52 protein-coding genes (2 of these 52 cut by a window edge) are annotated in these 57671 nt (G+C 54.9%); 26 read left to right on the forward strand and 26 right to left on the reverse strand.

What is annotated here, in order from left to right; translation table 11 throughout:
* The 8 genes from prfA to P8T57_RS03515 form a co-directional block, all read right to left on the reverse strand.
* Window positions 1-197, reverse strand: the start of a protein-coding gene (gene prfA / locus P8T57_RS03480; protein ID WP_341364597.1) for a peptide chain release factor 1. Its footprint begins 886 nt before the window's first position; the window shows 197 of its 1083 coding nt (coding positions 1-197); it begins with the start codon at window positions 195-197; its stop codon lies off the left edge, out of view.
* A complete protein-coding gene (gene hemA, locus P8T57_RS03485) occupies window positions 194-1543 on the reverse strand; it encodes a glutamyl-tRNA reductase (protein ID WP_341364598.1) in 1350 nt (449 codons plus the stop codon). Before hemA ends, prfA begins: the two co-directional genes overlap by 4 nt.
* Window positions 1544-1550: 7 nt before the next feature.
* The gene (gene hisS, locus P8T57_RS03490; RefSeq protein ID WP_341364599.1) at window positions 1551-2792 is read right to left on the reverse strand and encodes a histidine--tRNA ligase; all 1242 of its coding nucleotides are present in this window, start codon (window positions 2790-2792) and stop codon (window positions 1551-1553) included.
* 127 nt (window positions 2793-2919) lie between these two features.
* Window positions 2920-4044: a flavodoxin-dependent (E)-4-hydroxy-3-methylbut-2-enyl-diphosphate synthase gene (gene ispG / locus P8T57_RS03495; protein WP_007091119.1), complete on the reverse strand. Its 1125-nt coding sequence runs from the start codon at window positions 4042-4044 to the stop codon at window positions 2920-2922.
* Between the two features lie 181 nt (window positions 4045-4225).
* The gene (locus tag P8T57_RS03500; protein WP_341364600.1) at window positions 4226-5353 is read right to left on the reverse strand and encodes a RodZ domain-containing protein; all 1128 of its coding nucleotides are present in this window, start codon (window positions 5351-5353) and stop codon (window positions 4226-4228) included.
* 167 nt (window positions 5354-5520) lie between these two features.
* Window positions 5521-7803 carry a phosphoenolpyruvate--protein phosphotransferase gene (ptsP, locus tag P8T57_RS03505; RefSeq protein WP_007091121.1) on the reverse strand — a complete coding sequence of 761 codons (2283 nt, stop codon included), beginning with the start codon at window positions 7801-7803 and terminating at the stop codon, window positions 5521-5523.
* A 5-nt stretch (window positions 7804-7808) separates the two neighbouring features.
* Window positions 7809-8837, reverse strand: a complete 1029-nt coding sequence (locus P8T57_RS03510) for a nitronate monooxygenase (protein ID WP_040061073.1) — start codon at window positions 8835-8837, stop codon at window positions 7809-7811.
* 154 nt (window positions 8838-8991) lie between these two features.
* Complete coding sequence (locus P8T57_RS03515; RefSeq protein WP_063092370.1) at window positions 8992-10212, reverse strand: aspartate kinase; 1221 nt, start codon at window positions 10210-10212, stop codon at window positions 8992-8994.
* A 430-nt stretch (window positions 10213-10642) separates the two neighbouring features.
* On the opposite strand from P8T57_RS03515, the gene ubiG reads away from it, so the two are divergent.
* Window positions 10643-11407, forward strand: coding sequence for a bifunctional 2-polyprenyl-6-hydroxyphenol methylase/3-demethylubiquinol 3-O-methyltransferase UbiG (gene ubiG / locus P8T57_RS03520; RefSeq protein ID WP_341364601.1), 765 nt, complete (start codon window positions 10643-10645; stop codon window positions 11405-11407).
* Window positions 11408-11475: 68 nt separating this feature from the next.
* Here ubiG and P8T57_RS03525 read toward each other — a convergent pair whose 3' ends face one another.
* Window positions 11476-11910: a DUF1178 family protein gene (locus tag P8T57_RS03525; protein ID WP_037991038.1), complete on the reverse strand. Its 435-nt coding sequence runs from the start codon at window positions 11908-11910 to the stop codon at window positions 11476-11478.
* A gap of 121 nt (window positions 11911-12031) precedes the next feature.
* On the opposite strand from P8T57_RS03525, the gene P8T57_RS03530 reads away from it, so the two are divergent.
* From P8T57_RS03530 to P8T57_RS03555, 6 genes are all read left to right on the forward strand, one after another.
* Window positions 12032-12553: a class I SAM-dependent methyltransferase gene (locus tag P8T57_RS03530; protein ID WP_341364602.1), complete on the forward strand. Its 522-nt coding sequence runs from the start codon at window positions 12032-12034 to the stop codon at window positions 12551-12553.
* 133 nt (window positions 12554-12686) lie between these two features.
* A complete protein-coding gene (locus tag P8T57_RS03535; RefSeq protein ID WP_341364603.1) occupies window positions 12687-14600 on the forward strand; it encodes a PhoX family phosphatase in 1914 nt (637 codons plus the stop codon).
* A 325-nt stretch (window positions 14601-14925) separates the two neighbouring features.
* Window positions 14926-16416: an alkaline phosphatase gene (locus tag P8T57_RS03540; protein ID WP_114094829.1), complete on the forward strand. Its 1491-nt coding sequence runs from the start codon at window positions 14926-14928 to the stop codon at window positions 16414-16416.
* A 65-nt stretch (window positions 16417-16481) separates the two neighbouring features.
* A complete protein-coding gene (locus tag P8T57_RS03545) occupies window positions 16482-16922 on the forward strand; it encodes a hypothetical protein (RefSeq protein WP_063094872.1) in 441 nt (146 codons plus the stop codon).
* Window positions 16900-17637 (forward strand): ATP-binding cassette domain-containing protein, encoded by a 738-nt coding sequence (locus P8T57_RS03550; RefSeq protein WP_341364604.1) that lies wholly within the window; start codon window positions 16900-16902, stop codon window positions 17635-17637. The genes P8T57_RS03545 and P8T57_RS03550 overlap by 23 nt, the downstream gene beginning before the upstream one ends.
* Window positions 17634-18965, forward strand: a complete 1332-nt coding sequence (locus P8T57_RS03555) for an ABC transporter permease (RefSeq protein ID WP_341364605.1) — start codon at window positions 17634-17636, stop codon at window positions 18963-18965. Before P8T57_RS03550 ends, P8T57_RS03555 begins: the two co-directional genes overlap by 4 nt.
* Window positions 18966-19018: 53 nt before the next feature.
* Here P8T57_RS03555 and P8T57_RS03560 read toward each other — a convergent pair whose 3' ends face one another.
* Window positions 19019-19558: a YHS domain-containing (seleno)protein gene (locus tag P8T57_RS03560; RefSeq protein ID WP_341364606.1), complete on the reverse strand. Its 540-nt coding sequence runs from the start codon at window positions 19556-19558 to the stop codon at window positions 19019-19021.
* A gap of 206 nt (window positions 19559-19764) precedes the next feature.
* On the opposite strand from P8T57_RS03560, the gene P8T57_RS03565 reads away from it, so the two are divergent.
* Window positions 19765-20148, forward strand: coding sequence for a VOC family protein (locus tag P8T57_RS03565; protein WP_341364607.1), 384 nt, complete (start codon window positions 19765-19767; stop codon window positions 20146-20148).
* 23 nt (window positions 20149-20171) lie between these two features.
* Here P8T57_RS03565 and P8T57_RS03570 read toward each other — a convergent pair whose 3' ends face one another.
* Window positions 20172-20996: a carbon-nitrogen hydrolase family protein gene (locus tag P8T57_RS03570; RefSeq protein ID WP_341364608.1), complete on the reverse strand. Its 825-nt coding sequence runs from the start codon at window positions 20994-20996 to the stop codon at window positions 20172-20174.
* A 199-nt stretch (window positions 20997-21195) separates the two neighbouring features.
* Between P8T57_RS03570 and P8T57_RS03575 the strand changes: the two genes are divergently transcribed.
* From P8T57_RS03575 to P8T57_RS03585, 3 genes are all read left to right on the forward strand, one after another.
* On the forward strand, window positions 21196-21867 hold the full coding sequence (locus P8T57_RS03575) for a GntR family transcriptional regulator (RefSeq protein ID WP_341364609.1): 672 nt from the start codon (window positions 21196-21198) through the stop codon (window positions 21865-21867).
* Between the two features lie 80 nt (window positions 21868-21947).
* The gene (locus tag P8T57_RS03580) at window positions 21948-22757 is read left to right on the forward strand and encodes a phytanoyl-CoA dioxygenase family protein (RefSeq protein ID WP_037991033.1); all 810 of its coding nucleotides are present in this window, start codon (window positions 21948-21950) and stop codon (window positions 22755-22757) included.
* Window positions 22758-22781: 24 nt separating this feature from the next.
* Window positions 22782-24119: an SAF domain-containing protein gene (locus P8T57_RS03585; protein WP_341364610.1), complete on the forward strand. Its 1338-nt coding sequence runs from the start codon at window positions 22782-22784 to the stop codon at window positions 24117-24119.
* A gap of 81 nt (window positions 24120-24200) precedes the next feature.
* Here P8T57_RS03585 and grxC read toward each other — a convergent pair whose 3' ends face one another.
* The 3 genes from grxC to P8T57_RS03600 form a co-directional block, all read right to left on the reverse strand.
* Window positions 24201-24458 carry a glutaredoxin 3 gene (grxC, locus tag P8T57_RS03590; RefSeq protein WP_037991032.1) on the reverse strand — a complete coding sequence of 86 codons (258 nt, stop codon included), beginning with the start codon at window positions 24456-24458 and terminating at the stop codon, window positions 24201-24203.
* Between the two features lie 126 nt (window positions 24459-24584).
* Window positions 24585-25355, reverse strand: a complete 771-nt coding sequence (locus tag P8T57_RS03595) for a ComF family protein (protein ID WP_341364611.1) — start codon at window positions 25353-25355, stop codon at window positions 24585-24587.
* Window positions 25356-25432: 77 nt separating this feature from the next.
* Window positions 25433-26329, reverse strand: coding sequence for a LysR family transcriptional regulator (locus P8T57_RS03600; RefSeq protein WP_341364612.1), 897 nt, complete (start codon window positions 26327-26329; stop codon window positions 25433-25435).
* Between the two features lie 141 nt (window positions 26330-26470).
* Between P8T57_RS03600 and P8T57_RS03605 the strand changes: the two genes are divergently transcribed.
* From P8T57_RS03605 to P8T57_RS03635, 7 genes are all read left to right on the forward strand, one after another.
* A complete protein-coding gene (locus P8T57_RS03605; RefSeq protein WP_341364613.1) occupies window positions 26471-27088 on the forward strand; it encodes a glutathione S-transferase in 618 nt (205 codons plus the stop codon).
* Window positions 27089-27198: 110 nt separating this feature from the next.
* Entirely contained in the window at window positions 27199-29325 is a 2127-nt protein-coding gene (locus tag P8T57_RS03610) for a pyridoxamine 5'-phosphate oxidase family protein (protein ID WP_341364614.1), read from the forward strand.
* Window positions 29326-29409: 84 nt separating this feature from the next.
* Window positions 29410-30327 (forward strand): methyltransferase domain-containing protein, encoded by a 918-nt coding sequence (locus P8T57_RS03615; RefSeq protein ID WP_341364615.1) that lies wholly within the window; start codon window positions 29410-29412, stop codon window positions 30325-30327.
* Between the two features lie 50 nt (window positions 30328-30377).
* The gene (gene sfsA, locus P8T57_RS03620; RefSeq protein ID WP_114094816.1) at window positions 30378-31106 is read left to right on the forward strand and encodes a DNA/RNA nuclease SfsA; all 729 of its coding nucleotides are present in this window, start codon (window positions 30378-30380) and stop codon (window positions 31104-31106) included.
* A gap of 97 nt (window positions 31107-31203) precedes the next feature.
* A complete protein-coding gene (gene map / locus P8T57_RS03625; RefSeq protein ID WP_007091145.1) occupies window positions 31204-32010 on the forward strand; it encodes a type I methionyl aminopeptidase in 807 nt (268 codons plus the stop codon).
* Window positions 32011-32038: 28 nt separating this feature from the next.
* The gene (gene radC / locus P8T57_RS03630; protein ID WP_341364616.1) at window positions 32039-32872 is read left to right on the forward strand and encodes a DNA repair protein RadC; all 834 of its coding nucleotides are present in this window, start codon (window positions 32039-32041) and stop codon (window positions 32870-32872) included.
* Between the two features lie 23 nt (window positions 32873-32895).
* Window positions 32896-33288 carry a VOC family protein gene (locus tag P8T57_RS03635; RefSeq protein WP_341364617.1) on the forward strand — a complete coding sequence of 131 codons (393 nt, stop codon included), beginning with the start codon at window positions 32896-32898 and terminating at the stop codon, window positions 33286-33288.
* 261 nt (window positions 33289-33549) lie between these two features.
* Here P8T57_RS03635 and P8T57_RS03640 read toward each other — a convergent pair whose 3' ends face one another.
* The 4 genes from P8T57_RS03640 to P8T57_RS03655 all read right to left on the reverse strand — a co-directional run bounded on the left by P8T57_RS03640 (window position 33550) and on the right by P8T57_RS03655 (window position 37209).
* Window positions 33550-34404: a MipA/OmpV family protein gene (locus tag P8T57_RS03640; RefSeq protein ID WP_341364618.1), complete on the reverse strand. Its 855-nt coding sequence runs from the start codon at window positions 34402-34404 to the stop codon at window positions 33550-33552.
* A gap of 129 nt (window positions 34405-34533) precedes the next feature.
* Window positions 34534-35727, reverse strand: a complete 1194-nt coding sequence (locus tag P8T57_RS03645) for a helix-turn-helix domain-containing protein (protein ID WP_341364619.1) — start codon at window positions 35725-35727, stop codon at window positions 34534-34536.
* 41 nt (window positions 35728-35768) lie between these two features.
* Window positions 35769-36992: a helix-turn-helix domain-containing protein gene (locus P8T57_RS03650; protein WP_341364620.1), complete on the reverse strand. Its 1224-nt coding sequence runs from the start codon at window positions 36990-36992 to the stop codon at window positions 35769-35771.
* Window positions 36993-37020: 28 nt separating this feature from the next.
* A complete protein-coding gene (locus P8T57_RS03655) occupies window positions 37021-37209 on the reverse strand; it encodes a helix-turn-helix domain-containing protein (RefSeq protein ID WP_338061528.1) in 189 nt (62 codons plus the stop codon).
* Between the two features lie 631 nt (window positions 37210-37840).
* Between P8T57_RS03655 and P8T57_RS03660 the strand changes: the two genes are divergently transcribed.
* The 5 genes from P8T57_RS03660 to P8T57_RS03680 all read left to right on the forward strand — a co-directional run bounded on the left by P8T57_RS03660 (window position 37841) and on the right by P8T57_RS03680 (window position 43362).
* Window positions 37841-39475 (forward strand): peptide ABC transporter substrate-binding protein, encoded by a 1635-nt coding sequence (locus P8T57_RS03660; RefSeq protein ID WP_341364621.1) that lies wholly within the window; start codon window positions 37841-37843, stop codon window positions 39473-39475.
* A 78-nt stretch (window positions 39476-39553) separates the two neighbouring features.
* Window positions 39554-40480 (forward strand): oligopeptide ABC transporter permease OppB, encoded by a 927-nt coding sequence (gene oppB, locus P8T57_RS03665; protein ID WP_341364622.1) that lies wholly within the window; start codon window positions 39554-39556, stop codon window positions 40478-40480.
* On the forward strand, window positions 40477-41385 hold the full coding sequence (locus tag P8T57_RS03670) for an ABC transporter permease subunit (protein WP_341364623.1): 909 nt from the start codon (window positions 40477-40479) through the stop codon (window positions 41383-41385). Before oppB ends, P8T57_RS03670 begins: the two co-directional genes overlap by 4 nt.
* A gap of 4 nt (window positions 41386-41389) precedes the next feature.
* Entirely contained in the window at window positions 41390-42361 is a 972-nt protein-coding gene (locus P8T57_RS03675; RefSeq protein ID WP_341364624.1) for an oligopeptide/dipeptide ABC transporter ATP-binding protein, read from the forward strand.
* Window positions 42358-43362 (forward strand): dipeptide ABC transporter ATP-binding protein, encoded by a 1005-nt coding sequence (locus P8T57_RS03680; RefSeq protein WP_085643804.1) that lies wholly within the window; start codon window positions 42358-42360, stop codon window positions 43360-43362. The genes P8T57_RS03675 and P8T57_RS03680 overlap by 4 nt, the downstream gene beginning before the upstream one ends.
* A gap of 74 nt (window positions 43363-43436) precedes the next feature.
* Here the strand turns inward: P8T57_RS03680 and P8T57_RS03685 are convergent, their stop codons facing one another.
* The 6 genes from P8T57_RS03685 to ada form a co-directional block, all read right to left on the reverse strand.
* Entirely contained in the window at window positions 43437-44990 is a 1554-nt protein-coding gene (locus tag P8T57_RS03685) for a trypsin-like peptidase domain-containing protein (RefSeq protein ID WP_341364625.1), read from the reverse strand.
* Window positions 44991-45053: 63 nt separating this feature from the next.
* Window positions 45054-47939 carry a hypothetical protein gene (locus tag P8T57_RS03690; RefSeq protein ID WP_341364626.1) on the reverse strand — a complete coding sequence of 962 codons (2886 nt, stop codon included), beginning with the start codon at window positions 47937-47939 and terminating at the stop codon, window positions 45054-45056.
* A 168-nt stretch (window positions 47940-48107) separates the two neighbouring features.
* The gene (locus P8T57_RS03695) at window positions 48108-49175 is read right to left on the reverse strand and encodes a FecR domain-containing protein (protein ID WP_341364627.1); all 1068 of its coding nucleotides are present in this window, start codon (window positions 49173-49175) and stop codon (window positions 48108-48110) included.
* 10 nt (window positions 49176-49185) lie between these two features.
* A complete protein-coding gene (locus P8T57_RS03700) occupies window positions 49186-49719 on the reverse strand; it encodes an RNA polymerase sigma factor (RefSeq protein WP_341365360.1) in 534 nt (177 codons plus the stop codon).
* Between the two features lie 127 nt (window positions 49720-49846).
* On the reverse strand, window positions 49847-50560 hold the full coding sequence (locus P8T57_RS03705; protein ID WP_341364628.1) for a 2OG-Fe(II) oxygenase: 714 nt from the start codon (window positions 50558-50560) through the stop codon (window positions 49847-49849).
* Window positions 50557-51645 carry a bifunctional DNA-binding transcriptional regulator/O6-methylguanine-DNA methyltransferase Ada gene (gene ada, locus P8T57_RS03710; RefSeq protein ID WP_341364629.1) on the reverse strand — a complete coding sequence of 363 codons (1089 nt, stop codon included), beginning with the start codon at window positions 51643-51645 and terminating at the stop codon, window positions 50557-50559. Before ada ends, P8T57_RS03705 begins: the two co-directional genes overlap by 4 nt.
* A gap of 235 nt (window positions 51646-51880) precedes the next feature.
* On the opposite strand from ada, the gene P8T57_RS03715 reads away from it, so the two are divergent.
* Window positions 51881-52651, forward strand: coding sequence for an SDR family oxidoreductase (locus P8T57_RS03715; RefSeq protein ID WP_063094896.1), 771 nt, complete (start codon window positions 51881-51883; stop codon window positions 52649-52651).
* A 37-nt stretch (window positions 52652-52688) separates the two neighbouring features.
* On the opposite strand, the gene P8T57_RS03720 is transcribed toward P8T57_RS03715, so the two are convergent.
* Window positions 52689-54419 (reverse strand): HD domain-containing phosphohydrolase, encoded by a 1731-nt coding sequence (locus tag P8T57_RS03720; RefSeq protein WP_341364630.1) that lies wholly within the window; start codon window positions 54417-54419, stop codon window positions 52689-52691.
* Between the two features lie 343 nt (window positions 54420-54762).
* Here P8T57_RS03720 and purB point away from each other — a divergent pair, with 343 nt between their 5' ends.
* On the forward strand, window positions 54763-56073 hold the full coding sequence (purB, locus tag P8T57_RS03725; protein ID WP_341364631.1) for an adenylosuccinate lyase: 1311 nt from the start codon (window positions 54763-54765) through the stop codon (window positions 56071-56073).
* 57 nt (window positions 56074-56130) lie between these two features.
* On the opposite strand, the gene P8T57_RS03730 is transcribed toward purB, so the two are convergent.
* Window positions 56131-57039 carry a LysR substrate-binding domain-containing protein gene (locus P8T57_RS03730; RefSeq protein ID WP_341364632.1) on the reverse strand — a complete coding sequence of 303 codons (909 nt, stop codon included), beginning with the start codon at window positions 57037-57039 and terminating at the stop codon, window positions 56131-56133.
* Between the two features lie 97 nt (window positions 57040-57136).
* On the opposite strand from P8T57_RS03730, the gene P8T57_RS03735 reads away from it, so the two are divergent.
* Window positions 57137-57671: the 5' portion of a DMT family transporter gene (locus tag P8T57_RS03735; RefSeq protein ID WP_341364633.1), read on the forward strand. It continues 407 nt past the right edge of the window; the window shows 535 of its 942 coding nt (coding positions 1-535); the start codon lies at window positions 57137-57139; the stop codon falls past the right edge of the window.

Raw genomic sequence — 57671 nt, forward strand, 5'->3', positions numbered from 1 at the left:
AGAATTTCCTGCGCACCTTCTAGATCAACGCGAAGCTTTTTGACCTTTTCGACCGCTTCGACAATCGGCGACAGCTCGGCATATTCGCGCGACAGTTTGGCAAACGAGTCACCATCCACCGCTCCACCTGACAGCAGGGATTTGAGCTCGTCGAACCGGCGTACAACGCCATCAAGTTTACCGGGGTCCAGACTCACTCTTTTTCCTCCTTCGGGGGGTCATCATTCTGTTCGGCTTTGGTGCCATTCGGTTCGGACTGCAACGCGAACAAACGCGTCAAAAGCTTTTGTGCCTTCATCCATTCGACCGTTCCCGCACCATCCGTGGTTGCCGCAAGGTCTTTAAGCGCTTGGGTCGGTGCATGCAACAACCTATTGATCAAAAGCCGGGTTGCCTTTTCAGCATCACCGTGGCTCTCGCGCAGCGCATCATCACGCACCGTTTCGAAATGTGTTCTTAAATCCGCCATCGCCGGGATCGCGGCACGCTCGGCCCGAACACGGACGAAATGTTCAACCTCTTCCTCGATCAGTGCCCAGGCTTCGTCGGCCTTTTCTTCACGCCCGCCACGCCCTTCGGCGGCAATTTTTTCAAGATCATCCAGCCGGTAAAAGAACACTTCGTCTATTTCGTCAACCTGCGGGTCGATATCACCGGGAACGGCGGTATCGATCATCAGAACCGGCCGATATCGTCTGCGTTTGATTGCGGCAAGGGCGCGCGTTTTGTCAATAATATAGCGGCGCGATCCACCCGCGGTCAGAACCATGTCCGCCTCGGCCAACAAGCGATCCAGATCATCAAGTTCCGACCAGTGGCAATCAAGGCGGCGCGCCACAAGACGCGCCCGTGCCGCCAGCCTATCAGTCACAAGAACCCGACCCATACCGCGTTCGGCAAGGGATGCGGCAATCAGTTCGCCCATGTCCCCCGCACCCGCCAAAAGCAATGTGCAGTTGGCAATATCGCCATGCAGGTCACGCGCAACAGACTGTGCCGCCGCGGCAATCGAAACCGCCCCCTGCCCGATCCCCGTCCGACTGCGCACCTTTTTGGAAATGGCATAGGCCGTCTGATAGACCAGTTCCAGTTCGCGTCCGACAAGCTGATGCTGCCGTGCGATCCGGTGGGCATCCTTGACCTGTCCGAAGACTTCCGGCTCGCCAATCACCAGACTGTCTAGCGACGCGGCAACCGCAAACACATGGCGCAACGCATCACGCCCGGAACGGATATAAAGCTCGCTTGCCAGCTTATCGCGATCAATATCCGCCCAAAGCGCCAAAAGATCGATCAACCGTTCCCGGCCGCGTTCGGCTTCGGACGCAAGCAAATGGATTTCAGTGCGGTTGCAGGTCGAAACCACGATCGCCTGACCCAAACGGGCCTGCAAAATCGCCGACAGGAACTGCGGCAGGCGGGCTTCGTCGATGAACAGACGGTCGCGCGTATCCTCGCTGGAGCGCCGATGATTGGTCCCGATCACCATCAGACGATCCAGTGGCCAGTCTCCGGCTTCTTCACGCGCGAATGCGTCTGTCACCCTGCACTTACCTTTTGCCGATTACGCCTGCAAGCTGATCAAGTGCGATTTCCTGCTGCTCGCCACTGTCAAGGTCGCGCAACTGTGCAATCCCCTTGGCCAGTTCGTCATCGCCAAGAATAACCGCAAGATGCGCATTGGCCTTGTCCGCACGCTTCATGCGCTTTTTCATGTTACCGGCATAGCCAAGCTCGACCGCGACCCCCGCCTCACGCAAAGTCTGCGCCAGCGTGCGGCATCGTGCCTCGGCAGCATCCCCCATCGGGATCAGCGCAACCGGGCGTGGTGCTGCCGGGGCTTCACCGACCATCAATGCCAGACGTTCAACACCTGCAGCCCAGCCAACGCCAGCCGTCTGCGGGCCACCCATGGTCGAAATCAGGCCATCGTAACGGCCACCGGCCATCACGGTGCCCTGTGCACCAAGGGTGTTGGTCGTGAACTCGAAACAGGTATGACAATAATAATCCAGACCACGCACCAGACGCGGGTTCAACTCATACCCGATCCCGATATCACCAAGTCCACCAGTCAGCGACTTGAAGAATTCCTGACTGTGTTCATTCAGATATTCGGCAAATAGCGGTGCGTTGGCCACAAGTTCCCTGTCGCCTTCATCCTTGGAATCAAGGATACGCAGCGGGTTCTTTTCAAGACGCGCCCGGCTATCTTCCGACAGCCTGTCGAAATGTCCCTTGAAATAATCGACCAGAACATCGCGATACGCAGCCCGGCTTTCGGGATCGCCAAGGGTATTGAGCTCAAGCGTTATGCTTTCCCAAAGACCAAGGCTTTTAAGGATATGCGCGCCGTATGCGATCATTTCGATATCGCCCGCGACCTGCTCGACGCCCAGAAGCTCCGCACCGATCTGATGGAACTGGCGCTGGCGGCCTTTCTGCGGACGTTCATAACGGAACATCGGCCCATAGTAGGAAACCTTGACCGGTGACATCTGCTGCATCCCGTTCGAGATGTAGGCGCGCGCGATTCCGGCCGTCCCTTCGGGGCGTAGCGTGATCTGTTCACCACCGCGATCCTCGAACGTATACATTTCCTTTGTCACGACATCGGACGTATCGCCAAGGGTCCGTGCAAAGACATCGGTAAATTCGAAGATCGGCGTGGTCATGCGATGGTAACCATACAACTCGCCGATGTCGCGCGCGACCTGCGCGATATGATCCTGCAGACGGTTCTGTTCAGGCAGAAGGTCATGCGTGCCACGGACGGGTTGAAGCGATGCCACTTTGGGGTCTCCGATCTAACTTGAATTCCAGATATTTGCGCCAAAATGATCGGCCCAAATTCATATGAACATGAAAATAGCTTTCCACCCGGACGGCGGAAAGCCAAAATTCGTCAATTCTGCTACGCTATTCTGCCGCGGCCAGCTTTGCCGCTTCTTCGGCTTCGATCTTGGCGGCGCGTTCTTCGACCAGTTCGACGATATGGTCGACCATTTTTTCGGTGCTGATATTGTGATCCGGGCGACCGGAAATATACATCTTGTGGTTTCCACCACCGCCACCGGTAAGCCCGATATCGGTTTCACGCGCCTCGCCTGGGCCATTGACGATACAGCCAATGATCGACAACGAAATCGGCGTCGAAATGTGCGCCAGCCGTTTTTCAAGCTCCGCCACGGTATCGACAACGTTAAAGCCCTGACGTGCACAGGACGGGCAGGAAATGATCTGCACACCGCGGGTCCGAAGGCCCAGAGATTTCAGAATGTCATAACCAACGTGGATTTCCTCGACCGGGTCTGCCGAAAGCGACACACGCAACGTATCGCCGATACCGGCCCACAGAAGGTTGCCCATGCCAATCGCCGATTTAACAGTACCACCGCGAAGGCCACCAGCCTCGGTAATCCCCAGATGCAAAGGATAATCGCATGCCTCGGCCAAACCGTAATAGGCGGCAACCGCAAGGAATACATCCGATGCCTTGACCGAAATCTTGAACTCGTAGAAATCCTGATCTTCAAGGATTTTGGCGTGGTTCAACGCACTTTCGACCATCGCCTCCGGGCAGGGCTCGCCATAACGTTCCAGCAATTCCTTTTCAAGCGACCCGGCATTGACCCCGATACGCATCGAACAGCCGTGATCCTTTGCCGCCTTCACGACTTCACGTACACGATCGGTCGATCCGATATTGCCCGGGTTGATCCGCAGGCACGCTGCACCGGCTTCGGCGGCTTCGATGGCACGTTTGTAATGGAAATGTATATCGGCGACGATCGGGACATGCACCTGCTTGATGATGTCCTTAAGCGCCGCGGTCGACTCCCGATCCGGGCAGGAAACACGAACAATATCGGCACCTGCTTCTTCAAGGCGCAGGATCTGATCCACGGTCGCAGCAACATCGGTGGTCAGGGTATTGGTCATCGACTGCACCGAAATCGGCGCGTCTCCACCAACTTCCACATTACCAACGCGGATCTTGCGGCTTTTGCGGCGTTCAATATCTCGATAAGGGCGGACGCTCATTTCCGGTTCCAAGCAAATCTGTGTCTCTAGGCCGACTATATAGCTTATCAAGTGCCAATTAGAAACCGTTGCCTTACGGTTTTTCCGTCAGATTTTGCAAAGCTGTCATAAAAAAAGCGGCCTGATATGGCCGCTTTCTTCAAAATCTTTGGTGCCCTCATGATAACGAGAGGGCCCGGCACTACTGTGCAGGTGCTACACCGGCCCCTTCAAGGGCCTCAACATCAAGAGAGAAGTCCGAAATCACCGCACCATATTCACCGACCGGCAAGGCTTCCTTGCCATCAATGCTGTAGGTAAGTGCCCCGGCATTACCGACTTCAAGCATCAGCCCGTTTTTATTGGGCACGCGATAGGTATCCCCCGCACTCAGCATCCGGGTCAGCAGGATGTTGCCATCACCTTCGCGAATGCGAACCCAACTGGTTTCGACCGCCTCAATGGTAACACGGCTGTCAAGATTGACCGCACCAAACACACGCCCGCCACCAACTTCGTCAACAGCCGGTGCTGCCGGAACAGAAGCCGTTTCCGCCGCTGGTGCAACTGGTGCCGATGACGGCGACTGTGCGGTTGATTGTTCCGGTGCTTGCGCTGTCGGGGCAGGTGCTTCGGCAACTTCGTTCTGTGCCGCAGGTGTTTCTGCCGGTACCGTATCAGCCACTTGCGGGGCTTCTGCGGTTTCCTCCACCGGTTCCTGTTCTGTCACGACAGATGCAGGTGCATTTGAATCATCCGCTGGCGCTTCCGCCGTTTCGGCAGGTTGCTCTGCGGATGCGGATGGCTCGACTTCTGCCGCACGGGCATCCGCCGCATTTTCAAGATTGCGTTCCGGAACGGCCTGCTCACCACCCGACGTATAACTTGCAAGACGTTCAGGCAGCGGATCAACGAGATCAGCAATCGTTTTTCCCTGGCTCGACAAGTAATACCAGCCACCATAGGCACCGATACCAAGCAATGCCGCAATCAGAAGAACCGCTCCACCGGGAACGCGGCTTTCCTGAACAGGTTTTGGGAAACTAAGCTCGCTTCGGGCTGCGGGCGCATTGCTTTCCACGCGGAAACGCCGCACGATTTCTGCCCCGTCAAGTCCGAGATGTTCGGCATAGGCTTTAACAAAGCCCAAACCATACGGGCCACCGGGCAACACCGAATAATCGCTGTTCTCGATCGCCTCGATATAAATCTTGCGGATACGCAATAACTGACAAACGTCTTCCACGCTCTGACCAAGGCTGTTCCTGGTATGGCGCAAAAGGCGTCCTACCTCGGTCTGGTCAGCGGAATTACCGGTATCTGCTTCCATCTTAATGTCATTTGACGGCCCATTTCCAGGCAAAGGCCTGAAACGCAAGCGCCCCCCGGATTGCTCGTCCAAATGATCTTCCTTTCGCTTTCCGATCGCCAACTCCGCACCCCCACGTTACGATCTAGCAATAAAAATAGCAGAATCCCCACCAAAAGCGATTGTTTTTAAAGTTTTACACCGTGATCTATTGCGAAAGCCTTAAGACGCGATCGCAATGACTTGGTCGAACTTCCCATCACCGACAGGACATATCCTTCAACGCTTCTCACATTCAGACTCCGGACCATTTCCTTTACAGGACCGATAGAAGCCGGTGCCATGGACAAGCGGCGAATGCCCAATCCGATCAGGGCCATCGCTTCAAGTGGTCGCCCGGCCATCTCGCCGCAGATGGTCAGACGCACATTCCGTTCGTCACACAATGTGACAAGCTGCCGCATAAATGCAAACACACTTGGCGAAAGTGTATCATATCGCCCTTCCAACCGCGGGTTTCCACGATCAGCAGCGAACATGAACTGCAGCAGGTCGTTGGTTCCAACCGACAAAAAGTCGACACGCTCCAGAAGCGCCGGTGCCTGCCATATCAGCGCCGGAACCTCCAGCATCGCGCCAACCTCGACCCGGTTCGGTACATAGCCGCGTTCTGCTTCGCGTTTCAACTGCTGATCCAGAAGCGCCCTTGCCTGGTCGAACTCTGCGACTTCGGCAATCATCGGGAACATGACATACAGGTCCCGCTCATGGGCGGCCCGGATCAACGCGCGCAACTGATGAACAAGCACTGCAGGCCGATCCAGCGTAATGCGGATCGAGCGCCAGCCCATCGCCGGGTTCTCTTCTGTCATATCCTCCCAATAGGGCAACAATTTGTCACCCCCGACATCAAGCGTCCGAAACACGACCGGACGACCTTCCGCCTGTTCAAAGATCCGGGTGTAAAGCCGGGTCTGATCGCCAATATCTGGCATGGCCGATCTGACCATAAATGGAATTTCCGTCCGATAAAGCCCGATCCCGTCCGCGCCGCTTTCAATCACATGGGGTACATCGATCAAAAGCCCCGCATTGACGTTCAGCGAAATATCAATCTCGTCACATGTCCGGGACGGCATATCGCGCATCTGCGCATAAAGCGCCTTGCGCTCGGCCCGCGCACGAAGCGCACCGTCAATAACCGAACGGACATCTTCACTCGGCCGGACGAACAATTGTGCATTGTCGGCATCGACAATCAGCGGATCACCGGTTTCGACCTTGTCGAGAACCCCTTTAACCCCGCCCAGCACCGGAATATCCAGCGCACGCGCAACAATTGCCACATGTGACGTATGCGACCCTTCTTCAAGAGCAAGGCCGCGCAGGCGGGTATGATCATAATCCAGAAGTTCCGCCGGACCGATATTTCGCGCCACCAGAATGATATCGTCGGGCAACTCGCCAAAGGCCGGGGACTGATACTGCCCCGAAAGATGCTGCAGCAGACGGTTCGCCAGATCTTCAAGATCATGCAAACGTTCGCGCAGATACGGATCGCTGACCTGGGCCATGCGCGCACGGGTATCATCATGAACCTTCTGAACCGCGGCTTCCGCCGTAAGGCCGGTATGGACCGCCTCGGTAATGCGGTTAAGCCACCCGGTATCCTGCGCAATCATTTTATAGGCTTCAAGGATATCGCCCGGATCATCATCGCCGCCACTGCTATCCATTCCCGCAACAGCTTCAAGCATTTTGTCGAGATGGTCCTGAAGCCCGCGCATGGCGTCGCGAAGCCGGGTCAGTTCCTCGTCCGGATCATCGGATACCATCCGGTCGATGACAATACGCGGCTCATGAAGAACCGCAACGCCCTTGCCAATCCCCGGTGCCAGACGCGCCCCACCAAGCCGCAAGGGCAAAAGCGCAATCCCGTCGGTCGGAATCAGTTCATCGCGGCTGACCAGTTCGCCACCGGCGACCATTTCGGCCAGCACCATGGCAACGTTTTCAAGCGCTTCCTGCTCGTCCTCTGAATAAAGACGTTCGGTCCGGTTCTGCACGGCAAGGACGCCAATGATACGGCCCCCACGCAGGATCGGCACACCGATCATGGAATGATAGATTTCCTCGCCGGTTTCCGGACGGTAAGCAAAGTTCGGATGGCCTTGCGCATCTTTAAGGTTAAGGGGCCGCGCATGGGCCGCCACATAACCGACAATCCCCTCGCCCACCCGAAGGCGGGTCATATGAACTGCCGCCGGTGCCAGACCGCAGGTCGCGAAAAGTTCCAGCACCTCGCCCGCGCGCATCACGTAGACCGAACATACCTCCGCCACCATATCGGCGGCGATGATGGTCACGATCTGCCCAAGGCGCTCTTCTGCCGTCCCCGGACCAGCCATGACGTCGCGAACGCGCTTTAACAGGCGTCGCGGACCAGTGACTGCGGCGGACGGCATGCTCATCGGGTTTAACTGTCTCTTCTAACGAGGGACTGAACGGCCTGTTCGACCAGTTCTTCCAGAATTTCGGATACCGGTTGTTCTTTCTTTACCATACCAACCGACTGTCCTGCCATAACCGATCCGCCATCGACATCACCATCGATAACAGCCCGGCGAAGCGCACCGGCCCAGAAATGTTCGATCTCAAGCTGGGCTTCACCCTGATCAACCTCACCGGCGCGGAATTTGGCAATTACCTTGCGCTGGGTTTCAAGGAATTCATCGGTTCCCTTATTGGCAAGGGCACGTACCGGAATAACCGGGAAACGTTCATCAAGCTGAACCGTGGTGACCGCATCGCGTGCGCTGGCACGAATGAAGGCCTTTTTGAAATCGGGATGCGCAATACATTCGGTTGCGCATACCAGTCGCGTACCGATCTGAACACCGGCCGCCCCCTGTTCAAGCAATCCGGTAATGGCTTCGCCGCGCGCGATGCCTCCGGCACAGAACACCGGAACATCGCGCATTTCCGGCAGGATTTCCTGCGCCAGAACCGTCAGGGAAACCGGGCCTATATGACCACCAGCTTCGCTGCCTTCGATCACCAGCGCATCCGCACCCGAGCGCACCAGTTTTTTGGCCAAAACCAGTGCCGGGGCAAAACAGATGACCTTGGCAAATTCCTTGGCTTTCTTGATCGCTGCCGATGACGGCAGACCACCGGCCAGAACGACATGACCGACTTCATGCTCACGGCAAACCTCGATCAGGTCATCAAGCATCGGGTGCATGGTAATCAGATTGACGCCAAACGGCTTTTTGGTCAGGGCCTTGGTCCCGGCGATTTCAGCCGACAGCAATTCCGGGGTCATCGACCCGCACGCAATCACACCAAAGCCACCGCCATTTGAAACCGCCGCCACAAGGTGACGTTCTGAAACCCAGGACATTGCACCCGCCATGATGGCGTAATCCGTTCCCAGAAATTCCTTGCCCGCCGCCCACAATTTTTCAAGGCGGGCGCGTGCGACATCGAATTTCGGATCTCTCATATCATTCTGTACCCCAAAGCAGAAATGCAGGAAACCAAGGGTTCCCTGCCATTTCATCATAAAGGCCGAAACCGATAGTTCCAGCTAGTATGTAATAATTGACGCAATTTAACAGTGACTTAATCACAGGCCATGCAAGTCACATTATATTAAATTACTCGGCATCAAGACCATAAGCGGTATGAAGCGCGCGAACTGCCAGTTCGGTATATTCTTCGGCAATCAGAACGCTTACCTTGATTTCCGAGGTCGAAATGACCTGGATATTGATGCCTTTTTCCGCAAGCGTTTCGAACATCTTGCGCGCAACGCCAACGTGCGAACGCATGCCCACACCAATGATCGACACCTTGGTCACATCTGATGTGCTCAGCAATTCCTTATAGCCGATCTTGGCCGAATTGCCCTCAATCACCGACAGCGCACGTTTGAATTCGCCGCGCGGCACGGTAAAGGTCATGTCGGTGCTTTTACCGTCTTCTGAAACGTTCTGCACGATCATATCGACATTGATATTGGCCTCGGCCAGCGGGCCGAAGATAGAAGCAGCGATTCCCGGTTTGTCGGCGACTTTCACCAAGGTGATCTTGGCTTCGTCACGGCTATAGGCAATCCCGCTGACGACTTCCTGTTCCACGATTTCGTCCTCGTCTACAACAAGTGTTCCTTCCGCATCACTAAAGGAGGAGCGGACCTGTACCCGGACGCGATGGTTCATGGCCATCTCGACAGAACGGGTCTGAAGGACCTTCGCACCAAGCGATGCCAGTTCCAGCATTTCTTCGTAGGTAATCTTTTCGATCTTGCGCGCCTTGGGCACGATGCGCGGATCGGTCGTGTAAACCCCGTCAACATCGGTATAGATATCGCAACGATCCGCCTTCAGAGCCGCGGCAAGCGCCACCGCAGAAGTATCCGAACCGCCACGGCCCAGCGTGGTAATGCGGTTGTCAGGTGCGATCCCCTGGAAACCGGCAACACAGACAACCTCGCCGCTATTCATGCGCTTGTCGAGTTCGGTTGTATCGATTTCCTTGATACGTGCCTTGGCATGCGCGCCATCGGTCTTGATCGGAATCTGCCAGCCAAGCCATGAACGTGCAGGCACGTCCATGCTTTGCAGCGCCATGGCGATCAGGCCAACTGTCACCTGCTCGCCCGATGATACGATCACGTCATATTCGCGCGCGTCATACATCGGCGAAATTTCATCAGCCCAGCCGACCAGTTCGTTAGTCTTGCCCGACATTGCCGAAACAACAACCGCCACCTGGTTCCCGGCATCGACCTCGGATTTGACCCGACGGGCGACGTTCTTGATCTTTTCGACATCGGCGACCGATGTGCCGCCGAATTTCATGACAATACGGGCCATGAAGTATCCCCGCTAAGCTTGCCATCCATCGGAGTTCCGAAGAAGACGGCATGTGATCCGGCCCTCGATCGATTGGCGCAGGCCATCAATGCGGCGCGCCACCTGATCCGGGCGGCGTTATCAATACTGCCATACTCTTTTGGAAACAAGCATCAACGCAGGGGAAAATTGCATCGATTCATTTTTTATTCGGGTTTGATGCGCCAGATGCCTCCCCAAGGGCGCAAAACGCGAAATATCCTGCGAATTCTTACCTGAAAACCCTGACAACACATGCGATTGGCGCAAGGCACGTTTCGATTTCCCTCATGCTGACAAAGCCCTCATTCGCCCGGCGTCAGGACCTTGATGCCCGGCAAACTATTGCCTTGCCGGGCGCGCCCGCGTAAACAGGGCAAAGAAAATCAACGTCACGCCATCGGAGCCGCCCATGTCGCACGCATCCGCCAATAACAGCCGCACCGCCAATGCCGAGGAAATCGCACGCTTTTCCGCAATGGCCGAAAAATGGTGGGACCCGAACGGCGCGATGAAGCCCCTGCACAAGTTCAATCCGATCCGCTTGCAGCTTCTGCGAGATAATATCGCTGCCCATCTCGGACGCGATGCCAACCAGCTTGACGTCCTGAAAGATGTCGAAATCATCGATATCGGTTGCGGTGCCGGTCTTCTGTCCGAACCGCTGGCACGCATGGGCGCAAAAATGACGTCAATCGACGCTGCCGAAAACAATATCGAAGTCGCAAAAGTCCACGCTGCGCAATCGGGCCTTGCCATTGATTATCGCAATTGCACCCCGGAAATGCTGGTCGACGAGGGCAAGCAGTTCGATATCGTTCTGAATATGGAAGTCATCGAACATGTCGATGACCCGCAATTCTTCATGCAGGCCTGTGCGGCGTTACTCAAACCCGGCGGGTTGATGTTTGTTGCCACCCTGAACCGGACGATCAAATCGCTGGCACTGGCAAAATTCGGCGCTGAATACATCCTGCGCTGGTTGCCTGCTGGCACCCATGACTGGCGCAAATTCGTCAAACCATCGGAAATGTCGGGTTTGCTGCGCGGTGCCGGTCTTGATCTCGTGGATATCACAGGTGTGACCTACAACCCGATCACCGATAAATGGTCAGCCGCCCCGCGCGATCTTGACATCAATTACATGGTGATCGCGCAAAAACCCGCCAAAGCCTGATCCTATAGCTGAAAACGTATTTTAGGACAGCACATCAGGCATGAAGGGAGCAAAGCGGGATCGAGCCCCTAATTCTTCTTGCTCTCGTCAAGCCATGGCAACGCCTGAACATCAATGCCTTCATCGATCAGTTCGGCTGTTTCTTTAAGCGATGCCTCGCCATAAATGCCGCGCTTTTCGGTCTCGCCGTAATGGATTTTGCGGGCTTCCTCGGCGAACTTAGTGCCGACATGCTCGCAGTTTTCCTCGACCTGCTTGCGGATTTCGGCCATCGCCGTGCGGGTTGCTTCGGCCATGGCAACCTGGCGGGTCTTTTCGGCGGCCTCCTCTTTCTGGCGCGACGTCCGAAGACGCGGTGCCATCAACGCCTTTCCCACATTCGCCGTCCCACAAAACGGGCATGACAATTCACCGCTGGCAGCCTGGGTGTCATATGTGGCACCGTCTTTGAACCAGCCTTCAAATTCGTGATCATGTTCGCATTTAAGCTGAAAGAGGATCATGGTGTTGTTTTGTTCAAGCAAACCGTAACAATTGCAAGGTGTTTTGATATCAATGATATAGCGACACCCTGCCCGAAACGCCAGTTTCAGGCGGCTCCTTCAATAACCAAGATTTATGAAAATGTCATCATTAATGCCATCGGACTGGGTTACCCGTCATTCCCCACCCTGCCCCGCGACCGGTGGAACGGCCCTTGATCTTGCCTGTGGCAAGGGTCGTCACAGTTTCTGGCTGGCGGATCAGGGATGGCAGGTCACAGCCCTTGATCGCGATCTGTCGGATACGGGAACCGGTGAAAAAACCGGAATTGAGTGGATCGAAGCAAATCTTGAATCTGGTCCCTGGCCGCTTGGGGACCGGCAATTTGATCTGGTGGTGGTCGTAAATTACCTGCACCGACCGCTATTTGAAAATCTTCGCGATGCAATCAAATCCGGTGGCACTTTGCTTTATGAAACCTTCATGATCGGCAACGAAGCGTTCGGCCGCCCCCGATCACCAGAATTCCTTCTGCACCCTGGCGAACTGCCAAACGCCTTTTCCGGCTGGAAAATCAACGCATTCGAACAGGGCCCTCAATACAAACCATCCGCAGCCGTTCCCTTCGCTGTGAAACAATTCCAGTCGGCCTGCAAACCATAGGCAAAGCAGACCGCAACAATTCCGTAACACACTGGAATAAAAATAAAAATAAACACAAGTGTCATAATTCAAACGGCGTGTTTCTGGCATCTTCCTCGGCGCTAGTTTTAGCATTTGGCAGAGAGAGAAAACCATGACCGAACAATTTGAAATCGTCGAGGATCGCGATGACATTCCGTCGAACCCGACAAACAATCCCCGTGTAGCCGACCTGATCAATGCCCGCCTTTCCCGCCGTGGCTTTTTCAAGGGGCTGATGGCAACGTCGGCCGTCGCCGGTGCAGGTATCGCCACCTCGGGCATGGCCCGTGCGCAAGACGCATCGACCCTGACCTTCAAATCGATCCCGCAGAAAATCACCGAAACCCATGCGGTAGCCGACGGTTACGATGCCGACGTCCTGATTCGCTGGGGCGACAAGGTTGCTGCCGATGCCCCGGCATTTGTGCCAGGTGCCGTCGATGCCACCGCCCAGAACAAGCAGTTCGGCTATAACTGCGACTATATCGGCTATATGCCGCTGCCGGTCGGCTCGGATAATTCCGAACACGGCCTTCTGTGTGTCAGCCATGAATACACCAACGCGGAAATGATGTGGCCGGGGCTCAAGGATGCCATGGGCGCATCACAGGAACAGGCCCTGCACGAAATTGCCGCCCACGGCCATTCCATCGTCGAAGTCAAAAAGACCAATGGCAAATGGCAGGTCATTGACGGCTCAAACTATGCGCGCCGCATTTCGGCCCTTGATACCGACATGGTCATCACCGGCCCGGCAGCAGGCCATGACCGCCTGAAAACCAGTTCTGACCCGACCGGCACGCGCGTCATCGGCACGCTGAACAACTGTGCAGGCGGCAAAACCCCGTGGGGCACCATCCTGATCGCCGAAGAAAACTTCAACGGCTATTTCGGGGGCGACATCGCCAAAACCAGCGAAGAACGCAACTACAAGCGCCTCGGCATCGAGCCGGACAGCTGGTATTCATGGGTCAAATATTTCGACCGTTTCAATGTCGAAAAAGAACCGAACGAACCGAACAAGTTCGGCTGGATGGTCGAAATCGATCCCTACGATCCGACATCAATGCCCAAAAAACGCACCGCCCTTGGCCGCTTCAAACACGAAGGCGCAACCGTCATCGTCAACAAGGATAACTCGGTTGTTGCCTATTCCGGCGACGATCAGCGTTTCGACTATCTTTATAAATTCGTCGCGTCGAAAAAATACAATCCGAACGACCGCGCAGCTAACATGGACATCCTCGAAGACGGCACGCTTTATGTCGCCAAATTCAATGAGGACGGCACAGTAAACTGGATGCCGTTGGTCCATGGTGATGGCCCGCTGACCACCGAAAACGATTTCCATAGCAAGGCCGACGTTCTGATTGAAACCCGTCGCGCCGCCGACCTTTTGGGTGCGACCCAGATGGACCGCCCCGAAGACGTCGAACCGAACCCGGTCAACGGCAAGGTTTACGTTATGCTTACCAACAACTCGAAGCGCAAGGAGCCGAACATCGTCAACCCGCGCGCCTCGAACATCCATGGCCATGTTCTTGAGCTCACCCCTCCGGGCGGCATGGGCAAGGATGCCGATCACACCGCAGATACCTTCAAGTGGGACATCTTCCTGCTTGGTGGTAACCCGGCGAATGCCGATGACCGTGCAGTTTACCATCCAGGGGCTGAAAGCTGGGTATCCTGCCCGGATAACCTTGCGATTGACCATAAAGGCCGCCTGTGGATTTCGACCGATGGTGCGCCGAACTCGGATATTCCAGATGGCATGCATGCCGCAGACGTTGAAGGTGCCGGTCGTGCACTGACCAAATTCTTCTTTGCCTGCCCGGAAGGTGCCGAAATGTGCGGCCCGGAATTCACCCCGGACGGAACGACCCTGTTTGTCGCGGTTCAGCACCCGGCAGATGGTTCGACATATGACGCACCCAGCACCCGCTGGCCGGACTTCAAGGACGGCGTTCCGGCACGTCCGTCAGTAGTTGCGATCACCAAGCAGGGCGGCGGCGAAATCGCAAGCTAAGGCCACGAAACACACCTGATGGACCACACGCTGGTCCTGAAGAAAATGGCGGCGGGCAAGGATGTATTTCCGGTCCGCCGTCCTTGTTTTACCTGCTATGTCGGTTCATTCGCACATCGGAATATTGGTCAAATTGTTCAAGGCTTTAGTTTGGAATAAATCCAGTTCTTGAAGATTCGAGCCCCAAAATACATTCACCCGAACATTGTAACCTATCAATCACATTAGCTTCACCAAACCGCCCCTTATCGATCTTAAAATGAGAACCATTCGCTGCATGGCAGAGTGCAGCCGAATATTCCGTTCGATAAGGGAGAACATCGAAATGAAACGCCTTCTTGTCGCTTCCGCACTGGCTGGTGCCATGTGTGCGAACGTTGCTGTTGCCGCTGACATGCTGCCGCAGGCCAATGATCCTTATTTCGTCGCTGCCCAGCAGACCCTGCAGCAGAAACTGCAACAGCAGGCCAACACCAACCGCGCCAAGAACATCATCCTGTTCGTTGGCGACGGCATGAGCATCCCGACCGTTACCGCAGCCCGCATCTATGAAGGCCAGAAGCGCGGTGTGGACGGCGAAAGCAACAGCCTCGCCTTCGGCCAGTTCCCGAACGTTGCCCTTGCCAAAACCTATACCCACGACGGACAGATCGCAGACTCGGCTCCGACCGCATCGGCGATGATGGCTGGCGTCAAAATGAATAACGGCACCATCGGCGTCAGCTCGGACGTTGTCCGTGGCGATTGCAAGGCACAGCTTGCCCATCCGGTCAAAAGCCTTGCGGCCCAGGCCGAAGAACAGGGCATGTCGACCGGCGTGATTTCCACCGCTCGTCTGACCCATGCGACCCCGGCAGCAACCTATGTTCATACCTCTGATCGTAACTGGGAAAGCGACAGCGACCTCTCTGACGCTGCCAAAGCGGATGGTTGCAAAGACATCGCAGCCCAGCTGATTGAATGGTCGGCGGGCGACGGGCTGGAAGTTGCCTTTGGTGGCGGTCGCCGCATGTTCATGGACAAAACCATGGAAGACCCGGAAGACAAGGGCAAGATGGGCCAGCGTTCCGACGGTCGCGATCTGACCACGGAATGGGTTGATGCCAAGGGTAAAGGCGCGTCCTACATCTGGAACAAAGAACAGTTTGATGCGATCGACGTTGCATCGACAAAGCATGTTCTGGGTCTGTTTGACCGCTCGCACATGGAATATGAAGCCGACCGCGCCAAAGATGCGGCTGGCGAACCGAGCCTGGCCGAAATGACTGGCAAGGCAATCGATATTCTGTCGAAAAATGACAAGGGTTACTTCCTGATGGTTGAAGCCGGTCGTATCGACCATGCCCATCACGAAGGCAATGCGGCCCGCGCGCTTGAAGACACCGTCGCACTGAACGACGCGGTCAAGGAAGCCATGGGCAAGGTCAATCTTGACGATACCCTGATCATCGTCACGGCCGATCACTCGCACACCATGACCATTTCCGGCTATTCCAGCCGCGGCAATCCGATCCTTGGCGTTTCCGAGGAAAAGGGCGACGACGGCAAACCTTACACTACCCTTGGCTACATGAACGGCCCGGGTGCGCTTAAGGACGAAGTCCGTGCCGACCTGACCAATGTCGACACCACCGACATTGACTTCCTTCAGCAGGCACTGGTCCCGATGAGCAGCGAAACCCATGCTGGCGATGATGTTGCCATCTTTGCCAACGGCCCGTGGTCGCACCTGTTCAGCGGTGTCGTTGAACAGAACTTCATCTATCACGTCATGTCCTATGCCTCGAAAATCGAAGACCGCATGGCTTCGAAATAAGGCTTGCGTCTGATACCGCCGACCGCAGCAAACTGCGGTCGGCATTTTCTTTGATGGAGATTTCCATGATCGTCGGACGCCGCACATTCATTGCAGGTGCAGCCGCCACCGCCGGGATGCTGATCGCCCCGCCGGCCTTTGCACGCGACCGGATCAAAATTCCCGATATTTACAAAACCCAGAACGAATTTTCCGTTCAGGCCAAGACATTCGCCAAAGATAAAAGTCGCATCGAAATTACCGGCTTCATGGCTCCGCCACTTAAGGCGGAGGCATCCTTTTTCGTACTGACCCGTCGCCCGATGTCAGTTTGCCCGTTCTGCGAAACATCCGCCGACTGGCCGGTCGATATTGTCTTTGTCAGAACCCGCGAAAGGGTCGACGCCGTCGCCTTTAACCGCATGATCGTCACGAGCGGCATTCTCGAGCTCGGCGAAGCCAAAGATGAGGAAACCGGATTTGTCAGCCTTGTCCGACTTGTCGATGCAGAGTTCGAAGTCCTCTAAGCCCGGCGCAGATCAAAGCGCGTCGGACCTGTTGCGGATTTCAGATCTTGAACTGCGCTATCATCGCAATACAGCCCCGGTCATCAGCCTGCCATCCCTTGCCATCCATCAGGGCGAGGTCGTCGGCATTTCCGGCCCGTCGGGGTCGGGGAAGTCCAGCCTGCTTTATCTGATCAGCGGCCTTTTGCGTCCGACAGGCGGCAATATCATCTGGAACGGAACCGATATCACCAGCCTGTCAGAAGGCGCATCTGATCGCTGGCGCCGCCAATCGATCGGTTTTGTCTTTCAGGATTTCCACCTGATCGATGAAGTCAGCCCGCTTGAAAATGTTCTGATCCCGGCAAGCTTTGCCGGATGGCGCATTCCACCAGAAACCCGTAAACGCGCCTATGATCTTCTTGATCAGGTCGGCGTTCCGATGGCGCGTAAAAGCACATCGGACCTGTCGCGCGGCGAACAGCAACGCGTGGCGATTGCACGTGCCCTTCTGTTCGATCCACCGATCATCCTTGCCGATGAACCAACCGCAAGCTTGGATGACGCAGCAAGCCAGATCGCAACTGACATTCTGTTTTCGCTTGCCGGATCAAACCGCACCCTGATCACCGTCAGCCACGACCGCGACGTGATTGATCGCTGCGCGCGCATCCTGAAATTCGACAAGGGCCATCTTGTGGATGATGCGACCACCAACCGGGCGGAGGGCGCATGAACCCGTTTCCCATCGTCATTGCAAGCCTGCGCCGCCACTGGATCATGAATATTCTGTTCGTGCTGCTGATCGCGGTTGCGGTTGCCATTGGTGTCGGCATTACCGCACAGGAACGTGCACTGCGCCAAGGTAGCGCCAAGGCCGCCGACAAATTCGACATCCTTATCGCCGCCCCCGGCAGCCAGACCGAAATCGTCATGAACACGATTTTCCTGCGCCATAGCGCGATCAATCTACTCGATGGTCAACACTGGGCCAGCTTGATGACCGACCCGCGGGTTGAAATCGCCGCCCCGCTTGCCTTTGGCGATAGCTGGCAGGATTACAGCATTGTCGGATCGACCCCGCAATTCGTGGCCTATCTGTCGGACGGACTGGCAAGCGGCCATATATTTGAAAACATCGAACAGGCCGTTATCGGTGCTGCCGTCCCACTTGAAATAGGCGATGAATTCGAGCCCAGCCACGGTCATGGTGCCGAAGCCGAGCTTGAACATCATCACGGCGTTCATCTACAAGTCGTCGGCAAGATGAAGCCCACCGGAACCCCGTGGGATAGTGCGATCATCGTTGCCGTCGAGCAGGTCTGGGATATCCATGCCCTGCCAACCGGCCATGATGAAGACGAAGATCACGACCATAGCGGTGCCGCAGAAGAACATCATGACGAACATGAAGATCATGATCATGACGAAGCAGCGGAACATCACGACGAGGATCACGAGCACGAACACGAACACGAACATCAGGTGATGGACCATATCGGCCCGCCCTTTGATGCCGATGCCCTGCCCGGTGTTCCGGCACTGGTTGTCCGCCCCAAAAGCGTCGCAGCCGCCTATACGCTGCGTGCCGATTACCGGACAGACCACAGCACCGCCTTCTTCCCGGCCGAGGTTCTGGTGGAAATGTATCGCCTGCTGGGCAATGCCGGTTCGGTGATGCGTGCCATGGCACTGGGATCACAGGGACTGGTCGTTGCCGCCATTCTGGCCGCGATCCTGGCCCTGATGCAGCTTTATCGCAAACAATTCGCTGTCCTGCGCGCTCTTGGCGCACCGCGCAGCTATGTGTTTGGCGCGATCTGGTCCTATGTCTCGATCCTTGTCGTGATCGGTGCCATTGCCGGTCTTGGACTTGGCTGGTTTGTTGCCCAATCGGTTTCTACCGTCTTTACGGCCGAAACCGGTATGGCGTTACAGGCAACAATTTCAGGCTCAGAACTATCGCTTGCCGGTGGCTTTGTCCTGATTGGTCTGATCCTTGCCACGGTTCCGGCCTTCCTGCTTTATCGGCGACCAGTCGTCGAGGCCTTGCGCAACTCATAAAAAACGCCCCCGACAGACCAAATCTGCCGGGGGCGTTTCATCCTGAGGTCACCTTACTTCACCGGGGCTGTCCCGTCATAGGTGCCGTCATTATCGCTGATCGCCTTCCAGCTTTTATCCGACGCGTCCTTGGCTTCAAGCGACGTCCAATTACCTTCGGACTTGTTGATATTCCCACTGATATCGCTGGCCCAGAAACCAACCACCGTCGGCGTGATGTTCAAATAAAGCGCCCCGTCGACAATCCGCCAAAGGTTCGGGTTTGCCGGAACCTTGCCCCCCTGTGCGATGCCATAGGCACAATGCCCGTCATATTTCGGCGCATATTTTGCTGGATTGGCAACGAACATTTCGCGATGCTCCTCGGATGCAAACGCCCATGTCGCACCATTGTAATTGGCGGTAATATCGGCACGACCCGGCACCGCACGTGGCTGTGCCCCGCCCGGCTCCGCCTGTTTCAGATCGAAATAGGCCACCGGATCATACCCGCTGATCGCAAAGCCGGTTTCATCAACATATTGCTCCCCGGCAAAAGCCGCCCCTGACGCCGCTACCATCACGCACGAGGCCAGTAAAATACGCTTAAGCATGACCATAAAACTCCGTTTGCCGTCTTGATGATCACAGACTGCAAAAAGCGCCCCCAAAGGTAAAATGACGTTGCGACACTGTTTCGTGAAGCCGCGTGACCAATGGCGTCCAAAATCGAGCTGATCACGAATTTTCCTATTGACCTCAACTTAAGTTAAGGAATTACACAGAAAACAGTTGAGAGAAAAACATAAAGGAGATCACCATGAGTGATGCATTTTTGGAACATGTGAATTTCACCGTCGCTGATCCGGCCAAAACGGCTGCACAATTATGCGACTGGTTTGGCTGGCATGTGCGCTGGAACGGTCCGGCAAAGGATAACGGCATCAGCTATCATGTCGGCAGTGATACAAGCTATGTCGCCGTCTATTCCGGCGGAACACCGGTAAGTTCGGACGAAAATTCCTATCGCACGCTGGGTGGGATGAACCATGTCGCCATTGTGGTTGACGACCTTGATGCCACCGAAAAGAAAATCCTCGCCAGCGGCCTTAAAACCCACAATCACGCAGATTACGAGCCCGGCCGCCGGTTCTATTTCCACGATGAAAACGGCATTGAGTTCGAGGTGGTCAGCTATAACTGACCACCTGCCAGACGGCGATTAAATCAGCACGGTTTATACGCCCGGTCATTATGAAGCGACGGCACCATCCGCCGAATGTCTTCGACCCGGTCCAGATCGATCTCGGCGGTAACAAAGCCGGGATCGGTCCCCGCATCGGCAAGAACCTCGCCCCACGGATCGATAATAAGCGAATGGCCGAATGTCTGCCGGTTGCCCGGATGATCACCACACTGTGCGGCTGCAATCACATAACAACCATTTTCAATCGCGCGTGACCGCAACAGATTGTGCCAGTGCGCCTGCCCGGTCGTGCGCGTAAACGCCGCCGGGATCGACAGAATCTTTGCCCCCGCCTTGGCATAATCACGGAAAAGCTGCGGGAACCGGACGTCATAGCAAATCGCGATGCCGATATCGCCGATATTGGTTTTGGCAAGCCGTGCCTGATCGCTGGGGCAGAATGTTTTACTTTCGCGGTAACTTTCCCCATTCGCCAGATCGACATCAAACATATGGATCTTGTCATAGGATGTGATCACCGCCCCGTCCGGGCCGATCACAAAGCAGCGATTGGCAACCCGGTCTTCGCCCGGCACCTTCACATGCAATGACCCGACAATCAGGGTCGATTTCAGTTCTTCGGCCAGATTGCAGAAAAATGTCAGGGCCGGATGATCGGCCTCGTCAAAGGCGGCTGTCCGCACCTTTTCCCCGCCAAACGACATCATCGAAACATTTTCCGGAAACGCAATAAGCGTCGCCCCCGCCGCATGGGCATCGCGCGCGTAAGTCGCGGCACGTGCAAGGTTGTCGCTCATATTGTCACGCGCATTCACCTGGACACAGGCAGCAATGAAACGGGCCATGACATCGTCTCCTTGTCGTTGTTCTGCGATAATCATGGAACGCGATCGGACCACGAACAATACACAATTGGGCTATCGCGCCACCAAAACAGTGTTTTAATCTGAGCGCACAACCACAGAGTCATTTTTTTGTCGATTTGATCTTCCAATGGTTAAATTTAGTGTATACAGTATTCCACATGCGAAAGAAGGATTGAAGATGGAACCGCTTTCCGGTCGTAAAAGTCTGACTGACGAAGTGCATGATCGCTTGGTCGATGCCTTGTGTTCCGGTGCTCTCCCTCCCGGAACGCCTTTGCGTCAGGAAGCCTTGGCCGAGGAGCTCAATGTTTCGCGGCAGCCAGTGTTGCAAGCTCTGGGGTTGCTGCGTCGTGATGGACTGGTGGTACCGATGGGACGGCGCGGATACCGCGTTGCGCCGGTCGATGCCAAACTGGTCGAGCACGTTTATGACTTGCGCGAAGCGTTTGACGGGCTTGCCGCCCGTCTGGCGTCAAAATCCCCGGAAGACGAACGGAAATCGGCCCTGCGGGCTGCCATCCAACAGGGACACCACGCCCTGGACAGCAATACCACCGCAGACCTTGTTGCAGCCGACGTCGCGTTTCATCAAACGATCTATCGCCTGTCGGGCAACCCCCTGTTGCCCGAGGCATCAGCCGCAATCTGGTTGCAGGTCCGGCGTGTCATGCACGCCGACCTGCAAACCGGAACCGGTCGGGACCCAGTCTGGACCGAACATCAAGCCATCGCCGACGCGATCTGCGTCGGCGATGGCGCGGCGGCCCAACAATTGGCAATTGCACATACACGCAATGCCGCAAACCGCCTGATCACGCACATGAAAGAAACTGCAAAGAAAAACAATTGAATCGCCTGGCGCATAAACCGCCCGAACCGGGCACAAGGTCGCACAACAAAAACCAAAATCTTGCGACACGGAGGAACGTCATGAAACTCAATGAAGCGGCACTTGCCGAATTTCGCGAACAGGGCTTTGTCTTTCTACCGGAACTTTTCTCTCGCGAAGAAGCCGCCCTTCTGCTGTCCGAAGCCCGCAAGATTTATGCATCCGATCGCGAAGAAGTCTGGCGCGAAACATCCGGTGTTGCCCGCACGGCCTTCGCCGCCCACACCTATAACGAAGCCCATCGCCGCCTTGGTGCTCATCCCCGCCTGATCGAACCTGTGGAACAGTTCCTTGATGAACAGGTTTACATGCATCAATACAAAATCAACGCCAAGGCTGCCTTTGATGGCGCCGTCTGGCAATGGCATCAGGATTACGGCACCTGGCAGCGCGACGATGAAATGCCCGAACCGCGCGCGTTCAACATCGCCCTGTTCCTCGAAGACGTCACTCCGGCAAACGGCCCGTTGCTATTCATCCCCAAAAGCCACAAGGCCGGCGTACTCAAAGCCGGTCACGATCTTGAAACCACTTCCTATCCGCTTTGGACCCTGGATCGAGAAACCGTGACAAAGCTTGCTGCCGAAGGCGGCTGTGAAGCCCCGATTGGGCCTGCCGGATCGGTTGTGATGTTCCACGGCAACCTTGTTCATGCAAGCCCGCCCAATATCAGCCCGTTTGACCGCACCATTGTTTATCTTAGCCTGTGCGCGGTTTCGAACCATATCCGGGCGTTTAATCGCAAACCGTGGATCGCGCATCGCGACTTCACCCCGATCACACCGCTTGCCGATGACTGCCTTGACGAACTGGTTGCCAAACAATCGTCCGCCAAAAGTTCTGCGGCCTGATCACCCGGCGACGGAGTATTTCAAATGAACCTTGATGCAAAGCTGCGCAAACGTGCCGCAGACGGCAATCCCGTTCGCGTCGGCATTATCGGTGCAGGCAAATTTGGCTCGATGTTTTTAAGTCAGGCCGGACACCATCCGGGCTATCACGTTCTCGGGGTCGCAGACCTGAGCGCGACCCGCGCCAAAGAGGCTCTCGACCGTGTTGGCTGGCCAAAGGAACGCTATCAAGCCACCGATCCGGACAATGCGCTTGAAAACGGCACCACCTGGATCACCGAGGATGCCGATGCCCTGATCGAAGCCAACGGCCTCGAAGTCATCATCGATGCCACCGGCAGCCCCGCAGCCGGTATCCGCTATGGTCTGAAGGCCATCGAATATGGCCGCCACCTTGTCATGGTCAATGTAGAGGCCGACGTTCTTGCTGGCCCCCTTCTGGCCCACAAAGCCGAACAGGCAGGCCTTGTCTATTCCATGGCCTATGGCGATCAGCCCGCCCTGATTTCGGAAATGGTTGATTGGGCGCGTGCCGTCGGCCTTGATGTCATCTGTGCGGGAAAAGGCACCAAATATCTGCCCGCCTATCACCATGTCACGCCTGATGATGTCTGGACCCATTATGGCCTGACACCGCAACAGGCAAAGGCGGGTGGGATGAACCCGCAGATTTTCAACAGCTTCCTTGACGGCACCAAATCCGCCATCGAAATGGCCGCTGTTGCCAATGCCTGTGATCTGGTGCCACAGGATATCGGCCTTCGCTTCCCGGCCTGCGGGGTCGATGATCTGCCACGTCTGCTCTCACCACGCGAAACCGGCGGATTGCTTGACCGCAAGGGCACGGTTGAAGTGGTTTCAAGCTTGGAACGTGATACCCGCCCGGTGTTTCGCGATCTGCGCTGGGGCGTTTATGTCACGTTTGAAGCCCCCAGTGACTATGTCAAACGCTGCTTCTCGGAATATGGTCTTCTGACCGATCCGACCGGGCAATATTCCGCGATGTATAAACCCTATCACCTGATCGGGCTGGAACTGGGCATTTCGGTCGCCTCTGCTGCCCTGCGTCACGAGGCCACCGGCGCACCGCGCGCATGGTCGGGCGACGCAGTTGCCTTTGCCAAACGCGACCTTCGCGTCGGTGAAAAGCTCGACGGGGAAGGCGGTTACACGGTCTATGGCAAACTGATGCCCGCCCGCATGTCAAAGGCCAAAAATGCCCTGCCCATCGGCCTTGCGCACCACCTGACACTCAACCGCAATGTCGCAATTGATCAGGTCGTGACATGGGACGATGTCGATTTCGACCCTACCGATCCCGCCATCCGCTTCCGCAAGGAAATGGAAGATACCTTTGGCTAACGAACTCTCTCTGTCGCATCACCAAAACGAAAACCCCGGCCACATGGACCGGGGTTTTCAATGTGCAGGGCGATGCCCCAATCAGGCCGACAGCTTGCTGTCCAGGCCGCCCTTGGCGTTCAGCGCCATCAACTCGTCGCAACCGCCAATATGTTCGTCATTGATGAAAATCTGCGGCACGGTGTGTTTGCCATTCGCACGATCCATCATTTCCTTTTTGCGACGCGGTTCCATCATCACATCGATCAATTCGTATTTGGCACCCTTTTCTTCCAGAAGCTTGCGGGCACGCTTGCAATAGGGGCACCATTCGGTGGCATAAACTTCGACTTTTGCCATCTGGTCATGTTCCTTTTTCATTGGGTCGTTATCGGTGCTATGGCGCATATTTTCACGGCCTTGCACCAGAATACGACCGGCAATCCGTCCTTTATGGGCGTTCTATAACAGATATTTTGCGACGCGTCATCGGACCACCCGTGCAACTGTGATCACATCGACGTGCATGGCTCCGGCGCGCTTTAAAATCCGCGCGCATGCATTGGCCGTCGCCCCGGTGGTCAGCACATCATCAATCAAAACCACGCGCGCCCCCGAAAGCCCGATCCGCTTTGCGATCCCGTCATCGACGCCGAACACACCGCCGACTTCGCGCTTACGCGACGACGGCCCCAAACCGCCCAGACTGCGCGTTTTTCGCAACCGCCGCAGCACCGTGCCATGCCATCCAATGCCGATCTGGCGCGACAGACTGGCAGCCAACAACCCAGACTGATTATATCGCCGCATCAAAAGCCGGGTACGATGCAACGGCACCGGAAGAATGATATCCGCATCTGCCCAGAAATCCCGCCCGGCCTGCACCAGCCAGCGACTTAAAAGCGGCGTCAGATCGGTGCGATCCCCGTGCTTGAACCGTAAAAGGTAATCACGACTGGCGTCGTCATAAACCAGTGCCGCACGGGCCCGATCAAACGCAGGCTTTTTACGTAAACATTCGCCGCACAGGATGCCATCGCCCGCATTGTCGTCAGCGGCAAGCTCGAACGGATAGCCGCAACACGCGCACAGTGGTTCGGAAATAAACCGAAGCCCGATCCAGCAATCAGCACAGACCGCATGCACCGTATCGGTAACCGCACCGCATCCACCACAACGCGGCGGCAAAACGGTACGCAAACCGATCTGCATGACATTGCCGACAATACGGCCAATCTCTGCCGGTAAAATCCCCACTCGATCTTCCCTGCCTATGCATCGTCATCGATCACAAAACACCCGATCCTATCACGCAAGATGATTGAAACGATGCGCTAATTGATACGCTTATCCGCACGCAGACGATCCACCGCCAGGTCAATAAAGGCGCGCACCTTGGCCGGTGCATGGCGGCCTTCGGGATGGACGATATGAATGGGGATCGCTTCGGGCTCATAATCGCGTAAAACGACTTCAAGCGATCCTGCCTCAATCGACGGCATCGCCTGATAAGACAACAGGCGCACCAGCCCCCATCCGCCAATCGCCGCCTTGCGCGCTGCTTCGATCGAATTGGTTTGTAATCGCGACGTCACTGAAAGGCTGGTTTTCAGATCCCCACCAAACTGCCACTCTAGCGGCGTAGACGAACCGGTAAAGGCAATGACATTATGCGTCCCGATATCTGTTGGCAGCTTTGGCCTGCCGTGGCGCGCGAAATAGTCGGGCGATCCGCAAATGATACGCCGCACCATGCCGACCTTTATCGCGCTCATTGATGAGTCGGCCATATTTCCGATCCGAAGGGCAAGATCGATGCCTTCCTCGACAATATTGACGATCCGATCAAACAACAGCACCCGGCCACGCATCTCCGGATACAGATCCAGAAACTCGGTCATCACCGGAAACACATACATCTGACCGAACAGTACCGGAGCCGTGATGGTCAACGTCCCGCTGGGTCGGGCATAGGCTCCGCCTGCGGCAGCTTCAGCTTCTTCCAAATCGCCAAGCAACCGTTTGCAATCGTTATAATATTGTGTCCCCGGTTCGGTCAGGGAGACAGACCGTGTTGTCCGGGTCAAAAGCCGTGCGCCGGTGATATCCTCAAGGAAGGCCACCGCACGTGTAACCGCTGGCGGGCTTGATCCCAACTCCCGTGCCGCAGCGGCAAAGCTTTGCGCTTCGACAACGCGCACAAAAATCCTCATCGCCTGAAATCGGTCCATGGTGCTTTTCCTGCTCCGCCAACACACAATTCCACTTTATGGAATAATGAATTCCACGAAAACCATATTCCGCAAATCAGAGGAAACAATCACAGTAGGCTGCATCGCATCAACCTCATATTCGAAGAAGGATTTGGAACAATGAAGCTGCATTATTTTCCCCTCTCGGGCCATGCCCACCGCGCCCACCTGTTTCTGAGCCTTCTGGGCGTTGACCATGATGTCATCACGGTCGATCTGCCCAATGGCGCGCATAAATCGCCGGAATTCCTCAAACTGAACCCGTTGGGTCAGGTACCGGTTCTAGAAGACGGCGACGTCGTGATTGCCGATTCCATCGCCATCATGACCTATGTCGCCAAGAAGATCGGTGCGACCGACTGGCTGCCCGAAGATGCCGAAAGTGCCGCCAAGGTTCAGAAATGGCTTTCGGTCGCGGCGGGGCAAATTGCCTATGGCGTCTGTGCCGCCCGTCTGCTCACGGTGTTTAATGTACCGTTCAATGCCGACGAAGTCATTGCACGCGCCCATGCCATTCTGGCCCAGATTGATGACGCGCTTTCGGGCAAGGACTGGATCGAGCTGGGCCGTCCAACCATCGCCGATGTCGCCCTTTACAGCTATATCGCCAACGCCCCCGAAGGCAATGTTGACCTTGCCCCCTATGGCAATGTGCGCGCCTGGTTGAAACGGGTCGAAGCCCTGCCCGGTTTCGTGCCGTTCGAACAGACTGTCGCTGGCCTGCGCAAGTCGGCCTGACAGGTCGGGCCGGTCTTTCGCCTTGTCCAGGCTCCCCCTGCACGGACACAGCGATCACCCCGCCCGACCGGCCCTTCCCCGACTTCCCTTGTGTCGCAAAGGAAATTGCCATGAACACGCCCGTTACGTCATCTGCCCCCCTGCAATTCACCTCGTCTGGCACGGGCACCAACAGCCCGTGGCACGAAGGTGAAATTCACATGCAGAAGCTGGTCGGGGTCGATGCCCGCATGGCCGAGGTTGGCAAACGTGTTCTGCGCGACCATCTGATCGAACAGCATCGCCAGTTTTACCCGCAACTGCCCTTTGCAGTATTTGGCGCGGTTGATGACAATGACGATGTCTGGGCGACCCTTCGCGCCAACCACCCCGGCTTCCTGTATTCCCCAGATCCCTATCAGCTTGCTGTCGATATCCCGCGCGATCCAGCCGATCCGGCTGATGCGGGGATGGATGACGGCAAGGCCATCGGCATGATCGGGATCGAATTGCACACAAGACGCCGCAACCGCCTGAATGGCACCATTGCACGTTCTTCTGATGATGGTTTCGCGATCCGGGTCGGGCACAGCTATGGCAACTGCCCACAATATATCCAGTTACGTGATTTCGAGTTCACCCGCGATCCACTGGCCCCAACTTCGTCAGAAATCAAATTGCATGAGGATTTCGAAAGTACATTGAATGATCAGGCCCGCGCGATGATTGCTGCGGCTGATACCTTCTTTGTCGCAACCTATGTTGATCGCCCCGATGAGAACCGCGAGGTCGATGTTTCACACCGTGGCGGCAAACCCGGATTTGTCCGCATTGATGCCGATGGCAGCCTGACCATCCCCGATTTTGCCGGAAACCTGTTTTTCAATACGCTGGGAAATATCCTCGCCAATCCCAAGGCGGGCCTTGTTTTTACCGATTTTGCCACGGGCGATGTCCTGCAGATCACGGGCGATGCCGAAGTCATCGTCGACGGGCCGGAAATTGCTGCCTTTCAGGGGGCGGAACGTTTGTGGCGGGTTTTCCCGCGTAAGGTCGTGTTGCGCAAAGCCACCCTTCCGATCCGCTGGCGCGATCAAATCGACGGGGCATCCCCCAACAGCCTTCTGACCGGCGACTGGGAAACGGCGGAACGTAAAATTGCGGCCATGCAGAACGCGATTATTTGGAAAAATTTCAAAATCGCGCGGATTGTGAAAGAAAACAGAATAATCAAATCCTTCCATCTCGAACCGCTCGACGGAACTGGAACCCTGCCTTACAAGGCCGGGCAGCATCTGCCGATCCGGGTCACGGTGCCCGGCCATGACAAACCACTGATCCGCACCTACACACTTTCAAGCGGCCCGTCGGACAATCGCTATCGCATCAGTGTGAAGCGCGAAGGCTTGGTTTCAAGCCACTTGCACGATAACCTTGCCGAGGGCGACGTGATCGAAGCCCGTGCGCCTGCAGGCGATTTTTCAATCGATGCCCATGTCAAACGCCCGGCAGTTCTGATTGCGGGCGGGATCGGTATCACACCGATGATCTCGATGCTGCGCCATATCGTTTATGAGGGGCTCCGCACCCGTGGTTTCCGGCCGACATGGCTGTTTTATGCCGCGCGAACCCTTGAAGACCGGGCGTTTGATGACGAGCTGGTTGAACTGGTCAAAGCAGCCCAAGGCAGCATTCGCCTTGTCCGCGTGCTTGCCGATCCGACCGACGCCGAACCGCGCAAGAATTACGAAGCATCCGGGCATATCGATATGGATTTGCTGCGCTCCCTGCTGCCGTTTGACGATTTCGATTTTTATCTGTGCGGTCCGCCACCTTTTATGCAGGCGATATATGACGGTTTGCGCGGCCTTAACATTACCGATACCCGCATCCATGCCGAGGCCTTCGGCCCCGCATCGCTGCAACGCAGCCACGACAGCCAGCCCGATCTGCCTGAACTGGCACCGGCAAGCAGCACGGATACAAAAGTTGATTTTTCAGGTTCGGACAAAAGTGCGATCTGGAAGCCAGATGATGGCAAAACCTTGCTGGAACTGGCCGAAGATGCCGGATTGGCACCAGAGGCAAGCTGCCGCGGCGGGAATTGCGGCACCTGCCGGACTAAAATCCTGCAAGGGAACGTCACCTATAAAACCCGGCCCTCGGCTAAAACCGCCCAGGACGAGGCATTGATCTGCTGTGCGGTACCTGCGGCTGCGGAAGATGGTAGCGATGAATCGCTTGTTCTGGCGCTTTGATCCGGTCTTGGATTGCAAGGGAGGGCGCGACGTTCTATCTAGGTCGTAACTTTTAAAACGACTTTTGACGGAGCTTCCCGCCTCATGGCCGATCCGATCACCGTTTTTGATCGCCACATCCTGAAACTGCGCCGCGACCGCGCGGCAAAACGTGCCAGCGAGTTCAATTTCCTGTTTGCCGAAACTGCCGAACGCCTTGCCGACCGGCTTGACGACACCACGCGCAAATTCCCGCTAGCGGTTGATCTTGGCTGTCACAATGGCGAGCTTGGCCAGATCATCGGTGCACGTGGCGGGATAGAAACCCTGCATCAATGCGACATTTCATATGGTTATGCGCAGTCAGCCAAAATGCGCAATGAGCGCACGACATTCGTTGCCGATGAAGAATTCCTGCCGTTTGGCGATGGGTCACTTGATCTGATCCTTTCGAACCTGTCGCTGCATTGGGTCAATGACCTGCCCGGTATGCTGCTTCAGGCACGGCGCGCGCTTAAACCCGATGGGCTGTTTCTGGCATGCCTTCTGGGCGGTGATACGCTGCGTGACCTGCGCGAGGCATTGATGACCGCCGAGGCCGAAGAAGAAGGCGGCGTATCCCCTCGCGTATCCCCCTTTGTCGATGTTCGCGATGCAGGGTCGCTGTTACAGCGCAGCGGCTTTGCTCTGCCGGTGGTTGATAGCGACGATATCTCCATCGATTATCCCGATGCCCTGAAACTGATGCGCGATCTTTCGGGGATGGGCGAAAGCAACCTTGTCGCCATCCGATCCAAGAAATTCACCAAACGCAGCACATTGGCCCGTGCGGCGGCAATTTATCACGAACGTCACGGTCGCCCGGATGGCCGCGTTCATGCCAAATTTCAGGTGATCTACCTTACCGCCTGGGCGCCCGATGAAAGCCAGCCCAAGCCGCTTAGACGCGGTACAGGGCAGGTCAGCCTTGTTGATTTTCTGGGTGACGTCCAGGACAAGCCCGATCCGGCAAAAAGCAATTAATCATACTTTTTGTTTTGCCGTTCAAAAGCAAACAGTTACCGGAATTTGACATGCTCCTTCCTTCTCCGCTGATTCAGGGCAAGCTGATCAAACGTTACAAACGTTTTCTGGCCGATATCGAGCTGGAAAACGGCGATATGATCACCGCCCATTGCGCCAATCCGGGCGGGATGATCGGGTTGAAGGAGGCCGGGATCGATGTCTGGCTGTCGCAATCGGACAATCCGAAACGCAAACTGAAATACAGTTGGGAACTGTGCCGGGTTGGCGGTGCGATGGTTGGCATCAATACTGCCCATCCCAACGCAATCGTCGAAGAAGCCATCTTGTCGGGCAAGGTGCCGGAGCTGGCCGGATATGAAACGCTGAAGCGTGAAGTCAAATATGGCAAGAATTCACGGATCGATATCCTGCTTTCTGATCCGGAACGTGGGCTTTGCTATGTCGAAGTCAAGAATGTGCATCTTAAACGCGATGATGCTGTTCCGGGGCTGGCGGAGTTTCCCGATGCGGTTACCGCGCGCGGGGCAAAGCACCTTGACGAAATGGCCGACATGGTCGCAGAAGGTCACCGTGCCGTGATGTTCTATCTGATCCAGCGCGATGATTGCGACCGTTTTGCATTGGCATCCGATATAGATCCGCACTATGCCGCGCGCTTTTCCGCGGCGACCAGCGCCGGGGTCGAGGCATTGGCCTATGACTGCATCATTGATGTCAAGACACCATCGGTAACCGTAAACAAGGCCGTTCCGATCCGGGACATCAGCGCAAAGTGACGGCATCCTTGCCAATTTCGCCCTGTCCGATTATGTCATTGAACTATGTTGCGACACAGCGACCATTGAATTTACTGCCGAACCAAGGAGATTTCGGGTGGCGAACGGAAAAGTAAAACTGCACGGACCCGAAGCGTTCGAAGGGATGCGCGCCGCCGGACGGCTGGCTGCGGAAGTCCTTGATTACATTACGCCCTTCGTTGTTCCGGGCGAAACGACCGGCAGGCTCGACCAATTGTGTGATGAATATATTCGCGATCATAATGCGGTTTCGGCCTGCCTTGGCTATCGCGGCTTTCCGAAATCGATTTGCACCTCGATCAACCATGTTGTCTGCCACGGGATTCCCGGCGACAAGAAACTGATGAATGGCGACATCATGAATATCGATGTCACGGTCATTCTCGATGGCTGGTATGGCGATACGTCGCGCATGTATATTGCGGGCACGCCCAAGGTCATGGCGCAGCGCCTTGTCGATGTGACGTACGAAGCATTGTGGCGCGGGATTAATGCCGTCAAGCCGGGTGCGACACTTGGCGATATCGGTCATGCGATCCAAAGCTATGCCGAAAGCGAACGTTTTTCGGTTGTACGCGATTTCTGCGGTCACGGCCTTGGTCAGGTGTTCCATGATGCGCCCAATATCCTGCATTATGGCCGCCCGGGCGAAGGACTTGTTCTGGAACCCGGCATGATTTTCACCATCGAACCGATGATCAACCAGGGCACTTATACCTGCAAAATCCTGCCTGATGGCTGGACAGCGGTGACGCGGGACCGCAAACTGTCGGCACAGTTCGAACATTCACTTGGCGTCACCGATGACGGGTTTGAAATCTTTACCCGTTCACCGGCCGGGCTTGAAAAACCACCATACGACATTAGTGCAGCCGCCGAATAAGGCCGCAAACAAAAAGGGGGAAGCGGATTTGAGCGAAACAGAAGATCGCAAGGCTGCTTCCCGTCCTGACGCATCAATAGATGTACAGATTGATGACGGCACGCGCGTCTTTTTCGATCAGACGCGCGCTGCGGTTCCGGCCGGACAAAGTACCAGTTTCCAGCCATCGCCGAGCGACGCGAAACCGCCCAAACCCCATTATCACGGCCACCGTCAACGCCTGCGCGAACGGTTCCTTAAAGGCGGGGCCAATGCGCTTGCCGATTATGAATTGCTTGAACTTCTGCTGTGTATGGCGATGCCGCGTGGCGATGTCAAACCGCTGGCAAAATCGCTGATTACGCAGTTTGGCAGCTTTGCCAATGTTCTTGCCGCACGGCCCGAAGATTTGCAAAAGGCCAAGGGGCTTGGCGATGCCGGAATTGCCGCGATCAAGGTGGCCGAGGCAAGCGCGCAATATCTGGCCCGTGAACGCGCGATGGAATTGCCCGTGATCGCCAGTTGGGAACAGCTGATTGATTACTGCCGGGTGCGTCTGGGCCATCGCAAGACCGAAGAACTGCATCTGCTGTTTCTCGACCGCAAGAACCGGTTGATTGCCGATGAATGCCATCAGACCGGCACGGTCGATCACACCCCGGTTTACCCGCGCGAAGTGATCAAGCGCGCCCTTGAATTGCACGCCAGCGCGATCATTCTGGTCCATAACCATCCCAGCGGCGATGCCACCCCATCGCGCGGCGATATAGACATGACGCGCAAGATTGTCGAGGCCGCAAAGGCGATGGAAATCACCATCCACGACCACATCATTATCAGTCAGGCCGGGTATAATTCGTTTAAAACCCTTGGCCTGATCTAATCATCTGCTCCCGGATTATCACCGTGCCCCATATCGGACTGGTATCACTTGTCGTGGCAGATTACGACGATGCCATTGATTTCTATGTCAACAAGGTCGGGTTCGAACTGATCGAGGATACCGATCTGGGCGATGGCAAACGATGGGTAATTGTCGGCCCGAGGGGTGCGCGTGAAAGCCGTCTTTTGCTGGCACAGGCATCGGGGGAAACACAAACCGCTGCCATCGGAAATCAGACCGGCGGGCGGGTCGGATTTTTCCTGAATACTGATGATTTTGCCCGCGACCATGCCCTGATGAAAAAGGCGGGGGTTCAGTTTCTTGAAGAACCGCGATACGAGCCATATGGCACCGTTGCCGTCTTTGCCGACCTTTATGGCAACAAGTGGGATTTGCTGGAACTCAAAGCCTCCTGACGACCACGATCAAAGGGCAGCGTAGTCATAAAAGCACCGCATACCGGCTGAAACAATCAGAAATCCGCTACAAATACCTATGACCAGCAAAGCTACAAGCGTCATGCCCATACAAAAACGCTTAAACCAGACCATGATCCTCCGCGGGGTTTCATTTCGGCTGAAAACAAAGGGCGGGTCGGTCCACTGGAAATGACCAACCCGCCAGAAACCGGCCGCCTGGATTGGGGCGGGCAGGAGACCGGTATACGACGATCAGGATCAGAAGTTGTAAACCAGCCCCAGACCGATGCTGTAGACATAATCCTCATCAATCAGGGGACTATCGGTATAGCTGTCAGGCAGGAACTGGATACCGCTGGTGCCCAGCAAAACAAGGCTTTCGGTAATCGGGTAGGTTACTGAAAGATCAAGATGCGGGATGAATGCCGCGTCCGCGTCATAGGCACTGCGGTCGCTACGGACTTCATTGCCACTAACCCCGACATGGTAGTTTGCCAGTTTCTCGCTTTGCCAGAGCACCCCGCCACTCCAGTCGAACGTCACATCCTGCCAGTCCATCGGAATGGTATATGTCAGGTCAACTTCATGACCGTCATGGGCATCATTCAGATCAGTCAGGTAATAGGCCCCGACTTCCCCGCGCCACAGGCGGCTGGTGAAACCGATCCCGGCCTCATAGGCCATATCGCGTTCTTTCATGCCACGCAGATATTCACTATCGCCATTTTCAAACGGCTTCATGCGAAGCGCACCAAGTACGTCAAGACTGGCGAATTCATTTTGCCATGCGGTGACAGATATCCCGTCGGTCCCGATATGCAGCCGATCCGCATCATAGGCCAAAAGCGGCAAAGGATCTAAATCGACGCTGTCCGCACCACGATAAGGATTGCTTTCAACCTGGCCATATGCCCCGAACTGCCAAACGCCACCAAGCCAGGGATCAGCAGCTTCATCTTGTTTGGGGTTAACCTCTTCGCGCAGGACGTCCCTTGTACCTTGCTGCGCATTGGCCGACGTACTGATGACGAGCATAAGCGCACTTGCACACAATCCGGCCCCCAACAGGATCAAACCGTTCCCGACCAGATTTGAAACTTTATAAAAATTCATTTTGTCCGATCACCCTTGTATCAGTTTTGGTGACCCGACAATGCAGTGTCGTTCTGTGTCTGGCGTCCGGCTCTGTATCTTCGAACCTGATTTCGGCGATCAAAAGGTACGAATGCGCATTCGGACGCGTTAAGTATTTGTATTTAATGAATTCTCATCCCGGTACGCACTGGGCGTTTTACCGGTGATTTTCTTGAAGGCCAGATTGAAAGTCGATTTGGAATTAAACCCGACACTGATGGCGATATCGAGGATCGTGCGATCCGGCTCCTCGATCAGAAGACGGGATGCCTCGTATGTACGAACCTCGTTGACGAAATCAAAGAAGCTTTTGCCAAGATGCTGGTTCAGCACATAGGAAAGCTGATTGGGTGTCACCCCAACCGCATTGGCAAGTTTCGGCATGGTCAGAAGCGGATCAAACATCAGCTCGCGTGCCGCCACGATGCGGTCCAGTTTTGCCCCTATTCGGCTGACATCTTCGGGATCAACCACATTGCGCGCCAGACCGGGTCTGGGCCTTTTTCCATCACTCTCGCCGGTGTTTTCAACCTCGTCGCGTTCAGGCTGTACGAACAATGCCGGATTGGCGGCAATAACGTGACACATCCGAAAGAACACCAGAACAAAGGTCGCCTTCACACACAGAACCAGCCATTCACTGCGTGAAACGATGGTATCGAAAAGACTGATCAGCGTGAAAAGGGTGAAAATCACACTCAACCCGACGAGCAGTTCAAGAATCCAGCGCCTTAGCCCTTTCTGATCGACTTCAAGCTGCCGATGGGCATCTTTCAAATACCGGACCGCAACATGCCAGATCCGGAACATATAGATCGCAAATTGCAGACAGAAGATCGCGATCAACATCATCAGCAGCAGATTAAAGACGCTGCCCTGACTGAAATCGAGATTGATGCGGACGTCGGAAACAGCCGTGTCCGACGACGAAAGACTGGCATGCAGCAGAAAAACGACCCAGACCATGACTGCCGACACCGGAAGCATGATTGCAAAATGCCATGCCGGTTTTGCGGATGGATTGCCTGATATCTCCCGGAAATAAAGATAGATTGCCGGAATGAAGGCGAAAAAGAAGGGGGTAACAAGCGGTGTCAGATACAGGTTCACAAGTGGGGGGACGATGGTATCGACAATATCGTCGATAAAGCCCATGCCGACAGCCACCGCAAACATCATCAGCCATCGATTTGCTCGAAATGCGCGTTTTCCCTCGCCCTGCAAAAGAATAATCAGAAAAACGGCCTGAACCGCGCCAAGTGCCGCAATCAGTAGCAGCAGCAAATCGATTGTTTCAAACATTCATGTGCCCGTCATTTGCGACGATAAAGATTACAGCAGCGCTAAAGTACGGGGTTACGCCGCGACAGGGTCTCCGATCGGTAAACACTTGGCGTTTTGCCGGTGATTTTCTTAAAAGCCAGATTGAAGGTGGATTTGGAATTAAAACCAACACTGGTTGCGATATCAAGGATGGTGCTATCTGGTTCGTTTACCAAAAGGCGGGATGCCTCGCCGGTTCGAACTTCGTTGATGAAGTCAAAGAAGCTTTTGCCAAGATGCTGGTTCAGCACATAGGAAAGCTGGTTAGGGGTTGCACCGACTGCATTTGCAAGCTTTGGCAGGCTGACAAGAGGATCGAAAAGCAGGTCGCTTCTGGTCCTGATGGCGTCAAGCCGTTTACAAATTCTGCTGATTTCATCGGCATCCACCAAGTTGCGAGGCGCAAACCGGGTTTGCCTCGACCCGGTTGCCGTGAAATCACGGGCATCTTCATCCATTGCCATCTCTTGCGCCCCGTCCCATTCCGCCTGAACGAACAAAGCCGGGTTGTGCGCAATCACGTGGCACATACGAAAGAATACGAGCGCGAACGCCCCCTGCACAAGGGTCGTCAGCCATTCGCTATCGGTAATGAAAATATCGACAATCGTCGTTGCGGTAAAAATCAGAAAAATCAGGCTGATGCCAGTCAGCAGTTCAGTCACCCAGCGGCGCAGAACGCGCTGATCCGCACCGAGCTGTTCACCCGCCTGCCGCAGATAGCCAATCGCAACCCGCCAGATTTTGACCATATAGCCAAACAACTGGACATAAAGCGCAATAATGATTGTCAGCAGGATCGCAGCCACAGGCAAATGACTTTCAATATCGGTATCCAGTTCGAAATCGATTTCTCCGCCAATATCGCCCGGAAGTATACGGGTGCGCATTATGTGTACCGCGACCGCCGTCAGGATGGCGACCGGCACCAGAATGACGAAATGCACCCCCGGATAGCGCACGGGACGGTCAGCAATTTCGCGAAAATACAAGTAGATAGATGGCAAAAAGACAAATGTGACCGGTACAAAAATAATTGCCAGATACAGAATATAAAGCGGCGAGAGGAAGACATCGCTGATGTCTTCGACAAAGCTTGCGCAGGCGGTCAGCGAGAACACCAGCAACCAGCGATTCGCACGAAATGCGCGTTTGCCCTCGTGCCGCAACAGCAGCATCAGGAATGCGGCCTGTGCAAGGCCGACTGCAGCAATAAGCAAAAGAACGATTTCGGACGTATCCATTCTTTATCCTGATGGCCGCTGTCTGTTGTTAACCGGGGCCGACGAGAGCATCCCCAACAATTCCGGGGGCGGTCGCGTGCGTATCTGCAGCAACTCGGTATTTGCTTGGTGTTGTACCGGTTACACGCCTAAACGCAAGATTGAAGGTGGATTTTGAATTGAACCCGACGGCCATGGCAATATCAAGAACCGGCCTGAGAAATGCCAAGTATGGCAACCATCAGGGCCGCCAGATCAAACGGGCTTAAAGGCATCTTTCGGTCGCATTTGTTGATAAAGGAAATCTGCAAAACAGCGTACGCAAAAACCCGTAGCCTGAATGACGATGTTTCTCAACGGCAATTTTTTGAATTCACGCTTGTTTCATCAAGCTGCCATGACGCGATACCGGGTTTGTATTCCGAAATCTTTTCACGCGCGAAAATGTAATCAGAGAACGCCCATTTTCGCGCCAAGATATTGAAATCGCCTGAATTGCCGAAAAATAATGCAGAAAATCACAAAGCCCGATTCGTGATCACCGAATTTGGCGGCCAACCCTTTGAATGTGAACTGTTTCACTTTTTGCGCATATAGCCGCAAGGCGCGACGCGACAATCACCGTTACATGCAAAACGTTTTACAGGCGAAAGTTGCAGGCTTCCTCAGCCGTAGAACAATCTGTTATTTCCGAATAATACGCAAAATAACACCACAAAATGACCATAATCACGCAAAAAAACACCATTTGTTTCAAATTTGTGGAATCGTGACTTGCAGATCACGCATGTCAGTCTCAGTATTTTTGCGTACGTACTTTCAGGGAGTACGTCGGCAACAAAGCAAAATAGATGAGGGAGACATTACAGATGTCACAACACGCGAAGACCGCAAATGGTCTCGTGAAGGGATTGCTGAATTCCTCGCGGGCCTTTGTGCTGGGCACGGCATTGCTTGCCGGTTCCATGACCATGCTGTCCACCACACATGCACAGGCTGAAAAAATCCTGCGCGTCGGCAATGACGGCGAACCGCAATCAATGGACCCGCATTTCATTTCGACGGTTCAGACCAGCCGCCTGTCGGATGATATGTTTCTGGGTCTTCTGACATATGGCCCGGATGGTGAACCGGTGCCAGGTGCCGCTGAAAGCTGGACCGTTTCTGACGACGGCATGACCTATACCTTTAAAATTCGCGATCACAACTGGTCGGACGGCGTGCCGGTAACTGCCGGTGATTTTGTCGCGGGCTGGAACCGCCTGCTTGACCCGGCGACCGGTGCGGAATACGCATCCCTGCTTTATATCATCGAGGGTGCCGAAGCTGTTAACAGTGGCAAGGAAGGCGCGAAACTCGCGGCCACCGCCCTGGATGACAAAACCCTGCAGGTCAAACTGACCGCGCCAGCCCCTTATTTCCTGGCACAACTTACCCACCAGACCGCCTTCCCGATCCCGCAGCATGCGATTGCCAAATTTGGCAAAGACTGGGTGAAACCGGAAAATATCGTGGTGAACGGTCCGTACAAACTGACCGAATGGCTGCCGAACGTTCATGCCAAGCTTGAAAAGAACCCGGAATTCTATGACGCCGCCAATGTGCCGATCGACGAGGTGATCTATTACACCTATGAAGATCGCACCGCGATGCAGAACCGTTTCCGTGCAGGCGAACTTGACGTCGCACGCGACATCGCGTCCGAACAGATTTCCTGGCTGCGCGATAACCTTGCCGATAGCCTGCGCATCGCACCGTATGCCGGTATCTATTACTATGCGATCCGTACCGACAAGGACATGTTCAAGGATGTCCGTGTCCGCAAAGCCCTGTCGATGGCGATCAACCGCGAAGCCATTACGGACTCGGTTCTGAAAACCGGTGAACTTCCGGCCTATTCCTTTGTCCCGCCCGGAACCGGTAATTACGGCGAGCCAGCATACATTTCGTGGAAAGACCTTTCCTATAATGAAAAGCTCGAAGAAGCCAAAAAGCTTCTGGCCGAGGCCGGTTATGGCCCTGACAATCCGCTTAAATTCACCCTGCGCTACAACACGTCTGAAAACCACAAGCGCATCGCGATTGCGGCCCAGAACATGTGGAAGCAGATCGGCGTTCAGGCCGAACTGTTCAACACCGAAGGCAAAATCCACTATGCCGATCTGAAGGTCGGTAACTTTGAAGTGGCACGTGCGGGCTGGATTGCCGATTACAACGACGCGCAGAACTTCCTGTTCCTCGGCGAAGAACGGACCGGGCCGCTGAACTACGCGGCTTTTGATAACCCGCGTTACAACGAACTGATGCTGGAAGCCGAAAAGGAAGGCGACCTTAAAAAGCGTGCCAGCCTGATGAAGCAGGCCGAAGCCATCATGATGGAAGCACAGCCTTACATCCCGATTTACTACTATGTCTCGAAACAGCTCGTCTCACCGAAGATCGAAGGCTGGATCGATAACGCCCCGGATCGCCACCTGACCCGCTGGCTCGACATCAAAGAGTAAACGCCGGAGACTTTGCCGCAGGTCCGGATCACGGACCTGCGGCAACTCATCGGCCCCCAATGGGGATGAGAGAGAATTATGTTATCTTACGCCATCCGGCGCCTGATGATCGCGATCCCGACGCTGTTCATCGTGATCACGGTTGCCTTTTTCATGATGCGCATTGCACCAGGCGGACCGTTCGATCAGGAACGTGCCCTGCCCCCGGAAATCGAAAAAAACATCAAGGCCGCCTATGACCTTGATAAACCGCTGCTTGAACAATACACGATCTATATCGGCAAAATCCTGCGTGGTGACTTTGGCCCGTCGATCAAAATTCGCGATTTTTCCGTCGCGGAACTGATCATGGCTGGCGCCCCGGCATCGATGCAGCTTGGCCTGTCGGCGATCTTTCTGGCGCTGATATTCGGGGTTGGCTTTGGCACCTATGCCGCCCTTCGACAGAACAGTGTGGTTGATTTCGCGGTAATGGGCGTTGCCATGGTCGGCATTGCCATCCCGAACTTTGTCATGGCGCCGCTTCTGTCGCTGGTGTTTGGCCTGTATCTTTCGATCCTGCCAACAGCAGGTTGGGGAGACGGCGAAATTCAATACAAGATATTGCCGATCATCGCCCTTGCCCTGCCACAAGTCGCTTATATCGCGCGCCTGACGCGTGGGTCGATGGTCGAAGTCCTCCATTCCAATTACATCCGCACTGCACGCGCCAAAGGTTTGCGTGAAAAGCTTGTCGTCAACCGGCATGCGATCCGCGGCGCGCTTTTGCCTGTCGTATCCTATCTGGGACCGGCAACCGCGGCGGTGATGACCGGCTCTGTGGTCATCGAAACCATCTTTGGCGTGCCCGGTATCGGGACCTATTTCGTCAAGGCAGCGCTTAACCGCGACTACCCGCTGGTGATGGGTGTGGTCATTGTCTATGCGGTGATGATCATCCTTCTGAATTTCCTGGTCGACATGGTCTACGGCCTGCTCGATCCCAAGCTGAAGTCACGCTCATGATGAACAAGGATCAAAAAACAGCGATGCTTCAGGCGGCAGGCGCCGCCGGAGAGATCGAGGGTCGCAGCCTGTGGCGCGATGCCCGTATTCGCCTGTTTCGCAACAAGGCCGCCGTCGGGTCGATGATCATTCTGGCCATCATTACCCTGATGGCAATTTTCGCCCCGCTGCTCAGCCCGTTTGAATACGACCAGATCGACTGGGGCTATATCCAGGAAGGTCCGAACTGGGAAAACGGCCATATCCTTGGCACGGATGGCAATGGTCGCGATATTTTCATCCGCATCCTTTATGGCGCGCGTGTATCCCTTGCGGTTGGTTTACTGGCAACGGCGGTGTCGCTTGTGATCGGCGTTACCTATGGCGCTGTTGCCGGCTATTTCGGCGGACGGATCGACAACATCATGATGCGGTTTGTCGATGTACTTTATTCCCTGCCCTTCATGTTCTTTGTGATCATGCTGATGGTGGTGTTTGGCCGGAACATTTTCCTGATTTTCGTCGCCCTTGGCGCGGTTGAATGGCTGACCATGGCACGTATTGTCCGAGGTCAGACGCTTTCGATCCGGCGGCGCGAATTTATCGAAGCCGCCCATGCCACGGGTGTTTCGAACTTCAAGATCATTTTCCGCCATGTGATTCCCAACGTTCTGGGGCCGGTCATTGTTTACATGACGCTGACCATTCCGCAGGTGATCCTGACCGAAAGTTTCCTGTCGTTCCTGGGCCTTGGTGTTCAGGAGCCGCTGACAAGCTGGGGCGTTCTGATTTCCGAAGGGGCGAAAGTGATCGAAGCAGCGACCTGGATGCTGATTTATCCGGCGATCTTCCTGGCACTGACGCTGTTCTGTTTCAACTTCATCGGCGACGGATTGCGCGACGCCCTTGATCCGAAGGACAGATAGGCACATGACAAATCATATTCTGACTGTTGAAAACCTGCGTGCCCGCTTCCAGACCCCCGACGGCGAGGTCGAGGCTGTCAACGATGTCAACTTCCATATCGATCCGGGCGAAACACTTGGCGTTGTGGGGGAATCAGGATCGGGCAAAACCCAGATTTTCCTTGCCGTGATGGGTCTTCTTGCCAAAAACGGCAAGGCCACAGGTACGGTGCGCTACAAGGATAAGGATATCCTCAATATCCCGTCACGCCAGCTTAACAAAATACGCGGTGTGACGATGTCGATGATCTTTCAGGATCCGATGACGTCGCTTAACCCGTTCCTCAAAATCTCCAGACAGATGACCGAGGTACTGGTGGAACATCGCGGCATGTCTGAAGGCGATGCGCTTAAACGCGCGATCAACATGCTTGATCGTGTCGGTATTCCGGGTGCGGCCCAGCGCGTGCATATGTATCCGCATGAATTTTCCGGTGGCATGCGCCAGCGCGTAATGATTGCCATGGCGTTGCTGTGCGACCCCGAAGTCCTGATTGCGGATGAACCAACCACCGCCCTTGATGTGACGGTGCAGGCACAGATCCTTGATCTGCTGCGCGATCTTAAAAAGGATTTCAATACGGCCATTGTCATGATCACCCATGATCTTGGCGTAGTGGCAGGCCTGTGTGACCGGGTGATGGTAATGTATGGCGGGCGGATTATCGAAACCGGTTCGGTGCGTGACATTTTCTATGACAGCCATCATCCCTATACCGAGGGGCTTTTGAAATCGATGCCGCGCATCGACACGGCAAGCGAAGAACACATGTTTGCCATCCCCGGACAACCGCCTAACCTGCAGAACCTGCCAAAGGGATGTGCCTATCAGGAACGCTGCGCCTATGTGATGGATCGATGCTGTGTTTCCCGCCCAAGCCTGTTTGGCTTTGACGATGGCCGCGCCAGTGCCTGCTTCCGGGAGGACGGTCAATGAATGCGATCCGTAAAAAGAAAAACGTCCCGATCCTGTCGGTTCGTGACCTTAAGGTTCACTTTTCCCTGCCGGGCAAGGGATTTTTTGGGGCAGAACGCCAGCTTAAGGCCGTCGACGGGATCGATTTCGATCTGTATCCCGGCGAAACGCTTGGCATTGTGGGCGAATCCGGTTGTGGAAAATCGACCCTTGGCCGTGCGATCCTGCAACTGATCCCGCCGACCGACGGGCAGGTCGTATGGCTGGGGCGGGATATTGTCGGCGCCCCCCATCGCGAAATGCAGCCGCTACGCCGGGACCTGCAGATCATTTTTCAAGACCCGCTGGCCAGCCTTAACCCGCGCATGACGATTGGCGAGATCATCGCCGAGCCGCTTGTGACCCACAAATCCGAACTGGGTAAGGACGAAATCAAGGCGCGCGTTAAACGCATGATGGCGCGTGTCGGGCTTTTGCCACAGATGATCAACCGCTATCCGCATGAATTTTCGGGTGGCCAGTGCCAGCGTATCGGCATTGCACGCGCGATGATCCTCGAACCGAAACTGATCATTTGTGACGAGCCGGTTTCAGCACTTGATGTATCGATACAGGCGCAGATCGTAAACCTGTTGCAGGAATTGCAGCGCGAATTTGATCTGTCGATGATTTTCATCAGCCACGATCTTTCGATCGTGCGCCATATCTGCCACCGCATATTGGTGCTGTATCTCGGCAATCTTATGGAGCTGGCCGACCGCGACAGCATCTATGCCAACCCAAAACATCCCTACACCAAGGCGCTGATTTCCGCAGTTCCGATCCCGGACCCCGAGATTGAACGCACCAAGGAACGCATCGTGCTGACCGGTGATTTGCCCAGCCCGATCAACCCGCCATCGGGTTGCGTGTTCCGTACCAGATGTCCGTTTGCCAAGGATGTCTGCGCGACCGATGTCCCGACCGTTGACACCGTCAACGATCACCATCAGGTGGCCTGCCATTTCCACGAACGGATGTAGGAGGGCAACCTCCCTTTGCACCACCCAAACTTAGTCGGGCCGTCTTGCGACGGCCCGATTTTTGTGTGGATCGCTCAGTAGTCTTCAAGATCAACCATGCTCAGCGTATCGATGATCTTTGTGCGGTCCTGACCATCACGTTTGAAATAGACAAGCGCATAGGGTGCGTTGCTTTCAAGCGCCTGCCCCATCACGGCCTCGAAATCCTCGGGTGTAGAAATCTCGGTATCATTGATCCGGGTAATGAAATCACCCTTTGTAAATCCAGCCTGATCGCCTTGCCCCATCTTTTCCATCCGATCAACGACAAGACCCTTCGTGCCCACGGGTAAATCCAGTTTTTCCCATGCCTTTTCGTTAGCCGGAACCAGTTCGAGGCCCATGACTTTCTTCCGACCATCATCCTTCGGCGTTTTACCAAGAATCTTGTCGCGTTCGGCCTGGCGGCGGCGGCTTTTGGCTTCGTCCATATCGCCGGGGATCATCGTAAAGCTTTTAAATCCACCATCGCGCCAGACGGTAACGGTCGTTTCACCTTTTGCCTCCGCCGCCTGCATGCGGAAATGCAGGCGCGATGTGACCGTTTCGCCATTCACCGCAACAATCACATCTCCTGCACGAATACCTGCTTGATAGGCCGGTTCGTCATCGGGGGCCCGGTGGATCAACATTCCCTCGTCATGGTCCATCCCCAGAAGCTTGCCGATGCCCGGCTTGACTTCAGAATAGGCAATCCCGAACCATCCGCGTTTGATTTCACCATCTTTGACAAGCAGATCAATAATCCCCTGCGCATGTTCAGCCGGGATGGAGAAGGCCAGCCCCTCGTTCCCGCCAGAGCGGGTATAAAGCGCGGAGTTAACGCCAACGACCTTGCCATCCATCGACAGAAGCGGCCCGCCGGAATTGCCCTTGTTTACCGCGGTATCGGTTTGCAAATACGGGTTATATTCCCCTTTGGATAGCTGGCGCTGCTTGCCCGAAATCACCCCGGTCGTCAGACTTTGATCAAAGCCATAGGGATAACCAAGCGCAAAAACCGGATCGCCGATGCGGATCGCATGCGAGTTGCCCCATGAAAGCGGCTTAACATTTTCAGGCATTTCAACACGAAGGACGGCGAGGTCGGTCAGAAAATCCTTCCCCACCAGATCAGCACGAACACGACGACCATCTTTCAAAACAACGACAAAACGCGCACCATCGCGGACCACATGCTCGTTGGTAACAATCAGGCCGTCATCGGTAATGAAAAAACCAGTCCCGGTCGACGCATTGCGCTTCTTTTTCTGCCAGTCGTGTTTCGGTTCTTCACCCTTTTCACTTTCCTTGTTCTTTTCATCGCGATCATTGCGATCTTCATCCTCGTCCTGATCGCCACGTTCGTTTGGCGGCAGATAGAAATCCTCGCCGTTTTCCTTTTTCTCCCGTTCTTCGGCGACGATCTCGGCATAGCTTTTCTTGATGACATTGATGCGAACAACGCCAAGTGAAACAGTGTCATAAACTTCGGCAAGGTTTTTGTCGGACAATGCCATGCTTGCCTGTTCTGCCATTGCATGAACGGGGACAAGGCTTGATGTGGCAAGCATCGCGGCAAACAGGGTCGCGGTCAGGGTTCTTTTCATATTATCGATCTCACAAGCAGGTTTGGCCGGGGCCCAAGCCCCGGCAGGATTAACGCGGAATTTTCAGTAGGTGTAAGTCAGTCCAAGCCACACTGTCCGGCCCTTACGGTAGGGGGTAGATGACGCAAGCGTATGGGCGCCGCCGCGGTTCAGAACATTCTCGATGGAAGCATTAAGGGTCAGAACACCCTTTTCCCGGCTGATAATGTCGTAATCAAGCGTCATATCCAGATCGAAACGCGCCTTGGCGTCGCCGTCCTCATAGACATCATAGGTCGCGCCATTGATGGTGGTATTCGATCCGCTGTCATCTATCGTGGAATAGGACAAGGTGTAGCGCCCGGTTAGTCCGGTACGCAGGCGATTGTCATCAAAACTCGAAAACAGGCTGGCGTTAAAGAAGATCGGCTCGTCCAGATTACCGGTCAGGATCGACAGATCCGTGGTCGATATGATCTTGCCGTTATAGACCACACTTTCACTGTCATCACTGGTCAGGAAGTAACTGTTGTTGGAAGTTCTGCGTTCGGAATATTGGCCATTGATATTGAACACATGACGCCCGCCGAACGGCCCGGAACCAATTCCCCTGCTCCATTCTGCGGAATAGGAGGTGTAGAGGCTGGAGCCCTCATTCGACAGATTATATTCGGTTGTTCCGGTGTCATCGGTGGCACGCGAAAACTGGTCACGGCCTTTTCTTTCCAGCCATTTCAACCGTGTCACCCCGCCAAGAAACGGCAGAGGGAATGAAACGGACGCTGTCTGTTCGTCGGAAAAGGGGGTGCTCAAACCTGAACCGGAAAATGACCGCTTTATCCCCGATGAAGACGCCGCCCAGTCATCATAGAAAATAGATGAACCCGGTGTCGTGGTAGTATCGGCAGTTCGCGTTTCACTGATGGTTGCCGGCGTTGCATCCTGAAAGGCGTAACTCAGCATGTTTGCTGCGTAATAGCGGTTCCAACCCGCATTGAAGCTGATATCCCAATCCGTGTAATAGGTCGCGTTGAAACGCGGGGCGAAGTTGGTATTACCAAGATAGGTATCGTGTTCAAGCCGTGCACCCGGCCTGATTTCCAGTTCGCCAAAAGGAACATGATCAAAGACAAGCGTATATTCATTATAAAGGGCTGTGCTTACGAAACTGACACTTCCTTCAAACGCTTGGTATTTTGTCCGCCGCCGGTTTGCCTGATCACCGTCATCGCAGAAGATGTCATCAGCACTGGCGCAAACGACGTTGGTTCCCGTGGTCCGCGTGGTGGCATAATATGCATCTGCGCTACGTTCACGGGTTCCACTGAGACGATGGATATCCGCCCCCAGAAGGAAGTTCGTTCCAAAGATATCGCCGGTAAGGTCGGCTGTATAACCGATATCCTGCTGAGTCTGGGACAAATCCCCATACCAGCCGGTCACACATGTACTGGAATCACACAAATCGGCATATTTTGATCCGGCCACCGTCGTGCTGATCTGACGACGCACATTGCTTTCAGAATCACGTGCATTTTCAGATGTATTAAAGGAAAGCTTGGTATCCAGAAACAGATTGGAAACCCCATAACCATCATATTCAAACGGCTTTTCGAGACCAACATAGGTGGTCAATCCATTGCCGATGATATCCATCTTGCTGTTATAGTTTTCTGATGCTTCCCATTCCTGGGCATAGGGCGCATAAACGATCTGGGTCGTGATCGCTGCACCCGTATCGCTTTCGTAGCGCAGTTTTCCCAAAACGTTGTCGGCTTCGGTACTGGTCGTTACCTGACGACCGTAATAATCGTCGCCCGCCGTTTTGGTCGTTTCGGCAGTACGCCGACCTGCCGAAACCAGCATTCCCCAATTATCACTGATCGGTGTGCTCGCAGACGCGGAATAAAACCATTTTTCATAAACCGGTTCTTTGGCGTCAGTGTCGGGGGTTTCCTCGGATTTCAGATGATAGTCGTTCCAGTTCGATCCACCCCGTTTAATGCTCGCGCCAAATGTTGGTTCGCTTGACGGGTTTTTGACCTTGTAATTGACAACGCCGCCTTGGAATCCGCCGTATTTAGCCGACACGTTGCTGTCGATGATCTCGGCCTGCTCGAGAATATTTGCATCGACATAGACGGTTTGAGGATGCAAACCATGAAGTGTGTCTGCATTGATCGTATTGTCGTCATCTTCTGGCATGTTTGAGTCGTTATAATTCGACTCAGTTCCGCCAAAGGAATTGATCCCGACACCGTCGAGCATGAAGTTGTTCTGGTCAACCGCTGCGCCGGATATGCTGATATTTTGCGGACGCAAATCCTGTTCGGCGGTTGCAGTTGCACCTTCTTCACCGCGTTGGCCCGCAATCACATACTGCACATTCGGATTGGCGCGAAAAATCTTGTTCGGGTCACTGTCACCCTGAACCACCGCACCGATCATCTCTTCGCCATACACAGTTGACCCGCTGGCCGCACCGGTTCCGAGTTGGAAGATCGTTGTGCGATTTGCACTGACAGAAACGGGGGCGGTAACGATTTCTTCGTCAGATGACTGGTTGGATAGCTTGGGGGAAATAACCAAAACACCGTCGGTAACGGCAAAGGTAACTTCCGTCCCCTCAAGCATTTGAAACAAGGCGTTTTCAATGCTGAGCTGACCAACCACGGCCTGACCATTCATCGCAAGGTTGGTGCCATCCTGGACCGAAAACGGAATACCGGCCTGCTGCGATAATAGCTCCAAAGCGCGCATCAGCGGCACGGAGGGAATGTCAAAGCTGTAAAGTCGTGATGCGACCGGCTTATCGATAACCGCACGTTCCTGTGCATGCAGAAAATTCGACGACATCCCCCCCAGCAAGGCAGAAGACGCAACAGCGCAGAACAGCAAATCCTTCCATGCCCGCCCCTTTGAGGTTTCGAAGAGGTTGCGGACTGTGTCCTGTTGTCTGGTAGGCTTCATTCGGCACGACCCAATGCAAGTTATTGCGTATCACTCGCACTTAAGGACGGAAGGCCCGACAGTAACCGGACATCTTTTTTTAATATTTTTGTTCAAATAGGGAATTAATCGAGGAGTTCAGGCTAAATCCGCACCATTTTCAGGCCGAACCAATCTGGAACCGTGATTTCAGCGCACCAGAAGATACTGATCAAACGGCAGTTCAATCATTCTTGTTCCGGTTGTCCGCGCAATCAGATCAAGTGACACCATTGCATCGGCAACATTGAACCGCCCACGGATTTCGAGATCGGCAATGCCGGGATCAAGCCAGATTTCCATGCCACTCTGCCGACTGACGGCATGGACCACATCAGACAGCTTTGCTGGCGAAAACACCCGCCAACCTTCAAGGATTTGCGTAATATTGTCGCCATTGAAGTCATGCCGCCGGACATCGCCCCCGCTGGATACAGTCACCCCTTCACCTGCATGAAGGGTGACTTCACGGGCAGGCGGCGATTGTTGTTGTTGTACCCGGACGGTTCCTTCGGCGACGCCGACTTCGCTGGTTTGATCATCACCGATCACAACAAAACGTGTCCCGACAACAACAACCCGACTTTGTGGCGTGGTTACCACAAGCGGGCGGTCCTTATTCGGTGCAGCCGAAATCACTACCGCCCCATCCTCAAGAACGATATGGCGTTCGCGTTCGGTAAATTCCCAATAAAGCCGGGTACCAGGTGCCAGTTGCAATTCGCTGCCGTCCGGCAAAAACTGACGAACCGGTGCCATGTTCGCCGCGATATACCCCGGATGACCAGAATGTTCTGCCGGGGACAACGTCAGGACGGCAACAAGAATCGCCACGCACATTGCAACACCGCCCCAGATTGCTTTTCGCACATTTGTTGCCCTTGGCGGGGTCGAACGTCGCGGCTTGCCGACAGGCATCGATATTTGCCGCGTGCTTGATGGTGCATGGTTTCGCGCACCGGTGCCTTTCTCAGTATCGAATTTCCGCAAGATATCATCGAAATCACGGTCACTGAGAAAGGCCCGAACCGCGCGCGCCGCCTGTTCATGATCCGCACTTTGGCCGCACCACTTCTGAAATGCGACATGCGTATCTGTGCCCTCAATATCCGCACCATCGCGAGCAAGCCATTGCATTGCCTGATCAACAAGGCGGCTTTGCAGATCTTTCTGTTCTGTGGTCTCCGGTTTATGGCCGGTATGGCGGTTGCCGCTCATAAGCAATGGCCTAGTCATAGTGTTTCATCAGATCACGACACGTTGTCATGGCACGATAAAGATGCTTCTCGATCGCGGCCTTTGACAATCCGGTCGCTGCGGCAATTTCATCATGGGTCTTACCATGCAACTTACGCAAGATGAAGACTTCTCTGGATCGCGTCGGCAAGGATGAAATTGCCTGCTCAAACGCCTGAAGACGCTGACGATGGTATATAACATTGTCTGCAAGCGGGCGGTCCTCCGCTGTCCATTCCAGCGGATCAAGCCCGGATTTAAGTTCGACAATATGACCGGCATTGCGACGTCTTTGATGATCCCGGATCAGATTAAGAACCACGGTCCGAAGGAATGCAGGTGGATCGCTGATCGGTTCTTGCCTGTCTTTTGCCCCGGCAATCCTTACAAAGGCATCTTGGACAATGTCCTTTGCCTCATCAGGATTTCCCAACTTCCGCATAGCCAAACGCAACAGGGACGCACGTTCCTTTTCAAAGGCGCGGACAAGATTTGCCGTTATGTGATGGGGCGCAAAAAAGTTCATGAAAACAGACAGGAACGTGAATTTGTTCCTGCTGACATACACCAGCAGCACCTAATTGCAAATAGTTATTAATAACTTTTTCTGAACATCACAGCAGCTAGAATAACATCAGCCAGACCGGGATCAGCTATTTGGCGTCATGGAAAATGATGCCAAGCGTATGCCGTGTCCCGGCGCGCAGGCGCGAAACGCCGTGGCGCATATTCACCCGGTACGTGCCGCGCGTTCCCGCGACCGGACGATGATGAACCGGGAAAATCACGGCGTCACCTTGCATCAGCGGCACGACCTCGGCGCGGGACTGCATGCGTGGACGCTGTTCGGTCAGGACAAATTCGCCGCCTCCGAAATCGGTTTCCGGATCGCTTAGAAGGATCGCGACCTGTAATGGAAACACGCAATCACCGTAAACATCCTGATGCAGGCAATTGTAATCCCCCATCCCATAACGCAGCAAAAGCGGCGTCGGTCGGGTTTGGCCTGCGCCATGGCATTCGACAGCAAACCAGGCATGATCGCCGGGGAAATGCCGATCCAGCCCCATCGCCCGGTTCCACCGGTTGGCAATTTCGGCCAATGGCAGATAAAGCGATTGCCGCAAATCCGCAATAATATCGGGCAGGGGATAGGCAAAATATTTGTATTCGCCGCGCCCGAAACCGTGCCGGGCCATATGGATGTGACTGCGAAATGCATCCGGGTCGTCATAATGTGCGATCAATGCCCGGCAGGTGTCTGGATCGATCAGTTTTTCAAGGATTGTGCAGCCATATGCGTCAAGCTCCCGGGAATGTTTTTCCCAATCAAGCGATCCGATCCTGTCACGGGTCATCTCGTTCATTGCCCGGCCTCCCCGCTTTCAAGGTCCAGCAGGGTTTGCTTGCGCTCCACGCCCCAGCGATATCCGGAAAGGTCACCATCCTTGCGCACCACCCGGTGGCAGGGAATCGCAACCGCGATGCTGTTGGCGGCACAGGCCTGTGCGACAGCACGGGTAGCACGCGGCGATCCGATCTTTTCGGCGATTTCGGCATAGCTTGCCTTTGTCCCGACCGGAATTTCCGAAAGTGCCTGCCAGACGCGTTGCTGAAAGGCAGTCCCGCGGATATCGAGCGGCAGGTTATGGCCAAGTTGCGGGGCTTCAACCAGACCGATGACCTGCGCCATCCAGTCTTCGAACGCCGGATCACCACCAATCAGTTCCGCCTTGGGAAAGGCGTCCTCTAACTGACGCACCAGCGCATCGGGGTCATCGCCCAGAAGGATCGTGCAAATTCCCTTGGCACTTGCCGCGCCAAGGATCGCGCCAAGTGTGCATTGCGCCACCGCAAACCGGATTTTTTCGCCCTTGCCCCCCGCGCGATAGCTGCTTGGCGTCATGCCCAGCATCTTGTGAGAGCGTTCATAAAACCGGCTGTTGGAATTGTAACCCGCGTCATAGATCGCCTCGGTCACAGTGTTGCTGCTGCGCAATTCCTCGCGCACGCGCCCTGCCCGGTATGCACTGGCATAGGCCTTTGGCGTCACCCCGGTTACCGATTTAAACACCCGGTGGAAGTGAAAGCGGCTCATCCCGACCTGTGCGGCCAGATCATCAAGGCTTGGCATTTCTTCGGCATTGCGGATGGTTTCGCATGCCTTTGCCACCGCATCGGCATTGCGTTCAGCAATCGATGCACTGTTCGGAAGGCACCGTTTGCACGGGCGAAAACCCGCCTGCTCGGCATCGTCGCAACTGGCATGGAACGCAACATTTTCCCGGCGCGCCAACCGTGCGCCGCAAGACGGGCGGCAATAAACCCCTGTGGTTGCCACCGAATAATAAAACTGCCCATCGGCTTTGCCATCGCGTTTTGCCACGGCCTGCCATTTGTCTTCGTCACTGATCCAGCGGATCTCCTTGTTCAATCTCGTCTCCGTCAGCATGGGATGGCTCCTTTATCAGAATACAGGGATGCCAAATGCATCCGTTTGACCGGCATTCTGATCGTCCATTCCGTTGACCGCACTCCGTTCCTTGCTTTCGAATTCGCACCCCACGAAAACCCGTCACATTTACGAATTCAATGCCAATAACCGGAGTGATACGTTTCCGTTCGCAATCTAGCGTCCCGACATTCGGCCTTGCTGGCCATCCTATCATGACACAGGAGACGACAACATGTTCACACTGGACGGTAAAACCGCAATCATCACCGGGGCCAGTTCCGGCATCGGCCACGCCGTGGCCGAACTTTTTGCAAAGCAGGGCGCACAACTTGTCCTTAATGCGCGGCGCGCCGATCTGCTTGACGATATGGTCGCCGATATTCGCGATGCCGGTGGCATGGCGGTTTCGGTTCCCGGCAACATCACGGACGAAGCAATTTCAAAACAGCTGGTCGAGGCCACCCTTGATCATTTCGGCAAGCTTGATATCGCGGTCAATAATGCCGGGATGGTCGGGGAATCGGTTTCAATCCCCGATATGGCAACCGAAAACTGGCATGAAATGATCGAAACCAACCTCACATCAGCGTTTTTCGGGGCGAAATATCAATTGCCCGCGATGCTTGCCAATGGTTCGGGATCAATGATTCTGACATCCAGTTTTGTCGGTCATACAGTCGGGATGCCCGGCATGGGGGCCTATGCCGCCAGCAAGGCAGGCATGATCGGATTGATGAAGTCGCTGGCAGCCGAATACGGACCACAGGGCATTCGGGTCAATGCGCTTCTGCCCGGCGGGACCGATACCCCGGCCAGCATCACCAACAAACCCGGTGCCGGGCCGGAGGTCGAACAGTTCGTCAACAGCCTGCATGCGCTAAAACGTATGGCACAACCGTCCGAAATGGCGCAGGCCGCCCTGTTTCTGGCATCCGACGCGGCAAGCTTTGTGACCGGGGTGCCATTCCTTGCCGATGGCGGGGTTTCGATCAACCGAACCTGATCAAAGGCGGGCCGGGTGCTATGTGTCCGGCCCGTTTTTACCTGCGCAAGAACTGCGTAATATCGACTTCGTCACATTGATCGGGTTGCAAATATTTGCGGCCATATTCGATATAAACGCCAGATGACAACAGCAGATCGAACAGGTCGCCATCAATCTGTCCTTTGTCTCGCATGTCGGCCAGGATCGCGATGCATTCCGATAACATCTTGGGCCGTTTATAGGGACGATCAACCGCAGTAAGTGCCTCGAAGATGTCGGCAATCACCATCACCTTTTCGAGAATGCCCATATCTTCGCCAAGCAATCCGTTGGGATAGCCCGAACCATCCATTTTTTCGTGATGGTTGCCCGCAATTGCCGGAATGCGTTGCAATTCCTTGGGATAGGGCAATTGTGCGAGCATTTCCTGTGTCACGACCACATGATCATTGATGATCTTGCGCTCTTCGGATGTCAGGGTGCCGCGCGGAACCGAAAGGTTATAGAGTTCGCCGCGGTTAATGCCCAGATAGGCCTGATCGCGGCGGTCATCCAGAAGCTTTTCAACGCCGGGCTGGCTGAATTTGGCACGGTCATCTTCGGTCAGGCGTTGATTTTCGGCCCATGAAAGCCCGATGGTACGGTCAAAATGTCGCACCCATTCCTGCGCCCCGATTTCATGCAGGGCAAAGACCGCGTCGGTATCGAGTTCCTCGTCACCAATATTGCTGTGCGCAACCATTGAAAACTGGCTTTCAAGTTCGGCAATCCGGGCGTTGAAATCGGCATCGCAACGTTGGGCATCCTCGCCCGCGAGCTTGCGTTTGAGCATCTCGATTTCGGCATCGCGCCTGAGGACCTCGAACCGGGTGCGGATTTCGTGAATACGGTTATGGATGGTTTCAAGTTTGGTGGCCTTTTCCACCACATGATCGGGTGTGGTGATCTTGCCGCAATCATGGAGCCAAGCGGCCAGATCAAGCTCGTACCACTCCATATCCGTCAGATAGAAATTGGAAAATGTTCCCCGTTTTTCATCGACGGCGGCCTTGGCCAACATGCGGGCAATGATGGGTACTTTTTCACAATGATGGGCTGTATGGGGGGATTTGGCATCAATTGCCTGCCCCAGAACACGCACGAAACTCTCCATCAGGTCGCGCTGCGCCATCAAAAGGCGGCTATTTTCAAGTGCCACCGCCGCCTGACTTGCCAGCGCATTGATGATTGGTTCGATTGCCGGATCAAAGGCAATAATATCGCCCGCATCGTTACGCGCATTAATCAACTGCAACACGCCGATCACAGTACCGCGTGTATTTTTAAGCGGTACAGTCAGGAATGATTTCGACCGATAACCAGTTTTGGCATCAAAGGCTCGCGTGCCGGAAAAATCGAACCCGTCGGCGAAATAGGCATCCTCGATATTGATCGATTCACCACTTAACGCGACATAGGTGGCGATGTTTTTGTGATTGGGGTTGCCCGCTGCATCATAAAGCGGCAGGGGTGGAAAAGGTTTCTCGTTTTCGCGGCCAGATACGAAGAACGTATCAAGCGTATCGTTCATCAGAATACGAAATTGAAGTTCCGTCTCGTCCTTGTTGACCAGATACAGCGACCCGCCATCGGCATTGGTAAACTGTCGGGCTGCCATCAGGATTTTCTGATGAAGCTCTTCGCGGCCCTGTTCAGCCGACAGGGCAATGCCAAGATCGACCAACTGCGCAAGGTAATGCGCATCGGCGTCTACGCTCTCGGTTATGCCGTTCGGACGATTTTTCAAATCATCCCCGATACGCATCACAAGTACGGGTCATAGGTACGGGTCATAGGTACGGGCCATTATCTGTGTCCACTCTCCATCAGAACGGTTTGCCGTCCTTGTTCTGAAATGTTCGTTCTGCAAACTATATCCATCGGGAGATTGAGATAATCTTAGCAGATGGCAAGTTCCATACGGATAAAAACGCGATAACAAACCTGTCATGACCCGATGCAGGGTTGCCAATCGCGGCAATTTGGACTATCCGACGCGTTGAAAGCGTGCCGGAACCAGCATCGCACTTCGCTGATCACGCAATCTGGTCATGACCCGGCACCCAACCATCCTGCCCGGAGGCGACTGCATGATCCCCCGTTATTCCCGTCCGCAGATGACATCAATCTGGGAACCGGCGAACAAATTCCGTATCTGGTTTGAAATCGAAGCACACGCTGCCGACAAACTGGCCGAGCTGGGCGTCATTCCGACTGCCTCTGCCAAACTGGTCTGGGAAAAAGGCAACAAGCCCTATACCCAGGACCGTATTGATCGCATTGATGCTGTCGAAGCCGAAGTCAAGCACGACGTGATCGCCTTCCTGACGGAACTGGCAGAACAGGTCGGCGAAGAAGCTCGCTTCGTTCATCAGGGCATGACCAGCTCCGACGTTCTCGATACCTGCTTTAACGTCCAGCTCGTTCAGGCAACCGACATCCTGCTTGAAGATATGGACAAGCTTCTGGCCGCCCTTAAAAAGCGCGCCTATGAAACCAAGGACATCGCCTGCATGGGCCGTTCGCACGGCATCCATGCGGAGCCTGTGACCTTTGGCCTGAAACTGGCAACCTTCTATGCCGAATTCAAACGTAACCGCGACCGTCTGGTCGTCGCGCGTGAAGAAATCGCGACCTGTGCGATTTCCGGTGCGGTCGGCACATTTGCCAATATCGACCCGCAGGTCGAAGAACATGTTGCCGCCAAGCTTGGCCTGAAACCGGAACCGGTTTCAACCCAGGTGATACCGCGCGACCGTCACGCCGCCTATTTCGCCGCCCTTGGCGTTATCGCATCCTCGGTCGAGCATCTCGCCACTGAAATCCGCCACCTGCAACGTACCGAAGTCCGCGAAGTTGAGGAATTCTTCTCAAAGGGGCAGAAGGGTTCGTCGGCAATGCCGCACAAACGCAACCCGGTTCTGACCGAAAACCTGACCGGCCTTGCACGTCTTGTCCGTTCGATGGCGATCCCGGCCATGGAAAACGTCGCCCTGTGGCATGAACGCGATATTTCGCATTCATCGGTCGAACGCAATATCGGCCCGGATGCGACCGTAACCCTCGACTTTGCTTTGATGCGCCTGACCAATGTGGTTGAAAACCTTGTCGTTTATCCGGAACGAATGGACGAAATCCTCAATCAGATGGGCGGTCTGGTCTTCTCGCAGCGCGTGCTCCTCACCCTGACCCAGCATGGCGTCTCGCGCGAGGATTCGTACCGTATCGTTCAGCGTAACGCGATGAAGGTCTGGAACCGCGAAGGCGATCTGTTGTCGCTTCTGAAGACCGACGCAGACGTTACCGCGAAAATCCCGATGGAAACGCTCGAAAGCCTGTTTGACCTTGGTTACCACACCAAGCATGTCGACACGATTTTCGCCCGCGTGTTTGCTGACTGACTTTAGCACCGCACACTAAAATCAAAGCCCCGGTCAATTTGCCGGGGCTTTTTTCGTTTACGGGTTTTGCGACAATGTCAGTTCCCGTGCCTCGCCCAGCAGCCAGTCGCGAAACAGCTTCACCTGACCGCGCAGTTCCCGGTTTTTTGGATGCACCAGATAGTATCCCGAAGGAACGACCAGAACCTGTTCGGGGAACAGATGGACCAGCTTGCCTTCCATCACGTCTTCTTCGGCCAGCAATGGATTGGCCATTACCACACCCTGTCCGTGAATCGCGGCCTCGATTGCCATGGATGTCTGATCGATTTCAATGCGCTTGATTGCGGCAATCTCGCTTGGGTTCATCCTGGCAAACTGGCCAAGCCATTCTTCCCACCAGTCATGCAGAATGTCGTTTAACAAAGTCGCACGCGCCAGATCGGCTGGATGCTCAAACCCCATGCGGTCGCGATAGGCCGGCGAACAGAATGCCGCCGCCTGACCGCGATAGATCAGGACGGATTCAAGTTTGTCGTCATTGCCGTCAAAATACCGCACGGCAATATCGACCGGATCGCGATCAAAATCCGTAAATTGCACCGACGACCCGACATGAAGTGACGTTGACGGATAATCGATCAGGAACCGCGCCATCCGTTTGGAAAACCATTTCGCGGCAAAACTTGGCGGCATGACCACACGCACCGTATGTTCGCGCTGCCCGCGCAAATGCTGACTGGCATCGATGATCTGCAGCAAGGCGGGTGATATGCGCGCGGCATAATCAAGCCCGTCGGCTGTCGGTTTCACCTGCCGGACCGAGCGAACAAACAGTTCCACTCCCAGCCAGTCTTCAAGCTTTCTGATCTGCTGCCCGACGGCACCCGGCGTCACATTCAGCTCTTCCGCTGCACGAGAAAAACTATTCAATCGAATAGATGCCTCGAACGCACGCAAGGAATTGAGCGGCGGATATGAACTCATGATGCAAATTTTCTATTCCATAATCCAGATAACATGATTTGTACGCCATTTGGACCGGTCCTACAATCGCGACATGACCCCCACGAAAGTTCCGGCCATGAAGAACAACGCATACCTCGTCTTTGGCTTTCTTGCCCTGTGCTGGGGCATGACCTTTCTGTTCAACAAAACGGCAAGCAGCCTGATATCGCCAATGCAGGTCGTGACCGTGCGGGTCATCATGGGCTTTCTGCCGGTTCTGGCATTTGCAATGGCGCGCAAGGTGCTGCATTGGCAACATCTGCGCCATACGCATCATTTCATCGTCATGTCACTTCTCGCGGCCACCGTCTATTACCTTGCCTTTGCCAAGGGCATCTCGCTTCTGCCATCCAGCGTTGCCGGGATGCTAAGCGGTGTGATCCCGATGTTTTCCTTTATCGCGGCGGCGATTTTCCTGCGCAGCGAACCGGTCAATATCCGATCCATCATCGGATTGCTGTTTGGCTTTACTGGTGTCCTGATCATTGCAAAACCATGGGAATCCGGTGCGTCTGGTATTGATCTGATGGGGGTTCTTTATGTCGCCATCGGGTCGGGCTGTGTCGGGCTTTCATTTGTTTATGTTCGCAAATTCCTAAGCCCGCTTGGCA

Origin of the sequence: Thalassospira sp. SN3W, from assembly GCF_038070535.1 — a bacterium.
Classification (GTDB): Bacteria; Pseudomonadota; Alphaproteobacteria; order Rhodospirillales; family Thalassospiraceae; genus Thalassospira; species Thalassospira xiamenensis.

Coding starts and splice junctions, on each gene's coding strand:
- ispG (WP_007091119.1), bottom strand. CDS start 4,044: ATGAGCGTCCGCCCTTATCGAGATATTGAACGCCGCAAAAGCCGCAAG.
- P8T57_RS03500 (WP_341364600.1), bottom strand. CDS start 5,353: ATGGAAGCAGATACCGGTAATTCCGCTGACCAGACCGAGGTAGGACGC.
- ptsP (WP_007091121.1), bottom strand. CDS start 7,803: ATGAGCATGCCGTCCGCCGCAGTCACTGGTCCGCGACGCCTGTTAAAG.
- P8T57_RS03510 (WP_040061073.1), bottom strand. CDS start 8,837: ATGAGAGATCCGAAATTCGATGTCGCACGCGCCCGCCTTGAAAAATTG.
- P8T57_RS03515 (WP_063092370.1), bottom strand. CDS start 10,212: ATGGCCCGTATTGTCATGAAATTCGGCGGCACATCGGTCGCCGATGTC.
- ubiG (WP_341364601.1), top strand. CDS start 10,643: ATGTCGCACGCATCCGCCAATAACAGCCGCACCGCCAATGCCGAGGAA.
- P8T57_RS03525 (WP_037991038.1), bottom strand. CDS start 11,910: ATGATCCTCTTTCAGCTTAAATGCGAACATGATCACGAATTTGAAGGC.
- P8T57_RS03530 (WP_341364602.1), top strand. CDS start 12,032: ATGTCATCATTAATGCCATCGGACTGGGTTACCCGTCATTCCCCACCC.
- P8T57_RS03535 (WP_341364603.1), top strand. CDS start 12,687: ATGACCGAACAATTTGAAATCGTCGAGGATCGCGATGACATTCCGTCG.
- P8T57_RS03540 (WP_114094829.1), top strand. CDS start 14,926: ATGAAACGCCTTCTTGTCGCTTCCGCACTGGCTGGTGCCATGTGTGCG.
- P8T57_RS03545 (WP_063094872.1), top strand. CDS start 16,482: ATGATCGTCGGACGCCGCACATTCATTGCAGGTGCAGCCGCCACCGCC.
- P8T57_RS03550 (WP_341364604.1), top strand. CDS start 16,900: ATGCAGAGTTCGAAGTCCTCTAAGCCCGGCGCAGATCAAAGCGCGTCG.
- P8T57_RS03555 (WP_341364605.1), top strand. CDS start 17,634: ATGAACCCGTTTCCCATCGTCATTGCAAGCCTGCGCCGCCACTGGATC.
- P8T57_RS03560 (WP_341364606.1), bottom strand. CDS start 19,558: ATGCTTAAGCGTATTTTACTGGCCTCGTGCGTGATGGTAGCGGCGTCA.
- P8T57_RS03565 (WP_341364607.1), top strand. CDS start 19,765: ATGAGTGATGCATTTTTGGAACATGTGAATTTCACCGTCGCTGATCCG.
- P8T57_RS03570 (WP_341364608.1), bottom strand. CDS start 20,996: ATGGCCCGTTTCATTGCTGCCTGTGTCCAGGTGAATGCGCGTGACAAT.
- P8T57_RS03575 (WP_341364609.1), top strand. CDS start 21,196: ATGGAACCGCTTTCCGGTCGTAAAAGTCTGACTGACGAAGTGCATGAT.
- P8T57_RS03580 (WP_037991033.1), top strand. CDS start 21,948: ATGAAACTCAATGAAGCGGCACTTGCCGAATTTCGCGAACAGGGCTTT.
- P8T57_RS03585 (WP_341364610.1), top strand. CDS start 22,782: ATGAACCTTGATGCAAAGCTGCGCAAACGTGCCGCAGACGGCAATCCC.
- grxC (WP_037991032.1), bottom strand. CDS start 24,458: ATGGCAAAAGTCGAAGTTTATGCCACCGAATGGTGCCCCTATTGCAAG.
- P8T57_RS03600 (WP_341364612.1), bottom strand. CDS start 26,329: ATGGACCGATTTCAGGCGATGAGGATTTTTGTGCGCGTTGTCGAAGCG.
- P8T57_RS03605 (WP_341364613.1), top strand. CDS start 26,471: ATGAAGCTGCATTATTTTCCCCTCTCGGGCCATGCCCACCGCGCCCAC.
- P8T57_RS03610 (WP_341364614.1), top strand. CDS start 27,199: ATGAACACGCCCGTTACGTCATCTGCCCCCCTGCAATTCACCTCGTCT.
- P8T57_RS03615 (WP_341364615.1), top strand. CDS start 29,410: ATGGCCGATCCGATCACCGTTTTTGATCGCCACATCCTGAAACTGCGC.
- sfsA (WP_114094816.1), top strand. CDS start 30,378: ATGCTCCTTCCTTCTCCGCTGATTCAGGGCAAGCTGATCAAACGTTAC.
- P8T57_RS03640 (WP_341364618.1), bottom strand. CDS start 34,404: ATGAATTTTTATAAAGTTTCAAATCTGGTCGGGAACGGTTTGATCCTG.
- P8T57_RS03645 (WP_341364619.1), bottom strand. CDS start 35,727: ATGTTTGAAACAATCGATTTGCTGCTGCTACTGATTGCGGCACTTGGC.
- P8T57_RS03650 (WP_341364620.1), bottom strand. CDS start 36,992: ATGGATACGTCCGAAATCGTTCTTTTGCTTATTGCTGCAGTCGGCCTT.
- P8T57_RS03660 (WP_341364621.1), top strand. CDS start 37,841: ATGTCACAACACGCGAAGACCGCAAATGGTCTCGTGAAGGGATTGCTG.
- oppB (WP_341364622.1), top strand. CDS start 39,554: ATGTTATCTTACGCCATCCGGCGCCTGATGATCGCGATCCCGACGCTG.
- P8T57_RS03670 (WP_341364623.1), top strand. CDS start 40,477: ATGATGAACAAGGATCAAAAAACAGCGATGCTTCAGGCGGCAGGCGCC.
- P8T57_RS03675 (WP_341364624.1), top strand. CDS start 41,390: ATGACAAATCATATTCTGACTGTTGAAAACCTGCGTGCCCGCTTCCAG.
- P8T57_RS03680 (WP_085643804.1), top strand. CDS start 42,358: ATGAATGCGATCCGTAAAAAGAAAAACGTCCCGATCCTGTCGGTTCGT.
- P8T57_RS03685 (WP_341364625.1), bottom strand. CDS start 44,990: ATGAAAAGAACCCTGACCGCGACCCTGTTTGCCGCGATGCTTGCCACA.
- P8T57_RS03690 (WP_341364626.1), bottom strand. CDS start 47,939: ATGAAGCCTACCAGACAACAGGACACAGTCCGCAACCTCTTCGAAACC.
- P8T57_RS03695 (WP_341364627.1), bottom strand. CDS start 49,175: ATGAGCGGCAACCGCCATACCGGCCATAAACCGGAGACCACAGAACAG.
- P8T57_RS03700 (WP_341365360.1), bottom strand. CDS start 49,719: ATGAACTTTTTTGCGCCCCATCACATAACGGCAAATCTTGTCCGCGCC.
- P8T57_RS03705 (WP_341364628.1), bottom strand. CDS start 50,560: ATGAACGAGATGACCCGTGACAGGATCGGATCGCTTGATTGGGAAAAA.
- ada (WP_341364629.1), bottom strand. CDS start 51,645: ATGCTGACGGAGACGAGATTGAACAAGGAGATCCGCTGGATCAGTGAC.
- P8T57_RS03715 (WP_063094896.1), top strand. CDS start 51,881: ATGTTCACACTGGACGGTAAAACCGCAATCATCACCGGGGCCAGTTCC.
- purB (WP_341364631.1), top strand. CDS start 54,763: ATGATCCCCCGTTATTCCCGTCCGCAGATGACATCAATCTGGGAACCG.
- P8T57_RS03730 (WP_341364632.1), bottom strand. CDS start 57,039: ATGAGTTCATATCCGCCGCTCAATTCCTTGCGTGCGTTCGAGGCATCT.